The sequence below is a fragment of the Acinetobacter sp. 1124_18A genome, assembly GCF_052824995.1.
On record NZ_VTDF01000010.1, the window covers coordinates 1 to 57671 of the forward strand.

A 57671-nucleotide genomic window follows, 5' to 3' on the forward strand; every position below is an offset into this window, starting at 1 on the left:
GTATTGTCTGCAAGACTCCAGGTGCCGTCACCATTGTTGGTCGCTGGATAGTTCACACCATCCACAGTCACCACCACAGTCGCAGTCGGATCATTCACTGTACCCGTGAGTGCTGGAGTGCTGTCATTGGTGAGCACATCATCGAGTGCAACTACAGGTGCAGTAATGTCCGCAGACACTGTGCCTGTTCCTGGCAATGAGGTATTGCCTGCAGGGTCAGTCGCTGTTGCTGTAACCGTTTGACCGTCAGTCAAGTCACCTGGGTTTGGTACTGACCATGTGCCGTCTGGTCCTGCAACCACAGTTGCTGTCGTACCGTCAGGGAAGCTTACAGTCACGGTTGAACCCGCTTCTGCTGTACCTGTCACTGGGTCAGTGGCATTGATTGGATCAAGCACCGGTGCATTTGGTGCATCTGTATCAACTGTATAAGTTTGCGTATCTTTAACAGTACTGCTATTACCTGCTGCATCTGTAAAAGTTACAGTAGCATCAATAGTTTGATCTGGATCTGCTTTTAAACCACTACCCGGTACACTTACACTCCAAGTACCTGCATCCTTATCTACTATCGCATTATAAGTCACACCATTGATTACAACAGTTACGACTGTATTTACTGCATCTGCTGGAATGTTTTTCAAAATACCAGTAATTGTGACATTGCCTGCTGCTTCAGATGCATTAAGTACATTATCAGATGTAACTGAATTAACAGAGAAAGTTACCCCATCTGTATTTGGTGGAGTAGTATCGGCAGGTGTTGAAGAATCATTATTACTATCATGGTTTGATGCTGCTGCAATGATACCACCCGCAACTAACGGGATAGCCCATAACCATGGATTTATGCCACCATCGTGATAAAGCAATGGTTCAATTGAAGAAATAGGCTGATAAATAACATCAGACACCAACTCTTGTGGTGCCTCTGCTGGTAAAGCGGCTGGTAAGTCTTCACCTAAAAGTGCTTGTGGCTCAACATCACTGTCGGCATCAGCATCGGCATCAGCGTCCGCATCTGCATCATTTTCAGCATCTTTGAATTTTGCCCAGATTAACTGTCCATTTTCGTCTTGAAAAACAAGGCTGTTATCTTTAGGCTCAGCTGTTCCACTAAAAAAGCCTTCAATAACAATTGTCTCGCCGTTTTTAAGGCGAATGACTGCATTGGTTCCCTCCCTATTCACCACCAATACATCACTGGCAGCCACTTTTACCAATACAACCGATGCTTCTGTAAGCGATGCGGAAGTTCCCTTGATGGTTGACAAGGTGTCGTGACTATCCTTGGCAATAATTTGTATTTCAGGCATATCTGTATTCCTTTTATATTATTGATTTAAATGATTTTTTGTATAATTCTTTTTACTTAATGTTTTCAAGTTTTTGACCTACAACTTAAAAACATTAAGTAATGTGATCATTTTTACATTAACCACTTTAAAATAAAAAAAACAAATACTAAAGTACCTAAAGAAAAAATTTTGATTAATAGAAATTATATATAAGTCTTCTTTGAGTTTATCTTGTGTTAATTTAATGGAAAATTTCTTTAAATGTTTTATATATAAAACAAATTTCTTCTTTTATATTTACCATTTGTTGAAATGTCATTTAATTAAAATACTCATATAACAATTATTAATATCTTAATAAAATAAAATATATTATTAATGATATATATAGAAAAAAAAGGCTTTAGGTAATATTTCACTATTACACTAAAACCTAATTTGTAAATCTTTTATAAAGTTTAAAACCGCAAATATTTAGAAATTATCCGGACTCTCAAATCGTTTTACTTCTTGTAACTTATTTGGGTCATGCATTGTTGCAATTCCATCTTCAGTTTTTTGGTCAACCAGAATATCTGGATTAAAAATGGTAATCGTTTCTCTACCCAGTGCATCTTCTCCAACAATATATTGAAAGCCTCGTCGATTCATCTTATGACATAATCGTTGATAGAGACCTTTTAGACCTTCGGTTTCTTCATTCGGATTGTAATAGAACGCATTCATCACAGCCGGTAGGCCTAGACCACATACAATGCCTGATAACAACACACTAATAAAAGTATAGCCAATCAGAATACTGCTATAAGGACTTAATGCAGGAATATTGGCAACGGCCAAAATCAATGCAAGTGAAATCCCCCCTCGCACCCCACCCCAAGATAAAATGGTTAAACTACCGTTATAACTTTTCATTTTCCGCATGTTCGGGAAAAAGGCAAAAGCCATAAAGTTGGCTGCAAAACGAGAGATATGTAGAATAAAGAACGCAACAATACCGCCTAAAATTAGGCTAAAGTTTAAATCAAGAATAAATAACTCTAGACCAATTAAAGTAAACAGGAATGAGTTGATGATTCCTTCTACGGTATGCCAAAAATGATTAACTTCTTGAATCTCGCGCTCTTCTCGTATTTCTTTCCATTTGTTGCCAACAATTAAACCGCCAATTACACAAGCAATCGGTGCTGATGCATGGGCAAACAAAGCCACTAAATATGCTCCACTCGCAAGCAAAGCTGTTGTCAAAATCAGGGACTCCATTTCGTGTTTACCACGTAATAGACGTAACACCCCTACCCCAAATGCCCAACCAATCCCGACTGCAACAACAATTTCATATAGTAAAGCTTCTAGTGTCGCCATCAACGAGAAATGTTCACCCTGTAAAACATTGAGCAAGGTCATAAATAATGCAATACACATTGCATCATTAAATAGTGACTCGCCTTCGAGCTTAACGATCAAATGATGCGGTGCACGAATCGAACTAAGTACCCCTTTAATACCAATAGGGTCTGTTGCTCCTAAAGCTGCACCTAAAAGTAGTAGCACCAGAATTGGCACATGATATCCAACGAGTAGTTGGAAGCCGTAGAGCAATCCACCAAATAAAACAGCGCAAATGACTAAGGCAATAGTGGCCAAAATACTAATTTGCTTCCAATAACTTCTTAAATCAGAAATTTTAAATTTAAGTGCAGAAGAAGTTAAAATAAAACAGATGACACCATTAATTAAAAAATCATAAAAATCGATATGGCGCACGGCTTCTTCAATATTATGAATATTAATGGTAATAAACTGATTACCGTTTAGTAGGCTTGCGCCCCATTGCAAAATAAAGACAAAAATTGCTGAGACCAGCGGCACACCAATAGCCTGTGGAAAGCCTAAAATGCGCTTATTAAAGATCGTGGTTGCGATTGATAGCGCAAAAACCACAGTGAATGCTTGTAGTAGAAAAAAATTACCCATGAATACCCTTCTTCTGGGTCAACGACCAAATAAGTGAAACTTTGTTAGATCGACCAAACTTAATAAAAAACTGGCATGAAGAATGCCATAATCATAAAAAACAGAAATTAGGACACAAGTTTAACGAATTGAATGAACAATCTATCACTCTGTTAAATTTCTTAACATTATTTATAGTTATAATCTAAAGAAAAAAGGATGAGCTTATTAATTTATGTTTAACAAGACTCATCCTATAAAATCTTAAACTGGATTGTTAAAAGTATCACATTGGTTAATATCGCCAGTTTTTAAACCAACCTGAAACCAGTGCATTCGCTGTTCACTACTACCATGCGTAAAGCTATCTGGAACAACCTGACCAGTAGATCGCTTCTGTAAATAATCATCTCCAATTTTTTGAGCAGCATCCATCGCTTCTTCAATATCGCCTTGCTCTAAAAATTGAGTACGTTGCTGATTATGACTTGCCCAAATACCCGCTAAACAATCGGCTTGTAATTCTTGGCGAACAGATAATTGATTACCTTCTCTTTGGCTTGCTTGTGCACGAGCCTGTTGCACTTGTGACGAAATACCAAGTAAGGTTTGAACATGATGCCCTACCTCATGCGCCACAACATAAGCTTGAGCAAAATCGCCTGCCTGATCTTGCCTAGAAAGTTCAGTTTGGTTTTGTTCACCAGAAATTCCCATTTGCTGACGCATATCTTTAAAGAATTCTGTATCGATATAAACCTTCTGGTCTGCCGGACAATAAAATGGTCCCATTGCAGATTGAGCAGTACCACACCCTGACTGAATCATTCCACTAAACAACACCAATCTTGGCGGTGTATATGTTTTACCTAACTGTTTAAATATAGGTGTCCACGTATCCTCTGTATCAGCCAAAACTGTTCCAACAAAATCAGAGGCTTCTTTTTGCTCGGCTGTTAAACTTTCTGGTGCAGTTGCATTTGACTGCTGTGATGCAGTGACTTGCTGAGTTGCCTGATAAGCTTGTTGTGGATCAACCCCAAAAAACTTCCACGCAACAAATGCAACAACTAAACCAATAATGCTGATACCACCTGCTCTAACACCGCCACCACCTCGACGGTCTTCCACATTGGTACTAATTCGACGACCTTTCCAGCGCATAATTTCCCTCTTATTTTAGAATGGCATCATGAACCCGATGCTTTTTTTGGCCGCATTTTTTGTATTAAACTTACGATTAATAGAACAATTGCACCTGCAACCAGTCCTATTCCAAAGTTAATCAGTGTCGGTGTTAAAGCACCAATGATATTTCCTACCGCTGGTATCGTCTCAACATGATCCACTGTATTTTCAGTTAAATGATGTAGTAAAGGAATCGTATGATTGATAATCCCTCCCCCTACTAGAAACATTGCAATAGTGCCAACGATTGAAAGTAATTTCATCAAAATAGGAGCAAAAGCTAACAAGCCTCGACCTATAGTTTGCTTAAATGAGGCTGTTTGTTTTGTTAGATATAAACCTAAATCATCAATCTTAACAATCATGCCAACTAAGCCATAAACGCCAATTGTCATTACAACAGCAATAATGCTGAGTACACTGACCTTCGTCATTAAAGTCGCTGTAGCCACTGTACCTAAAGAAATAACAACAATTTCAGCCGATAAAATAAAATCTGTTCGAACAGCTCCTTTTACTTTTTCTTTTTCAAAATTTGCTAAATCTAATTCTTCACTATCAAACTCTGCTTTTGCTTCTTCTGATGTAGAAGGTTTTTTATGCATAATGGTATGAAGAACTTTTTCTACTCCCTCATAACATAAAAATAAGCCTCCTAACATTAATAGTGGATTAATCAGCCAAGGCGCAATCACACTAATTAACAATGCTAAAGGAACTAAAATAAGTTTATTAACAAATGAGCCTTTAGCCACTTTCCAAACAATAGGTATTTCGCGATCTGCACGCACACCTGTAACTTGTTGTGCATTCAAAGCTAAATCATCGCCTAAAACACCAGCAGTTTTCTTTGCTGCCATTTTGCTCATTAAAGCAACATCATCTAAAATTGTTGCAATATCATCTAGTAATAAAAGTAAGCCACTTGCCATTTCTTATCCAAGTTTGTATTTATTCGACTATTGTAAGATGATTTTTTTCAATTTCTGTAATTTTACTGAATAAATTCACAATATTATTTTAAGAAAAGTTTAACCAATCGCTGACGAATTTTTTTTATTTCCCGTACAATAATGCCAATCTTTTATATTGCAGGGCTTACTACCCCTGATTAAGCCAATAAGACAGTGGAATAAATAATGAGTAATGTTGATCAGCGTCCAATTATTTTGACAGGCGACCGCCCAACCGGACAACTTCATCTTGGGCATTTTGTCGGTTCTTTGCGTTCTCGTGTAGGTTTACAGGATAGCCATCATCAACATCTCTTGTTAGCAGATGCTCAAGCATTAACAGACAATGCCGATAATCCAGATAAAGTCCGCCGTAATATTTTGGAAGTTGCTCTAGATTATTTAGCTGTAGGCATTGATCCAACAAAAACCACGATTTGCGTACAATCATGCTTACCAGCACTAAATGAGCTCACCATGCTCTATCTTAACTTCGTGACGGTTGCACGCTTAGAACGTAACCCGACCATTAAGTCCGAGATTCAAATGCGCGGTTTCGAGCGTGACATTCCGGCTGGTTTCCTCTGCTACCCTGTTGCACAAGCGGCTGACATTACGGCTTTCAAAGCGACTGTGGTTCCAGTGGGTGAAGATCAAATTCCAATGATTGAACAAACCAATGAAATCGTACGTCGAATAAACCGTCAAATTGGCCAAGACCTTTTACCAGAATGTAAAGCTTTGCTTTCAAATATGGCACGCTTACCTGGCTTTGATGGCAAGGCAAAAATGTCTAAATCATTAGGTAATACCATTGTTTTAAATGCTTCTGATAAAGACATTAAAAAAGCTGTAAACGCAATGTATACCGACCCAAATCATCTTCGCATTGAAGATCCAGGTCAGGTTGAAGGAAACATTGTATTTACTTACTTAGATGCATTTGATCCAAATAAAGAAGAAGTTGAAGAATTAAAAGCGCATTATCGTCGCGGCGGTCTAGGTGATGGAACTGTTAAAAAACGCCTTGAAGGTGTTTTGAAAGAATTGATCAGTCCTATCCGTGAACGTCGTGAAGAACTTGCTAAAGATCCTGACTACATTATGGATGTTTTACGCCAAGGTACAGATAAGTGTCGTCTCATTACTCAACAAACTTTAGATGAAGTTAAAGACGGTTTAGGATTATTTAAATTCTAATTCCTTTTAAAAAACTAAAAGCCCTTCGGGGCTTTTTTTATGCTTCTTTAATTCATCGTATTCATTTTTTTAGAATTACTAATGTATCCCCTCTCATTCACATGCTTTTACCCTATTAACGTGAAGTAACACTTATTAACGCTAATAGCGATGAAGAATTTCTTAACTATCTCTAATATTCATCATGTAGGTTACATTATATGAGCCTCACGACATTTCTCCTTAAACCGAAACTGTTTTTACAGATTCGTTGTTCTACGCAATGATCACCCCAATCATTGCGTATTTTTTTGCTTAAATATTTTATTTTTGAAACAGTTTTACTTTAGATTCATTATTTTTAATTTAATAGATAAAAAAAACACCGCATCATTTTCAGATGCGGTGTTTTTTAAGATTCAAGATAAAGCGATTAAGCTAAACCTTTCTCTTTTAAAACTTGCAACATTGTTGAACCAAGCTCAGCTGGGCTACGAGTGTAAGCCATTCCCGCGCGTTCAAATGCAGCGAATTTCTCTTCAGCAGTACCTTGACCACCAGAAATGATCGCACCAGCGTGACCCATACGCTTACCTTTAGGTGCAGTTACACCAGCAATGTAACCTACTACAGGCTTAGTCACGTTAGATTTGATGAATTCAGCAGCTTCTTCTTCAGCTGTACCACCGATCTCACCGATCATGATGATTGCATCAGTATCTGGATCGTCTTGGAACAATTGAAGAGCTTCGATTTGGTTCATACCTGGGATTGGGTCACCACCGATACCGATACAAGTAGACTGACCTAAACCAAGCTTAGTTGTTTGAGCAACAGCTTCATAAGTCAATGTACCTGAACGTGAGATGATACCAATACGACCTGGTTGGTGAATGTGACCAGGCATAATACCAATCTTACATTCACCCGGAGTGATCACGCCTGGGCAGTTAGGACCAACTAAACGAGTACCGTTACCGTTAGTTTCTAAATAGCGTTTTGCTTTAAGCATGTCAATTGTTGGAACACCTTCAGTGATCACAACAATTAGGCCAACACCTGAATCAACCGCTTCAACGATAGAGTCTAAAACGAATGGAGCTGGTACATAAATTACAGATGCATCTGCATTTGTTTCACGTACAGCTTCTTTCATTGTGTTGAATACTGGTAGGTCAAGGTGAGTTGTACCACCTTTACCTGGAGTAACACCACCAACAACTTTTGTACCGTAGTCTAAAGCTTGTGCAGAGTGGAAAGTACCGTTTTTACCAGTAAAACCTTGTACCAATACTTTAGTGTCTTTATTAATTAATACGCTCATGATTGATACTCCCCTTACGCTTTAACTGCAGCTACAACTTTTTCTGCGGCATCAGACAAGCCGTTCGCAGAAATTAATTTCAAACCAGATTCGTCAAGTAATTTAGCACCTAACTCAGCGTTGTTACCTTCTAAACGAACAACAACTGGAACAGTTACATTTACTTCTTGAACCGCTGCAATAATCGCTTCAGCAATCATGTCACAACGTACGATACCACCAAAGATGTTAATTAAAACACCTTGTACAGATGTATCAGCAAGGATGATTTTGAACGCTTCGATTACGCGATCTTTAGTTGCACCGCCACCAACGTCAAGGAAGTTTGCAGGCTGACCACCATAAAGTTTAATGATGTCCATAGTTGCCATTGCAAGACCAGCACCGTTAACCATACAACCGATGTTACCTTCTAAAGCAACATAGTTAAGATCAAATTCAGATGCTTTTAATTCACGCTCATTCTCTTGAGATTTGTCACGTAAAGCAGCAACTTTAGGTAAACGGTAAAGCGCGTTAGAGTCGATACCAACTTTTGCATCTACACATAAAATATCGCCATTTTCACGAACTGAAAGTGGGTTAATTTCGAATAATGCAAAGTCATTTTCTACAAATGCTTGGTAAGCAGCAGCCATAATTTTAACAAATTGGCTGATTTGCTTGTCTTTCAAACCTAAAGCAAACGCAACTTCGCGCGCTTGGAATGGTTGTAAGCCAACTAATGGATCAACTTCAACTTTGATAATTTTTTCTGGAGTTTCTTCTGCAACTTTCTCGATTTCTACACCACCTTCTGTAGAAGCCATGAAAGTAATACGACGGCTAGAACGGTCTACAACCGCGCCCAAGTAAAGCTCACGCTCAACTGGGTATACGTCTTCAGCAACAATGATGCTGTTTACTGGTTGACCATTTGCATCAGTTTGATACGTTACAAGACGAGTACCAATAATGTTATTTGCAAACTCGATAACATCTTCTTTAGATTTTGCAACTTTAACGCCACCAGCCTTACCACGACCACCAGCATGAACTTGCGCTTTCATTACCGCGAATTTACCACCAAGCTGTTCGAATGCAGCAACTGCTTCGTCTGCATTGGTTGCCAAGATACCTTCTTGTACCGGCATACCATATTCTTTCAATAACGCTTTAGCTTGATACTCATGTAAGTTCATTTAGTTACCTACTTAACTTTGTTTGTTGTCTTCAATTTGCGCAACATTCTCATGTTGTATATGCAAATTGCTGTCTACCTCTATCACCTTGATGTTTTTTTAATCACACCATCAAATGTGAAAAAGAGCGGAGAACCGCTCTTTATTTTATTTACGCTTACGTTGAATCGCGTGAATTGCACGACCATCTACAGCAAGTGCAGCTTCATGAACAACTTCAGAGAATGTTGGATGACCAAATGTCATTAGCTGAAGATCTTCAACAGAAGATACAAATTCAAGTGCGATCATACCTTGGTGTACGATATCAGATGCAGCAGGTCCAATGACATGCATACCTAATAAACGGTCAGTTTTTGCATCAGCAACAAACTTAACGAAACCAGCACCTTCACCCGCGGCTAAAGCACGACCATTTACAGCAAAACCGAATTGACCAGTTTTAACTTCATGACCTTTTTCTTTAGCTTGTTCTTCAGTTAAACCAACCCATGCCGCTTCCGGATGTGTATAGATAACAGAAATGATTGTGTCATAGTTCACTTGAGCTGCATGACCGTGGATACGCTCAACAGCCATTACACCTTCTTCCATTGCTTTATGAGCAAGCATTGGACCACGAACCAAGTCACCAATTGCATATACACCTTCTACAGAAGTTGCACAGAAATCGTTAACTTCAACTAGACCACGTTCAGTCAATTTAATGCCTGAATCATCTGCCAACAAACCTTCTGCATAAGCTTTACGGCCTACACAAACGATTAATTTGTCAAAAGTCTGAGTTTTCTCTTCACCACCTTGAGTGTATTTAACAGTCACTTCACGACCATTAACTTCGCTACCAGCAACTTTAGCGCCAATACGAATATCAAGACCTTGCTTAGTTAAAAGTTTTTGGTAGTCTTTTGCCAAAGCTTTATCAGCCATTGGTAAAAATGCATCCATTGCTTCAAATACAACAACTTCAGAACCAAGACGACGCCAAACAGAACCAAGCTCTAAACCGATTACACCAGCACCAATAACACCTAAACGTTTAGGTACTTCTGGGAAGTTTAATGCGCCAGTTGAATCAACAATAATATCTTGATCTACAGGAGCTACTGGAATATTTACAGGTACAGAACCAGATGCAAGAATCACGTATTTAGGTTCTAAAACTTGAGTCTCACCTTCGTGTGAAACAAACTCAACTTTTTTACCAGCAAGTAATTTACCAGTACCTTTTAACCACTCAATACCATTGCCTTTAAGCAATTGATCGATACCACCAGTTAATTGGTCAACAATTTTGTCTTTACGAGCAAGAAGCTTAGCAAGATCAAAATTCACTTCACCTGTAGTAATACCGTGATCAGCTAAATGATGCACTGTATCTTCATAACGATGTGAAGAGTCAAGTAATGCTTTAGAAGGGATACAACCTACGTTTAAGCATGTACCACCTAAAGATGGCTTACCGTTGTGAATACGTTTTTCGATACAAGCGACTTTAAAACCTAGTTGAGCAGCACGAATTGCAGCTTCATAACCACCAGGACCACCGCCAATAACAACAAGATCAAATTGTTGAGACATTGTTTATCTCCATGGTCCGAGATAGAGGATCACTCTATCTCGGTAATATTATTCGAAGAAATTAAAGATCAAGGATGAGTTTAGCTGGTTCTTCTAACAATTCTTTGATTGCTACCAAGAAACCTACTGCTTCTTTACCATCGATCATACGGTGGTCATAAGAAAGCGCTAAATACATCATTGGCAAGATTTCAACTTGACCATTTACAGCCATAGGACGCTCTTGGATTTTGTGCATACCCAAGATACCAGTTTGCGGCTGATTCAAAATTGGAGTTGAAAGTAATGAACCGAAAGTACCACCGTTAGTAATAGTGAAAGTACCACCAGTCATTTCTTCGATAGATAATTTACCATCACGCGCTTTAGCAGCATAAGCACCAATACCTGCTTCAACTTCTGCATAGCTCATACGATCAGTATCACGTAATACTGGAACAACAAGACCACGATCAGAAGATACTGCAACACCGATATCATAGTAACCATGATAAACAATATCATCGCCATCAATTGAAGCATTTACCGCAGGATAGCGCTTAAGTGCTTCAGTTACAGCTTTAACAAAGAATGACATGAAGCCTAAACGAGCACCATGGCGTTTTTCAAACGCATCTTTATATTGCTTACGCAATTCCATGATTGGCTTCATGTTAACTTCGTTAAATGTAGTTAACATTGCAGTTTCTTGAGTTGCAGAAAGAAGACGCTCAGCTACACGCTTACGTAAACGAGTCATTGGAACGCGTTTTTCGATACGCTCACCAACAGCTACGCTTAACGGAGTAACGTTAGCAGCTGGTTTAGCTTGATGATTTGTTACATCTTCTTTAGTGATACGACCACCACGACCAGTACCTTGTACGTCAGCAGCAGCAATACCAGTTTCAGACAAAGCTTTACGAACTGCAGGAGCTTGACCAGATACAGCTTCAGTGCGCTCAACAACAGGAGCTGCACCAGCTTGAGTTTGAGCAACTGCTTGCTCTACTGCAGGAGCTGCTGCGGCAACAGCACCAGCTTCAAACTGAGCAATCACTTCGTCAGAAAGAACTGTATCGCCTTCACCTTTAATGATTGCAACTAAGCTACCATCTGCAGGAGCAACCACTTCTAAAACAACTTTGTCGGTTTCAATATCACAGATTACTTCATCACGTGATACAGGTTCACCCACCTTTTTATGCCAAGTTGCGATGGTTCCATCTGCAACAGACTCTGGGAATACCGGTGCTTTAATTTCGGTTGCCATTATTGAGAATCTCCTGATTGTTCAGCTTCGATTGCCAATGCATCATTAATTAGCTGAGCTTGTTGTTTTGCATGCAAGTACGGTGAGCCACAAGCTGGTGCAGCAGAAGCTTCACGACCTGCAAAACTGATACGGATTTGTTTGCCAGATTTTAAGATATCGTCGTATAAACGCGGTGCGATAAATAACCAAGCGCCTTGGTTCTTCGGCTCTTCTTGTGTCCAAACAAGTTCTTTCACGTTTGGATATGCAGCCAAAATTTCCGCAAGACGTTGTTCCGGGTATGGATATAACTGTTCAATACGTACGATTGCGACATTAGTTAAGTTTTGTTCACGACGTTTTTCGAGTAAGTCGTAATAAACTTTACCACCACAAAGTACAAGACGAGTTACATCAGACTTGTTAATTTGATCAACTTCATCAATTACAGTTTGGAATGAACCATTTGCAAGCTCTTCTAAAGTAGAAGTTGCAAGTTTATGACGAAGTAAAGATTTCGGTGACATTACAATCAATGGCTTACGAATTGGGCGTACAGCTTGACGACGTAATGCATGGAAAATCTGTGCAGGTGTCGTTGGAGTGATCACTTGCATGTTATCTTCAGCACATAACTGTAAGAAACGTTCTAAACGAGCTGATGAGTGCTCTGGACCTTGACCTTCGAAACCGTGTGGTAACAACATTGTTAAACCACAAACTCGTTCCCATTTAGTCTCGCCAGAAGCAATAAACTGGTCAATTACAACCTGAGCACAGTTTACGAAGTCACCAAATTGCGCTTCCCAAATGATTAAGCTCTTAGGAATTGTAGTTGCATAACCATATTCAAATGCAAGAACAGCTTCTTCAGATAATAAAGAATCGTAAATCGCAAAACGAGGCTGGTTTTCTTTGACATTGCAAAGTGGAATATACGTTGAACCATCTACTTGATTATGCAATTTTGCATGACGGTGCGAGAATGTACCACGCCCAACGTCTTCACCAGTAATACGAACAAGGTAATCTTCATCAATCAAGGTTGCATAAGCTAAAGTTTCAGCAGCACCCCAGTTCAATGCAGTTTCACCAGTTTGCATTTTCACACGATCTTCAATAACTTTTTGCACTTGACGCTGCATAACAAATCCTTCCGGAAGTTTGCTCATGCCCTCGCCTAATTCTTTTAAGCGATTTAAGTCAAATGAAGTATCCCAATCGTCTGTATAGTCATGGCCCAAATAAGGTGTCCAATCAACAAACATTTTTGTATTTGGTTCAAGTACTAAAGCGTTTGCCACATGGTTGCCGGCTTCTAAGTCTGCACGGTAATCTTCAACCATTTGGTCTGCTTCAGCACGATCAATAACTTTGTTTTGAACAAGCTGATCTGCATAGAGTGTACGAGTTGTTGCTTTTTTAGCAATCACTTGATACATCAATGGTTGTGTACCAGACGGCTCATCTGCTTCGTTATGACCACGACGACGGTAACAGAACAAGTCAAGTACAACGTCTTTACGGAATTCGTGACGGAAATCATGTGCTAATTGAGTAGCAAAGATTACTGCTTCAGGATCATCGCCATTCACATGGAAAATTGGCGTCTGAATCATTTTTGCAACGTCAGTACAATATTCAGTAGAGCGCGCATCACGTGGATCAGAAGTTGTAAAACCAACTTGGTTGTTCACGATAATGTGTACAGTACCACCAACCGTATAGCCACGAGTTTGTGACATCTGGAAGGTTTCCATGTTCACACCTTGACCTGCAAATGCAGCGTCACCATGAACAATGACTGGCAATACATCATCACCGCCGATGTCTCTACGACGCACTTGACGTGCACGCACAGAACCTTCAACTACAGGACCAACGATTTCCAAGTGAGATGGGTTAAATGCTAATGCCAAGTGAACTTCGCCACCTTGAGTCATTACATTACTTGAAAAACCTTGATGATATTTAACGTCGCCAGAACCTTTCTTATGAATAGCTTTACCTTCAAACTCGCCAAACAAGTCTGCAGGGTTTTTACCCATAATATTAACAAGAAGGTTTAAACGGCCACGGTGTGGCATACCAATAACAACTTCTTTACAACCAACAGCACCAGCACGTTGAATGATTTCATTCACCATAGGAATAAAAGATTCACCACCTTCTACACCAAAGCGTTTAGCACCAACGTATTTATTACCTAGGAATTTTTCAAGCCCTTCTGCAGCGGTTAAACGCTCCAAGAACCCTTTCTTTTGATCATTTGTAAAATTAAGCTGACCACGAACACTTTCAAGACGTTGTTGAATCCAACGCTTTTCTTTTGTGTCCACGATATGCATATATTCAACACCGATTGAACCACAATAGATTGCTTCCATTGCTTCAATCATTTCAGCAAGCGTTGCTTCGCTTTTGCCAATCTCAAGATTGCCTGTGTTGAATACTGTGTCTAAATCTGATTTGGTTAAACCATGTTCTGAAAGATCTAAATCAGGAATATCTTCACGCTTAGCAAGACCTAATGGATCTAACTTAGCTTTTTGATGTCCGCGATTACGATAAGCAGCAATAAGTTGTAAAACGCCAATTTGACGACGTTCATGCTCAGTACTTACCGTACTTTGTACAACAGGTTGAACACGATTAGCATTACGTCCTAGTAATAGGAATTGCTCACGCACAGCGCCGTGTGGTTGGTCACCCTTTGGATATTTATCGAAATATTGGCGCCAGTCCTCAGCTACAGAGGTTGGGGAAGACAGGTACTGCTCGTAAAGTTCTTCAATATACGCTGCACTATCAGCGGAAAGTTCAGTGTCAAGACGCAATGCGTCAGCAACTTCTTGCATTTGTGGACCCATTTCCTATTGCAAAAAATATTACAGGCTGCCTTTTAAGCACACCCATGATGCATAATGCCAAATTGGTAAAAAAGGCATTACTTACCCAACAGGTCTTTAAGACCATGGGGCGTCATACTACCTAGAGAGGAAACTCTATAGGTAATTAATGAATCACAACACCCTCAATGGCATCATCACTCACCTTATACTCGATTAAAACCGAGCAATTTTTTGCAAATCTTTTTAGAAAAATTAACTTTAAAATTAACTTTTCTAAAATGACTTTAACCATAAAAATTAAGCACAGATCTAAGATCGTGCTACTTAAATTAATTTTACTAGTATACGCTTTTTTCAGCTATAACTTTGTGGCAAATCGTATCATGTTCTTAACAAACGATTGATTTTTTTGACACATACCATCTATAAATTGGCGAAATACATATGCGATTTTATCTTTTAATATATGGTGCAACATATAAAAACCTCATCTTTTTCGACCAAAGTCTAAAGTTTACATTATAAAGTTAAAAAAAAACGCACATCAAGGATGTGCGTTCTCTGTTTGTGCAGAATTAACCCGCTTGATCTAATAGCATGTTACGGATGTGACCGATTGCTTTTGTAGGATTTAGACCTTTAGGACATACTGACACACAGTTCATGATACCTTTACAACGGAACAAACTGAATGGATCGTCAAGACGAGACAAACGGTCTGCTGTAGCAGTATCACGAGAATCAATAATAAAACGGTATGCATTCAACAATGCTGAAGGACCCAAGAACTTGTCAGGGTTCCACCAGAATGATGGACATGAAGTTGAACAACATGCACAAAGAATACATTCATACAAACCGTTTAAGTGTTCACGCTCATCTGGAGTTTGTAAACGCTCTTTAGGTGGAGCTGGCTGGTTATTGATCAAGAATGGCTGAATCTTGTCATATTGATCATAGAATTGGTTCATATCAACAACCAAATCTTTAACTACCGGCAAACCTGGTAATGGACGAATTACGATTTTCTCTGGTAAATCATTGAGGTTTTCTAAACAAGCTAAACCATTTTTACCATTGATATTCACACCATCCGAACCACAAATACCTTCACGGCAAGAACGACGGAATGTTAACGTTTCGTCTTGAACTTTCAATGCAAGCAATGCATCAAGCAACATACGGTGCTTATCAGTCAATTCAAGTTTGAAAGTTTGCATGTACGGCGCTTTATCCTTATCAGGATCATAGCGGTAGATTTCGAATGTACGAGTACCTCTACTCATCTTTATACTCCCGATTAGAATGTACGTGGTGCTGGCGGAATTGCATCAACAGTCAACGGTTTGAAGCGCACTGGCTTATATTCCAAACGGTTATCTGATGAATACCATAACGTGTGTTTCATCCACTCATCATCACGGCGACCGTATGAGTAAGTTGGGTGATCAGCTGGCAATTCATAATCAACTACAGTATGCGCACCACGACACTCTTTACGCGCAGCAGCTGAAATTAGAGTTGCTTTTGCAACTTCATACAAGTTTTCAACTTCAAGCGCTTCAACACGTGCAGTGTTAAATACTCTAGATTTATCTTTTAAGTGGATATTACGCACACGTGGTTCAAGAGCAAGAATCTCTTTAACACCTTTATCAAGCAACGCTTGAGTACGGAATACACCTGCATGGTCTTGAACGATATCACGAATTGCATCAGCAACTTCTTGAGCATTTTCACCAGCAGTTGACTCATCCAACTTACGTACACGAGCTAATGTTTGCCCTAATACATCTGTTGGAAGTGGCGCATATTCATCACCATGATGCTTAGTTACGTAATCGATAATGTGCTCACCAGCAGCTTTACCAAATACAACCAAGTCAAGAAGTGAGTTAGTACCTAAACGGTTTGCACCATGTACTGATACACAAGAACATTCACCAATTGCATAGAAACCTTTTACAGGTTTAGTGTAGTTGTCTGTACCCACTTCAGGTAAACATACCTGACCATGCATATTCGTAGGAATACCACCCATTTGATAATGGATTGTTGGTACTACAGGAATCGCTTCTTTTGTGATATCAACGTTCGCGAATTTTTTACCAATCTCAAATACAGATGGTAAACGTTTCATGATTGTTTCAGCACCCAAGTGAGTCATATCAAGTAAGATATAATCACCTTTTGGACCACAACCACGACCTTCTTTAATTTCTTGGTCCATAGAACGTGAAACGAAGTCACGTGGAGCCAAGTCTTTTAAAGTCGGTGCATAACGTTCCATGAACGGTTCGCCGTCTTTATTACGAAGGATTGCACCTTCACCACGACAACCTTCAGTCAACAATACACCAGCGCCCGCAACACCCGTTGGGTGGAATTGCCAGAACTCCATATCTTGCAATGGAATACCAGCACGAGCAGCCATACCAAGACCGTCACCAGTGTTGATATAAGCATTTGTTGATGCACGGTAAACACGACCAGCACCACCAGTAGCAAATAATGTCGCTTTTGCTTGGAATACTGAAATGTTGCCAGTTTCCTGGTCAATCGCTGTTACACCAAGAACTTCACCAGCTTCGTTACGGATCAAATCAAGAGCGATCCACTCAACGAAGAATTGAGTACCCATTTTCACGTTGCTTTGATAAAGCGTGTGTAATAGTGCATGACCTGTACGGTCCGCAGCTGCACAAGCACGTGGAACTGGCTTATCACCATAGTTAGCAGAGTGACCACCGAACGGACGTTGGTAAATTGTACCATCAGCGTTACGGTCAAAAGGCATACCCATGTGTTCAAGTTCATACACAACTTTTGGTGCTTCACGACACATAAATTCAATTGCGTCTTGGTCACCTAACCAGTCAGAACCTTTTACTGTATCGTAAAAATGGAAATGCCAGTTATCTTCTTGCATATTACCTAACGACGCACCGATACCACCTTGAGCAGCTACAGTGTGCGAACGTGTCGGGAAAACTTTAGTGAGTACTGCAACTTTCAAACCTGCTTGAGCAAGTTGGTAAGATGCACGCATACCAGAACCACCACCACCAACGATAACTGCATCGAAAGTGAGGTTTTGAATATTTGAATAATCTTCTTTAGGGGTTATCGCGCCCATGATGTCTTCCTATCAATTCGCCCAGAAAATCTGGATACCCCAGATTGCGTACACAAACACTGCAATAATGACAGCCGTCGTCAGTACAAGGCGTAAACCTTTCGCTGAAGGACCCATTTGACGAGTAGTGACATAGTCAGTAAAAACTTGCCACATCCCAATCCATGCGTGTGCGATAAGTGACAAAATTGCCAATAAAGAGAAAATCTTCATTGGTAATGTCATCATAAAACCAGCCCATTGTTGATAGTCAAATCCGCCTTTGCAAAGAATCCAACCCAAAAGAACAACAGTATAGGCTGCTAGTACAACCGCACTTACACGCTGGATATACCAATCACGAGAACCTGAACCAGTTAAACCTGTAGCACTTTTCATTAGAACATAATCCATACAAAGGCTGCGATAATGGCTACCACAGATAAGATCAATGAAATTGTCGCTGCAATACGACCACTTTGCAGTTCTTCAGCAAAACCTAAATCTGCAAGTAAGTGCTTTACTCCAGCAATAAAGTGGAATAATAAGCCGGCTACAAATACCCAAACGATGAAGCGTACGAGGATATTTCCAAACACGACATTTTTAACGTAGTCAAATCCTTCTGGTGAAGATAATGATTTATCTAAAATCCATAATAGAACTGGTACTAATAAGAAAACGATGACACCTGATAAACGGTGTAAAATTGATGCAATAGCCACGGGTGAGCGTAAATTTACCGCTAACACCTGACCCATGGACAAATTGACAGGTCTGTTGCTTTTCACAGCGGGCATCCTGTAGGTAGAAACTCCGACCGGAGTTTGTTGAATTAATTCCAAGGAAAGCTGGCATTGTTAGGCAAGCACAGCTCATGCCTAACCTATAAACGACACTGAATTATAAAACGCGAAGTATCAAAATACAAACAATCCACTTTCCCATTTAAGCAAAAAACAATTAAATAAGAATCATTCACAATGATATCACCCTATTAACCCTATTAAAAAGGTATACATAGTTCCATCATGTTGTTGTTTAAAATAACTTTTTATTTAATTTCATTTTTTCTGAAATTTCTTTTAAATAAGTAAGTTTTAGACTAAAGATAAAGTTATAAATTCATCATATAAATAGAAAAATGTTAGTAACTCCTCATATTTTCAATAAAAGCCACAATTTAATTAAGTAAACGTACTTACATTCACCCCAAATCGGTCAATCTAAAATACGTTTGAGAAAGCAATTTTTATTGGAAATAGAAGTTTTTATTATTTTAACGCAGTTCAATTAGCTATTTTTTATACAATTAAACTTAAAAAAACACCAATATCCTTTGTTACAACTAAATAAAAATAGAGTTTTTTTTGAGTAGAAATTTGAAATTACACCATGAGTTTTATGATTTTTTTAATTGGATTGGCATTTTCTACCTACTTATCATTTTTAATCTTAATTTTAAAATTTGCTTACAATTGGACTGATACTTCATTTTTTTTCTGCACGTTCTTGTTGAATTGACTTATTATACCATCCCGATGCAGTGATTTTACTGACTTTTTTGCTCGGGTCTTGATGACTAACTCTCTGTGAGATCGTCATTTTTTATCCATAAGTATAATTGACAAAATTTCAGTACTCACTAATCTTATAGCAAATTTTGACACCGTCTGATTCGCACATGAGAACATTAGGATTTCGGGTCAGATCAACATTCACCAGGACAGGAGATCTATTGAATGTCTGAAGCAAATGGCAAAAAAGCCGTATTACATCTTGATGGCAAAGAAATTGGATTACCAATCTACAGTGGCACTTTAGGTCCAGATGTAATTGATGTCAGCAGCATATTGAAAGAAGGTCATTTCACTTTCGATCCTGGTTTTATGGCGACAGCTGCATGCGAGTCTAAAATTACGTTCATTGATGGTGACAAAGGTATTTTATTACACCGCGGTTACCCAATTGATCAGTTAGCAACTCAAGCAGACTATCTTGAAACTTGCTACTTGCTACTAAATGGCGAGCTTCCAACTGCTGAACAAAAAACAGAATTTGATGCCAAAGTTCGTGCTCATACGATGGTTCACGACCAAGTTAGCCGTTTCTTCAATGGTTTCCGTCGTGATGCTCATCCTATGGCGATCATGGTTGGTGTTGTTGGTGCATTATCTGCGTTCTATCACAACAACCTTGACATTGAAGACATCAATCACCGTGAAATCACTGCGATTCGTCTCATTGCAAAAATTCCAACACTTGCTGCTTGGAGTTACAAATACACAGTAGGTCAACCATTCATCTATCCACGTAATGACTTAAATTACGCGGAAAACTTCTTACACATGATGTTTGCTACCCCTGCTGACCGTGATTACAAAGTAAATCCTGTTCTTGCTCGCGCGATGGATCGTATTTTCACGCTTCATGCTGATCACGAACAAAATGCTTCGACATCTACAGTACGTCTTGCCGGCTCTACTGGTGCAAACCCTTATGCATGTATCTCTTCAGGTATTTCTGCGCTTTGGGGACCTGCTCACGGTGGTGCAAACGAAGCTGTACTTAAAATGCTTGATGAAATCGGTAGTGTAGAAAACGTTGCCGAGTTCATGGAAAAAGTTAAACGTAAAGAAGTTAAACTCATGGGCTTCGGTCACCGCGTTTACAAAAACTTCGACCCACGTGCTAAAGTCATGAAACAAACTTGTGACGAAGTTCTTGAAGCATTAAATATCAATGATCCTCAATTAGCGCTTGCTATGGAACTTGAGCGTATTGCATTGAATGACCCGTACTTCGTTGAACGTAAACTTTACCCTAACGTAGATTTCTACTCAGGTATCATCCTTAAAGCGATTGGTATCCCAACAGAAATGTTTACGGTAATCTTTGCACTTGCACGTACAGTAGGTTGGATCAGCCACTGGTTAGAAATGCACAGCGCACCATACAAAATCGGTCGTCCTCGCCAGCTTTATACTGGTCCAGTTCAACGCGATATCAAACGTTAATATTCGAAAGAAAATTAATGACAAAAAAGCTGCCTTCTGGCAGCTTTTTTATTGAGGTATCTTCAATTCAATCTACAAACTTATTCTTCATCAAACACACTTAATAAGTGATGACTAATTCCATCAGCTCTCAACCAAGCTAACTCATAACTCGCTTTAGCTAAAGCTAAAACGCGCCTTTCGAATTCAACCCATATTGTTTTGACTTGAGGCTCTGAAATACCCAAACCACTTTCTGTTGCCAGATGCTTATTTTTTTCACATATTTTTAAAGCGTGATAGAGCTTACGACCTTTGCTCGCCCCTTCCATCAGCCGAACACGTTTACTTAAAATAAATCCTTCTACATGCTGCAAGTTTGCATGAGGTAACATGGGTACTAGAATTTGATTCAATTGATCATCTAAACGCTTCCATACAGCCAAACGTTGCTCTGCTGTATAAGTATTCCATTGAATCACTTCATGGTTAAAACGACGACAACCACGGCAAACCTGATCACCAAAAACTGTTGAACAACGCCCTGCACATGGGGTGAGAGAGAGCGTTCGATGATCACTACTCAAAACAGACTCCTTAAATAAACCATATACTTTTTATGGTTTTCTCGCTTATTACAAATTTTCGCGCTAAAATGTGCGCCTTAAATTTCTATCTTAATACATTTGGAGTTTTCCATGAACGCTACTGTAGAACAGCTTGCACCTGTAGAACAGCAAGCGACCGCAGATTGGGTTGTTGCCGCACTATATCAATTTAAAGAAGTTCAAGATCCTACAGATCTTCAGCAACGTCTATTAAACTTAGTGAAAACAATTAATCTGTGTGGAACACTAATTGTAGCAGGTGAAGGAATTAATGGTACTGTGGCGGGCGACCGTGTAGCAATTGATAGTCTTTATCAATTTTTGCTCAATGAAGGTTTTGCCTCTATGGAATATAAGGAGTCTTTTAGCTCTGACAAACCTTTCCGTAAAATGAAAATTAAACTTAAAGAAGAAATTGTGACTTTAGGTGTTGAAGTTAAACCCCGCGACTTAGTGGGCCACTATCTTGATCCAAAAGAATGGAATGATTTAATTGCACGTGATGATGTAATTTTAATCGATACGCGTAATGATTACGAATATAAGGCGGGTACTTTCAAAGGTGCAATCGACCCTAAAACTGAGACATTCCGCGAGTTTCCAGAATATGTTAAAAAAGAGCTAGAGCAACATAAAGATAAAAAAATTGCGATGTTCTGTACAGGCGGTATACGCTGTGAAAAATCAACTTCTTTACTTCTCCAAGAAGGATTTACAGAGGTTTACCATCTTAAAGGCGGTATTCTTAAATATTTAGAAGAAACCCCTGCTGATGAAAGCTTATGGGAAGGCGAATGTTTCGTATTTGACGGACGTACTGCCGTAACTCATGGCGTTGAAGAAGGCGTAAATATTAAATGTCATGCTTGTGGCTGGCCACTAACTCCAGAAGAGTCTGCTTTACCAAGCTATGAACATGGTGTTTCTTGCGTGTATTGCATCGACAAGACAACAGAAAAACAAAAAGCTGGTTTCCGTATGCGCCAGTCACAAATTGCAGCTGCAAAACGTAAACGTTTATAAATCACTAGAACTATTGTTCAGAAGGCATTTAGATTTCTAAGTGCCTTTTTTTATTTCTATACAATTAAATTTTTCCAAATAAAAAACGCCCTAGAAAGGACGTTATTTACATAATTTTTTAAAGTTTAATTTGGCGTATGATACATCAAGTATAATTCATTCAAATTATCTGGAATTTCTTCTGCCAGTTCATCCATTAGCTGTCCATTACGACGGAAAGATTCCATCTGCGGATCTTCTTCATCAATTCCACTAAATACCATCATTGGTAAAGTTAAATCAATTAATTGTTCTTCATATTCAGGGGCAAACCATGCCTCTTCATTTAAGAACATTGCATCAACAAATCCCACACTCCAGTCGCCTAAGCTAGATTCAACATCAGCTTCTTCAATTTCAAATGGAAATGCAATTCCATTTTCATTTGCTAAATCTTGTCGAATTGACTCTAACCACGCATTGATTTGCTGAATAATTTCAGCAGGAACCTTCTTATGGTTATTATCAAACAGCTCATCTAACCAACGGTCAAACTGAGGGCCTACTGCAATTGCACACAGAAAACCATGAGTTGCAGCGAAATCTAGACCATACTCATTGTGGTCTCCATCTAGATATTCACTTAATTGGTCTAAATCTAACGCACTCATTGTGTTACCTGACTATAAAAAAGAAATCTACGATAGCATAGCATTTAAGCTGACGATGCCCTATTCAGATTTGATTAGTCTTCATCATCAAGATCATCATCGTCTAAATCATAATCAAAATCCTTCAACTCACGCTCTAAACGGCGTTGAGCTAAAAGATCATCGATTAATCTACGTTTTTCTAATGATTCTTTTGCAGTGATTTTGCCTGATGACTCATCAAAACCGACATCATCATCATCACCGTAGCTATCATCTAGTTCAAAATCTGTAGAAGACACTAAAACTACCTCTAATGAAAAAATGTGAATGGGTCTAGCCGCTATTTATCTCTCTTACAGAATCATGTCAAGTTTTATTTATATTTTTTTCATTAAACTGCATATTTGTACTTTTTTTCACCCAAAAAATTGTGTATTTATAAAACTGAACTATTTTTTTAATCAAGAAAAAATTCTATGATCTTTTCCATAATTTAAGCTTGAAAAAAATGAATTTAACCCAATATCCAAAAAACAGACGTGAATTCAAAGATATTTTTTATTTAACGGTTACCGATCAAATCCAAAATATTTCAAGCAAATTGTGCTATCATGCACGGTTTTTCACTGCCACAGATTCAACGAAGAGTAAGCAAAGATGAGCGATATGCATTCCCCTACTTCTCAAGTAGCGGCTCTGATTAGCCGAGGCAAAGAACAAGGTTACTTAACTTACGCTGAGGTTAACGATCATCTGCCGGACTCGATTACTGAAAGCGAACAGATTGAAGACATTATTCAAATGCTTCAAGACGTTGGTATTCCTGTACACGAGCGTGCACCTGAATCTGACGATACCATGTTCGGTGAGTCAACTGACACAGCCGATGAAGTTGCTGAAGAAGAAGCTGCTGCCGTACTTGCATCGGTTGAAAATGAGCCTGGGCGTACGACAGACCCTGTACGTATGTACATGCGTGAAATGGGTACAGTTGAACTGTTAACCCGTGAAGGTGAAATCAGCATTGCAAAACGTATTGAGGAAGGGATTCGTGATGTCCTTAATTCAATTGCGTATTGGCCAAATGCTGTTGAAGTTGTATTAAAAGAATATAATGATTTCTTGACTGGCGAACGTCGCCTTGCCGATATTTTATCTGGCTATCTTGATCCGGAAACTGACGCAGAAATTCCTGAAGTTCTAGAAGAAGAAACAGAGCTTGAGGAAGAAGCAGCGCCAGCTACACCAGTAAAAGAAGTTAAGCTTGACGACGATGAAGAAGATGAAGAGTCAGAAAGCGATGATGACTCTGAAGGTGAATCTGGTCCAGACCCTGAAGTTGCAAAAGTTCGTTTTAATGAACTTGAAGCTGCATGGACTAAAACAAAAGCTATTATTGAGAAACATGGTCGTAACAGCCCAGAAGCAGACGAAGCTTTAGAAGCTTTAGCTACTGTATTTATGATGTTTAAGTTTACACCGCGTTTATTTGACATCATTTCTGAAATGATTCGTGGTACACATGAGCAAATTCGTGCCAACGAACGTGAAGTTATGCGTTACGCAGTACGTCGTGGCCGTATGGATCGCACTCAATTCCGTACATCTTTCCCTAAGCAAGAATCTAATCCAGCTTGGTTAGATGAACAGATTGCTAAAGCTCCTGCTGAGATCAAGGCGCATTTAGAAAAGGTTCGTCCGGATATTTTAGCATTCCAGCAAAAGATTGCAGATATTGAGAAAGAACTTAATTTAAGTGTTGCTGAAATTAAAGATATTTCTAAGCGTATGGCGATTGGCGAAGCAAAAGCACGCCGTGCTAAGAAAGAAATGGTAGAAGCCAACCTTCGTTTGGTAATTTCGATTGCGAAGAAATATACTAACCGTGGTTTACAGTTCCTTGACTTGATTCAAGAAGGGAACATTGGTTTGATGAAAGCAGTAGACAAGTTTGAATATCGTCGTGGATATAAATTCTCGACTTATGCAACTTGGTGGATTCGTCAGGCGATTACCCGTTCGATTGCCGATCAGGCTCGTACAATTCGTATTCCTGTACATATGATTGAAACGATTAACAAGATCAACCGTGTATCTCGTCAATTGTTACAAGAAATGGGCCGTGAACCAACACCTGAAGAACTAGGTGAACGTTTAGAAATGGACGAAGTTAAGGTTCGTAAAGTACTTAAAATTGCCAAAGAACCGATTTCAATGGAAACGCCTATTGGTGATGATGAAGATTCGCATCTTGGTGATTTCATTGAAGATCAAAACATCACTTCTCCAATTGATGCTGCGACCTCAGAAGGCTTAAAAGAAGCAACACGCGAAGTTCTTGAAAACTTAACTGAGCGTGAAGCAAAAGTATTGAAAATGCGTTTTGGTATTGATATGCCAACCGATCATACACTAGAAGAAGTGGGCAAACAGTTTGACGTAACACGTGAACGTATTCGTCAGATTGAAGCGAAAGCGTTGCGTAAATTGCGCCACCCTTCTCGTTCTGAACACTTACGTTCTTTCTTGGAAAATGACTAAGTTTTGATAGCTTGAAATTTCAAAACTAAGCCCCATTTAATAGAAAGAGCTATAAACGCCTGCGATGATGCAGGCGTTTCAAATCATGAGGTAACTTATGTTAGACCGCACTCCATCTCGCGAACTACAAGAACATCTTTGGGTATTTCCGATGGATTATCCAATTAAACTTATTGGCGATGCGGGTGAAGAATTACGTGTTGCTGTAGTTGATATTTTGGTAAAACATTTTCCAGAATTTGACCACTCAACGCTAAAAGTTCAAGAATCTCGCACCGGCAAGTATCATTCTTTAACAGCACAATTACGCTTTGAAGAATTAGAACAAGTTCATGCACTTTATGCTGACTTGGCTGCTTGTCCGCAGATCAGAACTGCGCTTTAATTTTAAGTTCTTCAATCAATACCACAGTCAGACATTCTTGCTGTGGTATTTTTTTGGAAATTTTTAAGCCCTTCAATACTGAAAAAACAATACAAATATTTAGAACTACTATTATAAAATCCTTTAAAATTACAGGGTTTTCGGCTTCTATCTTGCAGATATTAACGGGCCGCATAAACTAACTTATAGGAATATATTGTGATGAGCCTTGATAAACCCAACTTGATCATTCGCCAATGGAACGATTTACAAGATTATCAAAGCAAGTTTGAAACCATGAAACTCTTAACAAATGAGCGTGATCAAGATACGCCTGATGAGTTATGGTTACTTCAACATCATAATGTCTTAACACAAGGTCAAGCAGGCAAACCAGAACACATTCTAATTTCATCAGACATTCCAATAGTACAAACCGACCGCGGCGGGCAAGTGACTTGGCATGGACCAGGTCAACTGGTTGCTTACTTTATGTTTGATCTTAATCGGCTAAAATGGAACGTACGTACATTGGTCAGTTTTGCTGAACAATTTATGATAGATGTTTTGAAAAAGTATGGAATTGAAGCTTATGCCAAGCCAGATGCACCTGGGGTATATGTAGATGGCCGCAAGATTGGTTCCTTAGGTTTTAAAATTCGCCGTGGCCGTAGTTACCATGGATTAGCATTAAACTTGGACTGTGCTTTAGATGGATTCCAGACCATCAATCCTTGCGGCTATGCAGGGTTAGAAATGGTACGTATACAAGATTTAGTGACTCCTTATCCATCATTTCGTCAACTTTGTCAGGACTTTATTGAGTATATTAATAGCACTGGGTACTTTAATGACCCTAAAGTCAAATATGAATAAATCGCTTTGCGATGAAATAAAAATGGATTAGAGTAATTACTCTAAATTTGCTTTCGCATAATTTTAACAAGGGATACGCGAGTGATTTCGACAAAAGCGGTAAAGCCGACGCTGCAACTTGCCTACGTTAAGCTCATGATGGATGTTATTGGTCGTGGCTTAGTCATGGCAAGTCAAGTGGACTCTGAAATACAAGAGGAAGTATCTAAATTTCCTGTTCACTTTGTACTTTCAATGAATGTTTTCCCGAATGGACCAGCATTTTTTGCTCGAGTGACAGAGGACAAACAGCTAGAACTACTTCAAAGAGCTGAAAAAAAACCAGACTTAACGATTACCTTCAAACATGTCACTCATGCCTTTTTAGTGTTTTCTTTTCAAGAAAGTACCGCTCAGGCATTTGCTAATGACCGAATGATTGCCGATGGCGATGTATCTGCTGCTATCCGCTTGGTACGCTGCCTAAATAAAATGGAATCTCTTATTTTACCTAAATTGGTTGCTTCACTAGCAGTCAAAGAATACCCAAGCGAACTTACCCTAAAAGAAAAATTCAACGAGGCTGCAAATATTTACTTAAAAGTAGCCAAGTCCTATTTCAAGCGGAGCGCATAACATGGCCAAACCATATTACGAATTCTTTTGTCCTGTAAAAGTCATTGCTGGTAATGCTGCGCTAGAACACATTCCATTTGAGCTTGCAACTTTAGGTGCAAAACGTCCTCTTATCATTACAGATAAAGGTGTTCGCGCAAATGGCTTATTAAATCCGATTGAAGCTGCATTTAGTACAACCGATGCTGTCATTGGTCATGTTTTTGATGATGTACCACCAGACTCAAGTTTAGAAGTCGTTCGCCTTGCAGCAGAAGCTTATCGCACAAACAAATGTGATGCGATTATTGCTGTAGGTGGCGGTTCAGTCATAGATACTTCTAAAGCAACTAATATTTTAGTTTCTGAAGGTGGAAATGACTTATTGCAATATGCAGGTGCTCACAACTTACCGAAGCCATTAAAACCATTTTTTGTGATCCCAACAACCTCTGGCACTGGTTCTGAAGTAACCATGGTTGCTGTAGTTTCAGATACTCAAAAGAATGTTAAGTTAGCATTTGCTTCTTATTATTTAATGCCACATGCAGCGATTTTAGATCCACGCATGACGCTTACATTGCCTCCTCATTTAACAGCAATGACTGGTATGGATGCATTAACGCATTGTGTTGAAGCCTATACATGTCTGGCTGCCAATCCATTGAGCGATGCTTATGCAAGTGCCGGAATTAAAAAGATTAGTGAAAATCTCTTTAATGTCTTAGAAAACCCAAATGACTCGCAAGGCCGTTTAGAGTTAGCTCAAGCTTCCACAATGGCGGGTATTGCATTTTCCAATTCAATGGTCGGCCTAGTTCACTCTTTAGGACATGCTTTAGGCGCTGTTGCTCACCTGCCTCATGGTTTATGCATGAATTTATTCTTACCTTACGTACTTGAATATAATAAACAAGTAAATGGTCAGAAAATTGGTGAGTTACTGTTACCACTCGCTGGTGCAGATATTTACGCACAAACGCCTGCAACCCAGCGCGCAGATAGAGCAATTACGACAATCTTAGCAATGCGTGATCGCCTATTTACTTTAACAAAGCTACCACGCACTCTACGTGAAACAGGTAAAGTAACTGAAGCACAGCTTGATGAAGTTGCAGAAAAAGCACTAAATGATGGCTCAATTATTTACAACCCGAAAGAAGCAAGCTTAAAAGATATCCGAGATATCTTAGAAAAAGCTTGGTAATTTGATAAGTTAAACTCAAAAAAATCTTATAAAGGTCTGATTTATATATTAAATCAGACCTTTTTTATGACTAAGAATTTTTATTCATTATTTTATTTGAAATATGTGGCAAAAAATTTGCTAAAAAATAGATGAAAGTACTGACAATTTATATCAATTTAGGATAGATTGGCGCACTTTATCTTTTTCTGTAGGGGGGATCGTTCGTCTCAAACGATCCTTAACACCAAGCTGATCCTTGATCAACGATTATGAGGATAACGCCGTTGACAAATTTATCTGGGACTAAACCAACAGGCAAGCTTCAAAAGAATCTTGTACTTTGGCATATTGTTATTATTGGTTTAGCTTACATTCAGCCATTAACGTTATTTGATACTTTTGGTTTAGTGTCAGAACGAAGTGGTGGTCATGTACCAACTTCCTACATTTTTGCATTAGTCGCAATCTTATTAACATCGATCAGTTATGGACATATGATTAAGCGCTACCCTTCTTCTGGGTCGGCCTATACCTATGCTCAAAAATCAATTCACCCTAATGTTGGCTTTATGGTGGGTTGGTCTTCTTGGTTAGACTATCTACTGTCACCGCTTGTTAATATTATCTTGGCAGATATTTACCTAAGAGCTCTTTTTCCAGAAGTAAATAACTGGTTATGGGTGATTGGTTTAACAACACTTATGACTGTTATTAATTTATTTGGTGCACGGTTCGTTGCACGTTTTAACAGTACGATTGTTGTTATTCAGCTTGGCGTAATTTTTTACTTTGTTTATCAGGTATATACTTTACTTACTCAAGGTGTATATGCAGATGGAACTTTAAATCCAGATAAATCAGCATTGTGGTCATTAACTCCTTTTTGGAACGATATGACGTCTGTCAGTTCTTTAATTGCTGGCGCGACTGTACTCTGCTTCTCTTTTACCGGATTTGATGCTTTATCTTCTCTTGCTGAAGAAACAAAAGATGCAGAAAAAACGCTACCAAAAGCTATTTTTTCTACAGCATTACTTGCAGGTATTATTTTCATTGTAAGTACTTACTTCATCCAATTATATTTCCCAAGTAACCCAAACACTTACTTTAATCCTTTAGATGAATCACAACCTGTGATGGTCGCTGCGATTGGTAGTTTGATGTTTAAAACTTTGGTTTTATATTTTGCTGTAGTTGCTGTGATGGCATCAGGTATTTCTGCCCATGCAGGTGTATCACGTTTAATGTATGTGATGGGACGCGATGGCGTCATCAATAAGAAATTATTTGGTCATATCAGTCCGAAACTGCATACTCCAACTTACAACATTCTTATTGTTGGTGTGGTTGCTTTATCTGCTGGCTTTTTAGATCTTGAACATATTGTTAACTTGATTAGCTTTGGTGCCTTAACTGCTTTTAGTTTTGTTAACTTCTCTGTAATTTCTCGCTATGCATTAAGAGATGGCAAGAATAAAACGCTTAAAGACATCATTAACTATATTGTTATACCAACGCTTGGTTTTGCCAGTGTGTTTATGATGTGGTTAGAGATTGATAAGCTTGCCTTACAAATTGGCTTAGCTTGGGCCGTTATTGGTGTAGGTTATCTTGCCTATAAAACCAAAGGCTTCAAATATAATGCTCCGCAACATAACGAGCATGAGTAATAAAAAAGGCGCTTAAAGCGCCTTTTTTATGGTCAAATTAACCGTAAATTTTATTCACAATGCTTTGTACACGTTGAGCATAAAGTTTTGCTGTTTCGAGATCACCTGTCGGAACCTCTTCCACACTTGCATCAGAAGGTGATTGAACTAAAAGCCCAACTGAACCGCCTAAGTTGTTTACATCTTCACGTGTTGCATCTTTCGTATTTGCTGGTGATAAACCAAGGCTCACCCAAATCCCACCATGCTGTGATGCTAAAGTTTGTAATTGGATAAGAGTTACTTGCTTATCCCCATTTAAGCTCGCGCTGTTTGTGAAGCCAGCAAATACTTTATCTTGCCAACCACGTGTAAACCACACTTTTGAAGTTGCATCAGCGAACTTCTTAAACTGCCATGGCGCTGTACCCATATAAGTAGGCGCACCAAAAACAATCCCCTTTGCATCATTTAATGTCTGCCAATCTTGATCAGTAATATTACCTTCCTGATCAATTTGAACGAGCTGAGCATTAATCTCGTTTGCAAATGTTTCAGCAACAACTTTTGTATGGCCATAACCAGAGAAATATACAACCGCGATATTAGAGTTAGACATGGGAGAAAACCTTTGTTTTATTAAATTCCACTTTATGATATATTTTAGAAACTAGGTGTCAATTAGTTACTAGTTGGTAACTAGGGTAATTTTTCAAAAAATTATAGGTAAATGGTATGAATGAATGTCTAAAATATAATATTTTTCAACAACATTGCCCTGCTCGTTTATTTTTTGAAAAAATTGCAGATAAATGGGTTTTATTGATTTTAAATGTTCTTGAGGAAGAAACTCAACACTTCAATTTGCTCAAAAAGAATATCCAAGGTATTTCCCCTAAAGTCTTATCACAGAAGTTAAAAATGCTAGAGAGAGACGGTTTCATCGAACGTAAAATCCAGAATACCTCCCCAATTCGTGTTGATTACTCACTTACTTCTTTAGGGCAAAATGTAGCTTCAATGGCATTCCAATTAAAGGAATGGGCCGAAACCAATATTGAGCAAGTTTTAGCAGCCCAAATAACTTATGATGAAAAAATACTAGAACAGGCTTAAAGAGATTTAGACAAAAATAAGGCCACAACTGTGGCTTTATTTTTACTTAAAATTAGATAACTTATCCTAAGGTTTTAAAGCCCTGCTGACGCCATGCCTCATAAACAATCACGGCGGTTGCATTAGATAAATTTAAACTTCTTGAATTTTCAGCCATCGGTAAACGGATCCACTGTTCTTGTGGAAACATTAAGCGGACATGCTCAGGCAAACCACGTGTTTCTGGCCCCATCAATAAAGCCACAGGCCGATTCAAATCGACTGTATGTGGAGTCGCTGAGCCTTTAGTGGTAAGTGGAAAAACATGCTCAACACCTTTAGCTTTTAGATCTGCAAGACATAGTTCAATGTTGTCCCAAATCTGCATACGCGCCCATTCATGATAATCAAGGCCAGCTCGCTTGAGCTTTTTATCATCTAACTCAAAACCCAGTGGTTTGATTAAATGTAGCTGTGCGCCCGTATTAGCACATAAACGAATGATATTGCCTGTATTGGCAGGAATTTCAGGCTCGTATAGGACAACATGAATCACAAATTTTCTCGACTTTAATAACCAGCAATAAATTCAGATAAATTTATTGCCATTTTAACTGTTCACGTAAACTTACCACTTCACCAATAATGGTTAAAGTCGGTGCTACGATATGATGTTCAGACACTTTAGTCGCAATATCGGCTAATGTTCCAACAATAACTTTTTGCTCTGGTGTTGTTCCTTTAGAGATTAAGGCTACTGGCATATCAGCACGTTGACCATGAGCAATAAGTTGCTCACAAATACGCTCTAAGCCAACCAATCCCATATATAAAACTAAAGTTTGATTTTGATAAACCAGTTCATTCCAAGGGAGTTCAGGTGAACCTTCCTTTAAATGCCCTGTCAAGAAACGAACGCTTTGTGCATAGTCACGATGAGTCAGCGGAATGCCCGCATAAGCTGAACAGCCTGATGCTGCGGTTATACCCGGTACAACCTGAAAAGTAACATTCGCCTCAACTAGCTCTTGAATCTCTTCACCACCTCGCCCAAAGATAAACGGGTCACCACCTTTTAGACGACAAACACGCTTGCCCTTTTGAGCATATTCAACCAATAAAGCATTGATACCATCTTGTGGAACAGAGTGATTTGAACGGGCTTTACCGACATAAATTTTAGTCGCATCGCGACGGCAAAGCTCTAAAATGGGTGCAGACACCAAACGATCATAAATTACGACATCTGCTTGCTGCATAAGACGCAATGCTTTTAATGTCAGTAGCTCAGGATCACCGGGGCCAGCCCCTACCAAATAAACTTCACCTTTAGGTGCAGTCCATTCTGTTAATGCTTGCTGAATTAAATCATTTGCTACGTCTAGATTGTCATTAAAAACTTGTTCTTTTAATGGACTAGCATATAAATTTTCCCAAAAGATTCGACGCTCATCTGGGTTGGTAATTTTTTCTTTTACTTGCTTGCGCCATTGACCTGAGAACTCAGCCAACTTACCCATGCCATGTGGAACAATCGTTTCTATTTGAGTACGAAGTTGTCTCGATAAAACGGGTGATGCACCATTTGAGGCAACAGAAATGACCAATGGAGAACGGTCAATAATCGCTGGAACCATAAAGCGGCAGTGTGGAATATCATCGACACTATTTACCAATAAATTACGCGCTTCACATTGCTCAAAAACTGCTTTGTTCACTTGCGCATCATTAGTGGCAGCAATAACTAATCTGTAAGAGGTATTTAAAAAAATTTCGGCAAAGGTCTCAGCAAAATACTGTCCCCCAGTCACCTGAACCAACTCTAAAAGCTGATCTTCAATTGCTGGAGCAATAATATCAATTACTGCTCCTGCTTTGGCTAAAAGATTTGCTTTGCGCAAAGCGATATGCCCACCACCCACAATCAGACAACGTTGCTGTTGCAACTTTAAAGAGATTGGAAAAATATCCACCTTAAGCCTCTACATTAATCATCTGATTTGGGTTAAGCAAAAACCGTGCACAATTTAGATGCAAAACTTAGTCAATAAAGGTTAAACCACCCATGTATGGGCGTAATACTTCTGGAATCTCGATAGAACCATCTTCACGTTGGTAATTTTCCATTACAGCAAGCAAAGTACGTCCAACTGCAAGACCTGAACCATTTAGTGTGTGCACTAATTCAGTCTTCTTTTGATCCATTCTGTAGCGTGCTTTCATACGGCGTGCCTGAAAATCACCCATATTAGAGCAGCTTGAGATTTCACGGTAAGTATTTTGGCTTGGAACCCAAACTTCTAAGTCGTAAGTTTTAATCGCACCGAAGCCCATATCCCCGCCACAGAGCAAAATTTTGCGGTATGGCAAACCAAGTGCCTGCAAAATGCCTTCAGCATGTGCAGTAAGCTCTTCAAGTGCTTGCATAGAGGTTTCAGGTTTAACGATTTGCACCATTTCAACTTTATCAAACTGATGCTGACGAATTAAACCACGGGTATCACGGCCATAAGAACCTGCTTCACTACGGAAACATGGTGTATGAGCTGCATATTTTAATGGCAAGCGTTCGGTATCAATAATCTCATCGCGAACGAAGTTAGTAACAGGAACTTCTGCTGTAGGGATGAGGTAATATTCTTTTTCACCTTGAAGTTTGAACAAATCTTCTTCAAATTTTGGTAACTGACCAGTACCACGAAGTGAATCAGCATTTACCAAATAAGGCACATAAGCTTCTGTATATCCATTCTTTAAAGTATGGGTATCAAGCATAAACTGAGTTAAAGCACGTTGTAGGCGCGCTAAAGAACCTTTTAAAACGCTAAAACGTGAACCAGTCAATTTAGTCGCAGTTTCAAACTCTAAACCGCCCATCCACTCGCCTAAATCGGTATGATCTTTAATTTCAAAATCAAACTGACGAGGTGTGCCCCATTTTGAGATTTCAACGTTATCATCTTCATTTTTACCAGCAGGAACAGATTCATCTGGCAAGTTAGGGATGCTAAGCGCTTTTTGTTCAATCTCGTTTTGTAGCTCTGACAAAGCAACTTCAGCAGCTTTGATTTCATCACCAATGGCTTGCATACGCGCCATGATTTCAGAAGCATCGCCACCGGATTTTTTAATCTGACCCACTTGTTTTGCACCGGCATTACGTTCTGCCTGCAATTTTTCAGTTTTTGATTGCAAGTCTTTACGGCGAGTTTCTAAAGAAGCCCATTCTTGAACATCTAATTGAACACCACGTTTTGCCAAAGCCGCATTAACGGCTTCAATATTATTTCTGAGTAACTTAGGGTCGATCATAATCAATCATAATATGGGTAAAAAACTGGCTATAGTGTAAGGCCTTCACACTAAAAAATATAGTGATCATCTTCATAACGAATAGCTTTCACACAATTGTTAGAATAGATCACCTATTTTAGAACTTATAGTTTGGCACACTTGGTAAATACTCAGGTTTAATGAATTTACTTGCCTCAAAATACGGCAGGGTTAATTCAGACATTCCTTCAGCATAAGAAGCCAACTCATAAATCGGATAGACAAAAACAATCCCATTTGCGCCATAGTAGAAATTATCACTTAATTGCAGTTTTTCACGGCTGATATTGTGCTCTTGAAGCCAATTTGTATTCGCATCAAAAAGTGCATCAACTAATTGTTTTTCAACATCTGGCTGAATGAGCTCAGCAACAGTAATATGTTTTTTATTTAATAAATCAAAAGTCACGAACTCTTGATGTGACATGCCATGTGCTGCACCAACAGAATATGAGTAGGTCTGTAATGCAAAAGTTGCAAGATTATAATTTTGCCCTAAATAGCGAGCATAAATTGCACTTTGACTCGAACGAGGCTCGCCTTCAGGTACATCGACAGGCTGATCAGCTAAATTTGCAAAAGCATTCGGATCTGCTTTCTTTATTCGATTAGTGAAGTAATCATTAATCCACTTTTGATTGGTTTGTACTGTTTGAAAGTCATACTCAGTACAACCATCTTCTAAACAAACTTTTGATTTCGGCAATTTTACTGGGATTACTTTTGCCTGAATGACAGGAACACCAGCCTCTTTAGTTTCTTTAACTTTTGCAGTCGAAGCAGCCTGCTCGTCTTTGGCTGCCGACTTTGGTTGGCAACCACTCACAATTGCGATTGCAGCCATTAATGGAAGAATACAAGTAATTTTTTTATCGTAAAGTCGCATAATAATCCCCATGAATTTACCTCTATCACTATACAAAGCGTCCGATCAAGGTGGGGTTAAAAAATGTATCTATCTCTCTTATATAAAAAAAGCTACCGTGAAAGGTAGCTTTTTTGAGAAGGATTAATTATTGGTCAATGACATCTGTGCCTTTTGGTGGCGTAAAGTTAAAGACAGATGCTGGAATTGAAGCATTTACTTTCACGTTCTTAAAGCGTACATAGGTGGTTTGACCTAATGAGTCTTGTAACACCATAAGTGTTGGTGCTTTATTTGCTCCAAAACTAATCGTTAAACTTTGGAAAGCACCATCTTCTTTTTTAGGGAATAATGTGAAATAGAGTTTTGCTTTATCTGGTTGCGTTACACGATAAGACTTCATGATTTGGTTGGTATTACCAGAGAGTAATAACGCCGGCGTATCTGCAACCTGATCATCTAAGCTTTGGCGTACAGCTTGTTGTAAATCTGGATCATAAATCCAAACTGTTTTCCCGCTCGTTACAATCGTTTGTTTAGACGGACTTACTGTTTCCCAATAAAATTTCCCCGGACGTTCAACTTTCATTGAGCCTTTAAATGTCTGGTTCATATGCTGAGCACTTAAACTCTTTTTCTGTGCCACAGTTTTTGTATTGGCTTTAGTTGTTTGTTCAAAATCGGCAGTCAAACGCTGTAATCCTGATAACTGATTAACCAGGTTCCCAATTGCCTGTTGCTCCGGTGCTGCTACAGGCGCAGCAAACACTGTAGTACTCATTACAGGAGCAAGCACTGACGCGCTGAGTGTAATAGCACACATAGTTTTACGAAGCATATTCATGTCATCACCTTTTTAGTTGCTGTAAGACAACTTACCATTTTCCAAAGTTATGAAACTTAGCAAGCTCTTAATTCAAGACTCATATTAACCGACAAACTCTGTGCTAATCATTGAGAAAATAAGATATTTTGTTATGTTATTCATGTTGTTTGTAGAATTTCATTCATCATGATGAAGATAAGCCAGATTAAATTCCATAAAAAAAGCCCACAAAATGTGGGCTTTTTTTTAAAGCTAAAACTTATACAGCTTCAACTTTTACGTAGCGACGACCAAATTGACCTTTCACTTCGAATTTTACTACGCCGTCAGCAGTAGCAAATAAAGTATGGTCACGGCCCATACCAACATTTGCACCAGCGTGGAACTCAGTACCACGTTGACGAACGATGATGTTACCAGCAGTTACAGCTTGACCGCCGTAAACTTTAACACCTAACATTTTTGGGTTTGAATCACGACCGTTCTTCGTCGATCCACCGGCTTTTTTAGTTGCCATGTCTCTTACTCCTCGTGATTAGCCTGAAATACCAGTAATTTTCAACTCAGTGAACCATTGACGGTGACCTTGTTGTTTACGGTAATGTTTACGACGACGCATTTTGATAATGCGGATTTTGTCGTGACGACCATGGCCAACCACTTCTGCAGTTACTTTAGCGCCAGCTACAACTGGAGCACCGATTTGAATGCTGTCACCGTTTACAACCATTAATACATCATCAAATGTAATAGTCGCGCCAGATTCAGCTTTCAATAATTCAACTTTAAGGGTTTCACCCTCAACTACACGGTGCTGTTTACCACCGCTTTGGATTACTGCGTACATAATGTACTCCAATTAGCCCGTGTCGACGTGCCGATAAGGGATATATCGATCTTAAAACGCTCGCCACTGGGGTTATATAAGGCGACAGATTTTAAGTGAAATTTGATCAAACGACAAGTATTTTCTAGTTATCAGTGATGCCTATTCCCCTATTTTTACAAAATCAACAGACAGCTTAGATTGGAATTTAGCAGTTTTCATTGATTCTGAATGAAAATTAAAATACAGTTCCAGACACAAATTGCGACAAGAACAAGTTGTATTAATGCTGATGTCATTAAATTTATTGTTTTGCCGGAAATATCATGTTTTGCTCAAATAAAGAACAAAGAACGCATAAAGACAATAGAAATGATTAATATCAGCCACTTGTTCACCTGTGCAACACACCTTTAATTGTTACACTAACGCCACTTATCTACCAATACGGGGTTTTTCTTCATATGGTCATCGATTTCAAGCAAGACATTCTTGCGCCTGTTGCCTCAGACTTTGCTGCGATGGATCACTTGATTAATGAAGGAATTAGCTCAAAAGTTGGTTTAGTCATGTCTGTCAGCAAACATGTTGTTGAAGCTGGCGGAAAACGTATGCGCCCAATTATGTGTCTACTCGCGGCACGCGCTTGTGGCCTAGATAACATGGCAAACGCACAGCGTCTGGCTGCAATCATTGAAATGTTGCATACCGCGACATTGGTTCATGATGATGTAGTAGATGAATCTGGGCTTCGTCGTGGTCGACCTACAGCAAATGCGACATGGAACAATCAAACCGCGGTATTAGTCGGCGACTTCCTCATTGCACGTGCTTTCGATTTACTGGTCGATTTAAACAACATGACTTTATTGAAAGACTTTTCAACGGGTACATGTGAAATTGCTGAAGGTGAAGTATTACAACTTCAATCGCAACACCAACCAGATACGACAGAAGAAACTTATTTAAAAATTATTCACGGTAAAACGTCTCGTCTATTTGAACTGGCTACAGAAGGCGCTGCTATTCTGGCTGGACAAGAAGCGTATCGTGAACCATTGAGATCATTTGCCGGTCATTTTGGTAATGCATTCCAAATTATTGATGATATTTTAGACTACACTTCAGATGCTGAAACATTAGGTAAAAATATTGGTGATGATTTAATGGAAGGTAAACCGACTTTACCGTTAATTTCTGCATTAGCACACTCAACAGGTGAAGAGCATGCGATTATTCGTCGCAGCATTGCAACTGGTGGAGTGGACCAATTATCTCAGGTCATAGAAATTGTACAGAAGTCTGGTGCTTTAGATTATTGTCACCAACGTGCCCAAGAAGAAACAGAAGCAGCACTGCAAGCTTTATCAAACCTACCCGATACACCGTATCGTCAGGCTTTGATTAACTTAACTCAGCTTGCGTTACATCGAATACAATAGATATTATTCTGCCTATGCATATAAATTTTTCAGATCATTTTTTAAAAATACAGAAACAGCTTGAGGATACTCAAGCTGTCATTGACGAAAATCTACTCATTGAGTTAGTCAATGCCATTCGTCCATCCGACCCTCAGGATACGGATGAGATAAAGCAAAAAATACAGGCTTTTATTGAAAGCCTATTACGCACACCTACTGCTCCCTTCCTGCTACAAACTTTTTTATTACGTTTAATTAATCGCTATAAACAAGTTAGCTTATATGCCGATAGCGGAATTTTGTCTCTTGATGGTTTCTGGAACCAACTAGGACAAAGACTCGGAGCACATTTTTTACCTTTAATTGAAGATGCAAGCCAACTCAAAATATTAATTGGTAGAATTTTCTATTTAGAAAGTGACAAAATCTGGCTCAATAATATTGATGATGAAGATTGGGCAAACCTATTTGGTCTTATTGGTCAAAGCCAAAGTAATGTAGATGAAAAGCTTGTCATTCAAAGTGAAATGATTAAAGCAATTACTGTCTTATCTTATCGAATTAGTGGAATTGGCCTTTACCCCGAATTTATTAATGCTCAACCAGAATTAACTGAATATGAATCTCCATTCTTGGTTCAGAACCGTGAAATTATTGAATTTATTGAGAAATACAAAAAACAAGAACTTGCTGAACATGAAATTGCGGTGATTTCCCCTCCGGATGCATCACAAGCATTTGTTATGCTGGAACAATGTCGGGATGTGGTTTTAAAAATTCGCCGTGCCACCAAAAGAATTGGTGTCAGCTTAAGTTTGACTTACTTATTATCATTACTTGAGCAGTGCCTCGACCGAATTGAATTACTTCTTTATTTGGTTGTAGATAACACTAAAGGAAAATATGTCTCTTTAGGGCATCTTATTTCCGATTTAACCAAAGCACACTACAGTGAAAAAAGTGTTCGCTCTTTATTAAGTACGACAAGTGAACTTATTGCCTTTCAAGTGACTGAAAATGCTAGCCGAACAGGTGAACATTATGTAAGTACGGATACCAAAGGTTTCTGGGGCATGTATAAAGCTGCCGCTGGAGCGGGCGTTATTATCGCCTGTATGGCATCTTTAAAAATTCTTGCAGCAAGAATGACGATGGCTCCGCTCATGCAAGCCTTTACTTTTAGTATGAATTATTCTCTTGGATTCCTTCTAATTCATGTTCTGCATTTCACAGTTGCGACTAAACAACCAGCGATGACTGCTGCGGCCCTCGCTGCAACAGTACAACAGCGTAAAGGCTCTAAAACAGCTCAAATTGCAGAGTTAGCAGCCCTTATTATTAATATTATTCGCACACAATTCATTGCTATTTTAGGCAATATTTCAATTGCGATTCCTACTGCCGCACTCATTACTTTTGCTTGGCAATTCTATCTTGATGAGCCTTTATTAACTCATACGAAAGCAACTTATTTGTTGCACAGCTTAAATCCCTTTACCTCGTTGGCAGTTCCACATGCAGCCGTAGCCGGAGTTTGCTTATTTTTGTCAGGCCTCATTGCTGGATACTTCGACAACATGGCTGTTTACCGAAAAGTCGGTCCACGGCTAAGAGCACATCGCCGCTTAGCAAACTGGTTTGGGCAAGATCGCTTAAATCGTTTTGCTGAGTATATTGAGCGCAACTTAGGAGCTTTAGCGGGTAACTTCTTATTCGGGATTATGTTAGGAAGTATGGGTACCATAGGCTTTATTTTAGGTTTACCTTTAGATATCCGTCATATTGCCTTTGCCTCGGCTAACTTTATTCAAGGTTTAATGACCATTAACGGCAGCCCAGACATCGGACTCATTATTGTGTCCTTTCTAGGCGTGTTATGTATTGGTCTCACCAACTTATTTGTGAGTTTCACTTTAACTATTATTGTGGCATTACGAGCACGTCGAGTTCGCTTCGAACAATGGAAACCTTTAGCCAAGCTGGTAATGACCCATTTTCTGACTCGTCCAAGTGATTTTTTCTGGCCACCAAAACAACCATTAGAACTTGAAGAAAATACGACTACAAATAATGGAAAAAAGGCAGAACACTAACAGTTTTGCTTTGTACACAGAATGTGAATTTCGTCAATTTTGTTGTGATTGTTTTTCCAAATGTTAAAAAATTTTCAAAATGAATTTACGATGATCTATCAGGCTTGAAAAAAAGTGTACTGGCAAGTACACTTTTAACGGCTTTCAGTAGTGGACACTGCTTGAATAAGCAAAGGTACATACATGCCCTATTTATTGCTTCTTATTGGTTGTATTTTTTTAGGATTAGGTGTTCTTGGTCTTTTTGTACCAAGACTTCAGTCTTTGGATCTTCTCAGCGTTCAAATATTGAGTGAATATCGTTCAGATTATCTTAACGCTATTACGATCTTTCTAGCACGAATAGGTGGTATGCCTTTTGTATGTTTTTTATCCATCCTGGTGTGTATATATCAGGCATGGTATAAAAAATATATTACTGTTATTTTCATTAGCGTGGGAGTTATTGGCAGTATCACCATGGGTTGGCTGCTCAAGTGGTGTGTTGATCGCCCAAGACCCCCACAGGTATATCATATTGTCGAAAGTTACGGTGCATCGTTCCCAAGTGCACACAGTGTTTATGCATCAACACTGGCTTGTCTGGCAATGATAATGTTATGCCATAAGCCCAACACTAACTCTCCTTATATCATTTTGATTTCTTGCCTTTGGTTTATCTGCATGGGGCTTTCAAGAATATATGCTGGAGTTCATTTTCCAACAGATGTACTCGCCGGTTGGGGCATAGGTTTTATTTGGATTGCACTGCTTTGGCTCTGGTTATTACAAACACAAAGTAGGTTAAGTAAAAAACAAATATATTTTTAGATTTTATCTAACGAGGTGGAACAATGATGTCGGCTAAGCTTTGGGCTCCTGCCCTTACTGCTTGCGCATTAGCAACAAGTATCGCACTTGTTGGTTGTGGCAAAGGCTCCGATGAGAAACAGCAAGCTGCTGCTGCTCAGAAAATGCCGCCTGCTGAAGTAGGTGTTATTGTTGCTCAACCACAAAGTGTTGAACAAAGCGTTGAGCTTTCTGGCCGTACTTCAGCATATCAAATTTCTGAAGTTCGTCCCCAAACAAGTGGCGTAATTTTAAAACGCTTGTTTGCTGAGGGAAGTTATGTTCGTGAAGGTCAGGCTCTTTATGAACTAGACTCTCGAACTAACCGTGCAACGCTTGAAAATGCAAAAGCATCTCTTTTACAACAACAGGCAAATCTAGCTTCACTACGCACTAAGCTAAACCGTTATAAGCAACTTGTTTCGAGCAATGCTGTATCTAGACAAGAATATGACGACTTACTTGGTCAGGTTAATGTTGCCGAAGCACAAGTTTCTGCCGCGAAAGCTCAAGTAACGAATGCAAATGTAGATCTTGGTTATTCTACTATTCGCTCACCAATTTCTGGTCAGTCTGGACGTTCTTCTGTAACAGCGGGTGCTTTAGTCACTGCAAACCAAACTGATCCTTTAGTGACAATTCAACAGTTAGATCCAATCTATGTTGATATTAACCAGTCTAGTGCCGAGTTATTACGCTTACGTCAACAACTCAGCAAAGGTAGTTTAAACAACAGTAACAACACGAAAGTGAAATTGAAACTCGAAGATGGTTCAACCTATCCAGTCGAAGGACAACTTGCTTTCTCTGATGCTTCTGTAAATCAGGATACAGGAACGATTACTTTACGTGCCGTATTCTCGAACCCGAATCATCTGTTACTTCCTGGTATGTATACAACTGCGCAGATTGTTCAAGGTGTAGTTCCAAATGCTTATCTGATCCCTCAAGCTGCAATTACTCGCTTACCGACAGGTCAAGCTGTAGCAATGCTTGTGAATGCTAAAGGCGCTGTTGAGAGCCGTCCTGTTGAAACTTCTGGTGTTCAAGGACAAAACTGGATTGTGACTAGCGGTCTCAAAACTGGTGAGAAAGTAATTGTTGATGGTATTGCCAAAGTTAAAGAAGGGCAAGAAGTGTCAGCAAAACCTTATCAAGCTCAACCAGCGACCCCTCAAGGTGCAGCTCCAAATGCGACAAAACCGGCTCAATCAGGTAAACCTCAAGCAGAACAGAAAGCATCTTCAAATGCATAAGGGGTAGATTGAATGGCACAATTTTTTATTCATCGCCCCATTTTTGCGTGGGTGATTGCATTAGTCATTATGTTGGCGGGTATTCTCACGCTCACAAAAATGCCTATTGCACAGTATCCGACGATTGCACCACCGACAGTTACAATTGCTGCAACTTATCCTGGTGCATCGGCTGAGACGGTTGAAAATACTGTAACCCAGATCATTGAACAACAAATGAATGGTCTAGATGGTTTACGTTATATTTCATCTAACAGTGCGGGTAACGGTCAGGCCTCTATTCAATTAAACTTTGAACAAGGTATTGACCCAGATATTGCACAGGTTCAGGTTCAAAACAAACTGCAATCTGCAACTGCGCTTTTACCTGAAGACGTTCAACGCCAAGGTGTGACGGTTACTAAATCTGGCGCAAGCTTCTTGCAAGTTATTGCATTCTATTCACCAGATAACAACCTGTCAGACTCAGACATTAAAGACTATGTAAACTCGTCAATTAAAGAACCGCTTAGCCGTGTTGCTGGCGTTGGTGAGGTAACAGTCTTTGGTGGTTCATACGCAATGCGTATCTGGCTTGATCCGGCTAAATTAACAAGTTATCAACTCACTCCTAGTGATATTGCGACTGCTTTACAAGCGCAGAACTCGCAAGTTGCTGTAGGTCAGTTAGGTGGTGCACCAGCCGTACAAGGTCAAGTACTTAATGCAACAGTGAATGCACAAAGTTTGTTGCAAACACCTGAGCAGTTTAAAAACATCTTCTTAAAGAACACAGCATCAGGTGCTGAGGTTCGTTTAAAAGATGTTGCACGCGTAGAGTTGGGTTCTGACAACTATCAATTCGATTCGAAATTTAACGGTAAACCAGCAGCTGGTCTCGCAATTAAAATTGCAACGGGTGCTAACGCACTTGATACCGCTGACGCTGTTGAACACCGTTTAGCTGAATTACGTAAGAATTATCCAGCAGGCCTTGCAGACAAGCTGGCTTATGACACTACTCCATTTATTCGTCTTTCAATTGAAAGTGTTGTACACACATTAATTGAAGCGGTAATTTTAGTGTTCATTGTTATGTTCTTGTTCTTGCAGAACTGGCGTGCAACGATTATTCCAACACTTGCTGTACCTGTTGTTGTATTAGGTACATTTGCTGTTATTAATATCTTTGGATTCTCAATTAACACCTTAACCATGTTCGCTATGGTATTGGCAATTGGTCTTCTGGTCGATGACGCCATTGTTGTAGTGGAAAACGTTGAACGTGTGATGAGCGAAGAGCATACCGATCCGGTCACGGCGACTTCACGATCAATGCAACAGATTTCTGGTGCGTTAATTGGTATCACAAGCGTATTGACAGCGGTATTCGTACCAATGGCTTTCTTTGGTGGTACGACTGGTGTAATTTACCGTCAATTCTCGATTACCCTTGTAACAGCAATGGTTCTATCGTTAATTGTAGCGTTAACCTTCACCCCTGCACTTTGTGCAACTATTTTAAAACAGCACGATCCTAACAAAGAGCCAAGCAATAATATTTTTGCTCGTTTCTTCAGAGGATTTAACAACGGTTTTGACCGCATGTCGCATAGCTACCAAAATGGTGTTAGCCGCATGCTTAAAGGCAAAATCTTCTCAGGATTACTCTATGCTGTAGTAATTGGCCTATTAGTGTTCTTGTTCCAAAAACTCCCATCTTCATTCTTACCAGAAGAAGATCAGGGCGTGGTTATGACACTTGTTCAATTACCACCAAATGCAACGCTTGACCGTACAGGTAAAGTGATTGACACCATGACAAACTTCTTCATGAATGAAAAAGATACAGTGGAATCTATTTTCACCGTTTCAGGTTTCTCATTCACGGGTGTTGGTCAAAATGCTGGTATTGGCTTCGTTAAATTGAAAGACTGGAGTGAACGTACTTCACCTGAGTCTCAAATTGGTGCGTTAATTCAGCGCGGTATGGCATTAAACATGATCGTCAAAGACGCATCTTACATCATGCCATTACAGCTTCCTGCAATGCCTGAACTCGGTGTAACAGCTGGTTTTAACTTGCAACTTAAAGATTCAAGTGGTCAAGGCCATGAGAAACTTATTGCCGCACGTAACACAATTTTAGGTTTGGCTTCACAAGACAAGCGTCTTGTAGGGGTACGTCCTAATGGTCAAGAAGATACGCCTCAGTATCAAATTAATGTAGATCAGGCTCAAGCTGGTGCTATGGGCGTTAGCATTGCTGACATTAACAACACTATGCGTATTGCATGGGGTGGCTCATACATTAACGACTTCGTTGACCGTGGTCGTGTGAAAAAAGTTTATGTTCAAGGTGATTCGGGTAGCCGTATGATGCCTGAAGACTTAAACAAGTGGTATGTACGTAATAGCAAAGGTGAAATGGTACCGTTCTCTGCATTTGCTACAGGCAAATGGACTTATGGTTCTCCTCGTCTTGAACGTTATAACGGCGTGTCATCGGTTAACATTCAAGGTACACCTGCACCTGGCGTAAGCTCTGGTGACTCGATGAAAGCTATGGAAGAAATTATTGCTAAGTTACCATCTATGGGCTTACAAGGTTTCGACTATGAATGGACAGGTTTATCACTTGAAGAACGTGAGTCTGGTGCTCAAGCTCCATTCCTTTACGCGCTTTCATTGTTAATCGTTTTCCTTTGCTTAGCTGCATTATATGAAAGCTGGTCTATTCCGTTCTCGGTTTTACTTGTAGTACCACTTGGTATTATTGGTGCAATCGTATTGACTTACTTGGGTATGATTATTAAAGGAGATCCAAATCTCTCAAATAACATTTACTTCCAGGTAGCAATGATCGCGGTTATCGGTCTTTCTGCAAAAAATGCGATCTTAATTGTTGAGTTCGCAAAAGAGTTGCAGGAAAAAGGCGAAGACCTACTTGATGCAACTTTACATGCTTCAAAAATGCGTTTACGTCCAATTATTATGACTACCCTTGCCTTCGGTTTTGGTGTACTTCCACTTGCCCTTTCAACAGGTGCCGGTGCAGGAAGTCAGCACTCAGTTGGTTTCGGTGTACTCGGTGGCGTACTCAGTGCAACGTTCTTAGGTATCTTCTTTATCCCTGTATTCTATGTGTGGATTCGTAGTATCTTTAAGTACAAACCAAAAACCATAAACACTCAGGAGCATAAATCGTGATGCAAAAAGTATGGTCTATTTCAGGTCGTAGCATTGCGGTATCTGCACTTGCGCTTGCTTTGTCAGCTTGTCAAAGCATGCGCGGCCCAGAACCAGTCGTGAAAACCGATATTCCAGAAAGCTATGCATATAACAGCGCTTCTGGTACGTCTATTGCTGAACAGGGTTACAAACAGTTCTTTGCTGACTCTCGTTTGCTCGGCGTGATTGATTTGGCGCTTGCCAACAACCGCGACTTACGTACAGCAACGCTCAATATTGAACGTGCCCAACAGCAATATCGAATTACGCAAAACAACCAGCTTCCAACAATCGGAGCAAGTGGTAGTGCAATTCGTCAGGTTTCTCAAAGCCGTGATCCGAATAACCCCTACTCTACTTATCAAGTAGGTTTGGGTGTAACTGCCTATGAACTCGATTTTTGGGGCCGTGTACGTAGCTTAAAAGATGCTGCGTTAGATAGTTATCTTTCAACGCAAAGTGCACGTGATTCGACTCAAATCAGTCTGATCAGCCAAGTTGCTCAAGCATGGTTGAACTATTCTTTCGCAACAGCGAATTTAAAACTTGCTGATCAAACACTCAAAGCTCAACTAGACTCTTACAATCTCAACAAAAAACGTTTTGATGTGGGCATCGACAGTGAAGTTCCACTACGTCAGGCACAGATTTCTGTAGAAACTGCGCGTAATGATGTAGCGAACTACAAAACACAAATTGCTCAAGCACAAAACTTGTTGAACTTGTTAGTGGGCCAAGCTGTTCCACAAAACTTGTTGCCAAACCAACCGGTAAAACGCATTACTCAACAAAATGTATATACAGCTGGTTTACCGAGTGACTTGCTTAACAACCGTCCAGATGTAAAAGCTGCTGAATATAACTTAAGTGCTGCTGGTGCGAATATTGGTGCTGCAAAAGCACGTTTATTCCCAACAATTAGCTTAACGGGTTCAGCAGGTTACGCATCAACTGACTTAAGTGATCTATTTAAGTCTGGTGGTTTTGTTTGGTCAATTGGTCCAAGCTTAGACTTACCAATCTTTGACTGGGGCACACGTCGTGCCAATGTAAAAATTTCTGAAACCGATCAGAAAATTGCATTGTCTGATTATGAAAAATCAGTTCAGTCTGCGTTCCGCGAAGTTAACGATGCGCTTGCAACTCGTGCCAATATTGGTGAGCGTTTAACAGCTCAACAACGTCTAGTAGAAGCGACTAACCGCAACTACACACTGTCAAATGCCCGCTTCCGTGCTGGTATTGACAGTTACTTGACGGTTCTTGATGCACAACGTTCATCTTATTCAGCAGAACAAGGTTTATTGTTGCTTCAACAAGCTAACTTAAACAACCAAATCGAGTTATACAAAACTCTAGGTGGCGGTTTAAAAGCAAATTCTTCAGATACAGTGGTTAATCAACCATCAAGTGCTGAACTTAAAAAACAATAAGTTTTAAATAACTTCTATATAAAAGCTCACTTCGGTGGGCTTTTTTATTGCATCTCATATGATTATTTTTTATCTTGAAACCTTAAGAATTTAGATTGATAAAAAACAATGTTACTAAGTAATTTAGAAAGTGTTCCGGGCCACCAGATTTTAAAACAGCTTGATGTTGTTTATGGAAGTACAGTCCGTAGTAAACATGTTGGCCGTGACTTGATGGCGAGTTTAAAAAATATTGTCGGTGGTGAACTTACGGGTTATACCGAATTATTAGAAGAATCTCGCAAAGAAGCCATGGATCGGATGATTGCCAAAGCTCAGCAACTTGGTGCGAATGCAATTGTTGGTATTCGTTTTTCAACTTCAAATATTGCCCAAGGTGCTTCTGAATTATTTGTATATGGCACGGCTGTGGTTGTTCAACCTCAAGCAACCCATCTACCAGATCCATTTAGTGAATAGGTAGAAAATGGAAAATCTTATTTTTCAGCTTGTTATTTTTCTAATTCTTTTCAGTATTGGTTGGGGTTTTGGCCGCCATATTGAACGAAAACATTTGAAAGAACTTCTAGAAAAAGAACAGCAATTTGCCCATATCAGAATTGATACCAATCGTTTTTCGACGAGTAATGAGCTAGGCCATTTTATTAGTAGTAATGTGGTAATTTCTCATGACTACTTTAAATATGTATTGGCATCTATTAAGAATGTTTTGGGTGGTCAACTCACCAGTTATGAGAGTGTGGTTGAGCGTGCTCGCCGTGAGGCGATTGTTCGTTTAAAACAACAAGCACACACCGCAGGAGCTAACCATATTATGGGAGTTCGGCTAAGTACAACCGAACTTGGGATGCAGGGCGGAATGGTCGAAGTATTTGCATACGGTACAGCTGTAAAAGATTAGCACTGCCCCATAGCAGAAAAATGAATGCGCGGATTGCCAATATTTTTAGTTAAGTGTTGGCAAATTCCAGTAATTTTCCAACTCTCTTGTTGTTTTGCCAAAGTAAAATAATAACGACCAAATGAATGAAAATAATCATTTTCCGAAAAACGGTAAATTTGATAATTACATTCTAACCATGCTTGATCTTGTTCAATCCGAATCAAAGGATTACTCAAATTGTGCTGTAGCCGTAAATGCGACAGCGCTTGCTGCCGAGAACCTTTATATTCATGGCAAGACACAACACATAAAGGTTCTCCCCTAAACTGGAAATAGTCCACCTCAAGTTGATCTGCCAATAACTCATCAAAAGCGTCCCAATTTTTCTGGTCAAAGACCAATTGAAAACGCGTAATGACGTCTAAAATACGGTGATAATCTTGATCCATGGTGAACCTTCTATGCGGGTTTTCCATCAATTTAGCACGGCGAAATCACTTTTTTATTTTACTTTTGTTTTCCGAATCATTTTATAGAGAAGTTTTGGTGACATCCGAGAAACCATAACGCCTAGTTTTTCTTTGGTTCCCCCAATAACAATATATTCTTGACCATGCATTAAGGCTTTAACTGATTGCTGAGCAAATACATCTGCTTCTAAACCATTCTCGATAGCCTCATCCTGATGACCTTGAGGTTGTCCAGCACCATTTAACGCATTAAAAGACACATTTGTTTTTACAAAGCCTGGGAAAATAACGGAAACTTCAACACCTTGATCGGAGACCTCGGCACGTAAACTGTTGGCCCACATGTGAATTGCAGCTTTAGCCGCTGAGTAGCTTGCACGGTACTGAGTGCCTAATAAACCCGCCACACTCGACACAAATACAACTCGGCCAGACTTTTGTTTTAGCATGGTCGGCAGCACAGTTTTGGTTAATGCCACTTGAGAGAAATAGTCGACTTCCATAATGGCCCGTTCGGTTGCCATTGTTGTATCTTCAATTAAAGCGCGTTGGCTTAAGCCTGCATTATTGATGAGCCAGTCAATTCGCCCTTTAGCTTTTAAAATTTGCTGGTAAGCTGCTTTAACTTGTTTTTCATCAGTAATATCTGCAACCACCGACAAATGATGCTCTGGGTTTAACAAACCAACCCGAACCTCTTCTAATTCTTCAAAACGACGCGAGGTCAAAATCACTTCGGCCCCCTGCAAAGCCAACTCACCTGCTAAGGCCTTACCCAGACCAGAAGATGCTCCCGTAATCCATACCACTTTATTTTGCAAAGTATCAAGTTTGGCCATGCTTTATGTTCCTATTATCATTTTAAATTATGCTGCTTGTTGCATGAAGGCCAAAAAGTGGTTGATATAATGAGTTGCTGTGGTCTGATCGACCTGTGTACCTAACTTTTCCAAACGTTTATAGCCCAAATGCGTCGTCATGTTGATCACTCCGTTAAGAGTTTTATCGACAACTAAATTAAATTTTAAACGCTTTTTAGGCTCACGTACTAGGCTTGTTACGCCTAAATCTACAATTTGTATTAAGGTTTCAAAAGCAGCTGCAACACTCTGCATATTCCCATCACGAATTTGCTGAGTCAGAGTTTCGGCTTGTTGTACGAGTTGCAGGGTAACGGGATAGGTAATATAAACTTGTTGCCCCTGTTCTTTCATCAGAGATGTCATGTAGTCAACTAAAGGTAAAAGACGCTCATTTCCAAAGAATGAAACTGACCAAGGCATGTATTTTCGAAAAGTTTCTAGAACTTGCTGAACTACTTTTTCAGACTCAGCTTGCTGTTTTGGGGACATGGTTGTATTCCCTGACTGTAAAAGTACAGAAAAAACCTGTTCAATAATTTCACAAGAAAGATCAGAGAGTACATCGCCTAAGGGTTTTGCCTGACTTTGGCTTACCCCATCATGCAGTTTCTGCCGAATGGTCTCGAATTGGGTATAAGTTGAATCGGAAATTTTCAAAAAAACTTCATAACTCATGAGCAACATCCTTTTTCAATTCGTTTGTAATTTTTGTGCCGTGTGTCTACACGATTAAATTGTGATCCATCTTTCATAAATCTACCGTTTTTTGAAAAAAATACAAAACCGTTTATCTGTTTTCAGCACATTAATTTCGAGGCATTTTTTTGCTACAATAGGTGCAATTTTTTATGCATATTCGATCTAAGCTACTATGACTGACGCTCAAACCGCTCAAAATATTGCGACCACATACGATCCAACCGAGATCGAAAAGAAGTGGTACCAAACGTGGGAAGAACAAGGTTACTTCAAACCTTCTGGTCACGGTGAATCATTCTGTATCATGATTCCGCCACCAAACGTCACAGGTAGCTTGCACATGGGCCATGGCTTTAACAATGCCATTATGGATGCCCTCACCCGTTATAACCGTATGATGGGTAAAAACACTTTGTGGCAACCGGGTACTGACCACGCTGGTATTGCAACTCAAATGGTTGTTGAGCGTCAACTTGGCTTACAAGGTGTGACTCGTCATGACTTGGGCCGTGATAAGTTCATCGAAAAAGTTTGGGAATGGAAAGAACAATCAGGCGGCACGATTACAAAACAAATTCGTCGCTTAGGTTCTTCGGTAGACTGGTCACGTGAACGCTTCACGATGGATGAAGGTTTATCAAACGCAGTTAAAGAAGTATTCGTTCGTTTGCACGAAGACGGTCTAATTTACCGTGGTAAGCGCCTTGTAAACTGGGATCCTAAACTTCAAACAGCTCTTTCTGACCTTGAAGTAGAAAGCAAAGAAGAAAAAGGCTCACTTTGGCACTTTAAATATTTCTTTGAAGACAAATCAGTTAAAACTCAAGATGGCAAAGACTATTTAGTAGTTGCAACGACTCGTCCTGAAACGTTACTGGGCGATACTGCGGTTGCTGTTCATCCTGAAGATGAGCGTTATGCACACCTTGTTGGTAAAAACATTGTATTGCCAATTACTGGTCGTTTAATTCCGATCGTTGCAGACGACTACGTTGAAAAAGACTTCGGTACTGGCTGTGTAAAAATTACGCCTGCTCACGACTTCAATGACTATGACCTAGGTAAACGTAATAGCTTGCCAATCATTAATATCTTCAACAAAAACGCCGAGGTTTTAGGTGAGTTTGAATATATTGCCAAAGCTGGCGAACAAATTTCTAAAACCATTACTGCACCTGCGGAATATGCTGGTTTAGAACGCTTCGCAGCACGTAAAAAATTAGTTGCTCAAGCTGAAGCTGAAGGCTGGTTAGATCAAATCCAACCGTATGACTTAAAAGCGCCACGTGGCGACCGTTCAGGCGTGATCATCGAGCCATTATTGACTGACCAATGGTATGTAAAAATTGCTCCGCTTGCTGAACCTGCAATTGAAGCAGTTCAAGATGGCCGTATTAAGTTTGTTCCAGAACAGTACAGCAACATGTACATGGCGTGGATGCGTGACATTCAAGACTGGTGTATTTCACGTCAGCTTTGGTGGGGTCATCGTATTCCAGCTTGGTATGATGCGAATGGCAACATCTATGTTGGTCGTAACGAAGAAGAAGTACGCGCGAAAAATAACATCGCTGCTGACGTTGAACTTAAACAAGACGAAGACGTTCTTGATACATGGTTCTCTTCTGCGCTTTGGACATTCTCAACCTTAGGTTGGACTGGCGATGCGAAGCAAGATGAAGTAAATGATTTCCTTAAAACCTTCCACCCAACAGATGTGTTGGTGACTGGTTTTGACATCATTTTCTTCTGGGTTGCCCGTATGATCATGATGACCCTGCACTTCATGAAAAATGAAGATGGTTCATCGCAAGTACCATTCAAGACTGTTTACGTTCACGGCTTGGTACGTGATGGTGAAGGTCAAAAAATGTCTAAGTCTAAAGGTAACGTACTTGACCCATTAGACTTGATTGACGGTATTGATTTAGAAAGCTTAGTTGCAAAACGTACGACTGGTCTGATGAACCCGAAAGATGCAGCGAAGATTGAAAAATCAACGCGCAAAGAGTTCCCAGAAGGTATTAATGCTTACGGTACTGACGCAGTTCGTTTCACGTTCTGTGCGCTTGCAAACACTGGTCGTGACATCAAGTTCGACTTAAAACGTGTTGAAGGCTACCGTAACTTCTGTAACAAAATCTGGAACGCGACTCGTTTCGTTCTAATGAATGTTGAAGGTCAAACTGTTGGTCAAGAAGTACGCCCTGATCTTTGGGAACTTCCAGAACAGTGGATTATGAGCCGTCTGCAAAAAGCAGAAGCTGCCGTACACCAAGCGTTTGCAACGTATCGTTTAGACCTTGCTGCTCAAGCGATTTATGACTTTATTTGGAATGAATACTGTGACTGGTATGTTGAGTTAACAAAACCAGTTCTGAACGATGCAGAAGTTGCAGAAGAGCGTAAAGCTGAAGTACGCCGTGTATTACTTGCAGTGATGGAAGCTTCATTGCGTTTGGCTCATCCGTTAATGCCTTATTTGACAGAAGAAATCTGGCAGACTCTTGCACCGATGCTTGGCCAAGGTGGCCCAACGATTATGACTGCTCAATACCCTATTCCTGAGCAAGCAAAAATCAATGAACAAGCTGAAGCAGATATGCAATGGCTTCAAGGTTTGATCGGTGCGGTACGTAACATTCGTGGTGAGTTAGGCTTAGGTAATGCACGCTTGTTGCCAGTATTACTTCAAAACACATCTGACGCTGAACGTGAACAAATTATTCGTATTGAAGCGTTGTTCAAAGCATTAGCTAAAGTTGAAAGTATTGAATTCTTGAATAAAGACCAAGAGCCACCTTTGTCTTGCTCTAGCGTTGTAAGTCATGCATCGGTATTTGTACCAATGAAAGGCTTAATTGACCCTAAAGCTGAGCTTGCTCGTTTGCAAAAAGATTTGGATAAAATTCAAAAGCAACACGACCAAATTGCGGGCAAACTTGCAAATGAAGGCTTTGTGTCTAAAGCACCAGCAGCAGTTGTTGAGGGTGAAAAAGCAAAGCTTGCTGAGTTTGCTGCTCAGTTAGAGAAAGTTAAAGCAAACATGGAGCAAATTGCTGCGCTTTAATCGTTAAAGTTCAAAATTTAATCTGTAATATAAAGGGCTGATTATTCAGCCCTTTTGTTTTTAATATATAATTCGTTAATTTAAATGAAATAATAAAGTAAATTTAATGAGTGGATATAATTTAGACCAAAAATTAGTAATTGGCCTAGCTTCAAGTGCTTTGTTTAATTTAGAGAAATCAGATAAAGTTTTCCGAAAGAAAGGTGAATTAGCTTATCGTAAATATCAAAGTAAAAATGAAACTACTCCTTTAGAGATGGGTGTTGCGTTTCCTTTTATTCAACGTCTATTAAGTATTAATGATATTTTCCCAGCAGATAAACCATTTGTGGAAGTAATTTTATTATCACGTAATGATCCTAACACGGGTTTACGGGTCATGAATTCTATTGAGTATTATGGTTTAGATATAAAAAGGGCTATCTTTTTACAAGGAAGAACACCTTACAAATATATTGATGCACTTAATATCAGTTTGTTTTTGTCTGCAAATGAAATAGATGTCAACCAAGCAATTACCGCAGGTTATCCAGCAGGCTTGATATTAAAAGGGCAGATATTCGATATAGATCATGATGAAGAATTGCGTATTGCTTTCGACTTTGATGGAGTAATTGCCGATGATTCATCAGAACAAGTCTATAAAAAAGGTGGCCTAAATGCATTTATAGAAAATGAAAATAAACTTGCTAGTCAACCTGCTAATATAGGTCCATTATATAAACTACTCAAAGAGCTTTCTACTCTACAAAATGCAGAGCTTAAATATCAATTAGAAAATCCAACATATAATAGCCGTTTACGAATTTCTATCGTTACAGCAAGAAATGCTCCTGCCCATAAAAGGGTCATAAACTCATTGCGCTCATGGGGTATTGATACAGTAAATGAAGCATTTTTCTTAGGCGGAATTGAGAAAAGAAAAGTTTTAGAAATTTTAAAACCACATATTTTCTTTGACGATCAAGTTACTCATGTCGAAAAAACTGCGAATAGTATTGCTTCGGTACATATTCCATTCGGGATTGCTAATAAAAAATTAGATTCTGATGAACAATCTAATGAGGTGGAAAATAATCAAACTACAGAACTAAATTAATTCTCAATTACTCTCTTCTTTCAGGAGAGAGTAAACGCGAAATTTACAAAACCCCATGCCCCAACAACATTTCCACCCCACTCACCTTTTTCATATGCTTTAACCGCTCCTTTTCCCACTTCACCTGCTGCTTTAACTCAGCACAGTCGGCATCTATGGCTTTATAAACATCGCTAATATGTACATGCTCTGCTTTCACATTCTTGGCTAACTGAAAAGAATCTAAAATCTCAGCTATTTGACTTTCAAGCTGCTGACTTTGTGCATCTAAAGCCAGTTTATAAAACCTCAATTGCTCGGCAGATAATTCTTTAGCACCTGCCCCTTTATTCTGTTCAAGCTGTAACTGAAGTTTGAGTAAATAAAACAAATCCTGCTTTTCATAGGCCTGACTTGCGTGTTGGAACAACTCAGTTTTTTCCTGTTTCTTTGTTTCATCTTGCTCACGGTCTGGGTGAATCATCGCGGCAATTTTTAAATAAACCGTTTTAAGTGACTGAGCTGCCATCTGCTCGGCTTGTTCTCGTTTCTGTTGCTGTCTTTGCTGTTTGGCTTGTTCTCGCGCTTGTTGTTGCTCAGCAACATATTGTTCAAAGTCTTCATCAAATTCTGCACTTTGATCAGTACTTTCTTCATATTCAAATTTTATTGACTGAGCTTTTTTAGTCTTTTTTGCCGATTCCCCCGCATGTTGCTGATAAAAGGTATCGATCTGCTTCACTAACTCCAACTGTTCTTCAGATAGCTGTTTGGAGCGCTTCAAAATTTGAGCGAGCTGGGCAATTTTTTCATCTAGTTGTTGCATATCCGCTTTGGAAAACTCGTGGCTATGCAACATATTCCAAAGTTGATCTAACTGCTGAAATAAGACGCCATGTAAATCGCTATACACAGGCATCAGTTTTTGCCGAATGTGTTGTTGAATCTCAGCTTGCGCATTTTGCCATATGCTAAGGCTAACTTTTTGCTGCTCTATTTTATCAATCAGGCGATTAAGTTTTTTCTGCTGTGCAGATGGTTCAGACCTTTGCTGCAAGCTGACTTTAAGATCAAAGGACATACTCATCCACCTGAAAAAGAAAAAAGTGTAGCAATAATCAGATGAGGAAGGTAGCAAAGCATTCTTTAAATAAGAATCAGCCTATTAATTTTTAGAAAATAGAACGTGTATTACCTAAATGTTTACATCTTAGGAGATCCACCAAATCACCACTGGTAAAGTCACGGCAGCACATAAAGTCTGAAAGCTAATCACGGCTGCCATGAGTTGACTATCCCCACCCAAAACCTTAGTTAAAATGTATGATGCGGAAGCAGTCGGTAGCGCAAAGAAAATAACTAAAATTTGTGTTTGTAAGCTTGGTAAACCAAACCACATGCAGACCACATAGGCTAAAGCAGGCACTGCCAAAAGTCGTGCAAAAGTGTCTGCCGCCAACACGACAATATCTTTTTTAATTTGCATAAACTGTAAAGCTGCACCCACACATAACAGACCCAGTGGCAAGCTCGATGCTGAAAAAAGCTTAATAAAGCTAGAAAAGCCTTCCCAAATCGGGATGTGAAGTGCATTGACTGCCGCTCCCACCACACACGATGCAATTAACGGGTTTTTAAGGAGTGCAATCAAAACAGGTTTAATTGCCATGTGTTCTTTAGAGGTTAAAGCAAGCACCGAAATAACGTTCACAAGCGGAATGCAAAGCGCCAATAAAATTGCCAGTATTGCCATTCCTTCACTTTTAAAAAGCGAAGTCACTAACGCCAGACCAATATAGGTATTAAAGCGAACCATACTTTGTACGTGCACACCAAAACGTGCAGGTGGTATGTGCCAAAACACGCGAAGTATGTACAAGAACATGGTGACTGCTAAAACCACAATCAACATAGCAATAATGGCTGTACTCAAACTTTGTAAGTCAATTTTCGCGGTCGACAACGTACTAAAAAGCAAAGCGGGAAATAAAATATAGTAATTGAGCTTCTCTGCCCCAGCCCAAAACTCATCGCTAAAAAAACGATATTTTTTAAACAGGTATCCCGAAGCAATTAATGCAACTAAGGGAAAAAGAGATAAAACAATGCTATTCATTTCTTTACTCAAGTTTGGTTGAAGGGCTTGCTATTTTTTGGCAATTCCTTTGGCTTACTCATATATTAAAGATAATGAAAACTCATGATAAAATGAGCTTTTACTCATAATAAGTACAATATGACATTTACCCAGCTTGAAATTTTCGCACTTATTGCTGAACTAAAAAGCTTTACTGCTACAGCAGAAAAGCTGGGAATTTCACAGTCGGCAGTTTCTCATGCGCTTAAATCATTAGAACAACAATGGGGCATTAACCTCATTTCAAGAACTCAAAGTGATATTGAACTGACTACAACAGGCCAGCAGTTACTCACTCATGTAAAAGAGCTATTGAGTATTTCCAACACATTAGAAAAAGAAGTGGCTGCGATCCATGGATTAAATGAAGGCACATTACATATCGGATCTTTTGGGGCTTCATCATCCATTTATCTATTGCCTGAAATTTTAGAAAGCTTTCGGCAGCGCTATCCTAAAATCGAAATTTATATTGATGAAGGTGAGGATAAAGAAGTGGCTCAGTGGTTATTGGAACGGCGTATAGAAGTCGGTTTTTTAATTATGCCAGATGAGCGTTTTGATACATTCCCTTTAATCGAAGACCGTTTTGTTGCCCTAATTCCAAATGGTTACCCGCTCGCACAACAACTCTATATTGATCCAGCACAACTAGAAAACTGCCCTTTCATCATGACAATGGCAGGCAGTAGACATCAGGTCGAATTAATTTTAAAAAACTTTAATGTGAAACCAGACATTAAATTTTATGTTTCACAAATTCTAAGCATCGTTAGCATGGTGCATAATCAGTTGGGGGTTTCGATTGTGTCGGATATGGTAATTACTAAAGAGTTACTCTCGCTCTATCCCAATGTAGTCAAACGCCCTTTTAAACCGAACCTTAAGCGTTCTATTGGACTCGCGGTGAAAAATAAAAAGCACATGAGTCCGGCTGTGAAAGCATTCA

The 57671-nt window shown here is 39.4% G+C and carries 51 protein-coding genes and 1 pseudogene (1 of these 52 running past the window's edge); 22 read left to right on the top strand and 30 right to left on the bottom strand.

All coding sequences use genetic code 11. The features are described 5' to 3' along the window. The 4 genes from FY048_RS16345 to FY048_RS16360 all read right to left on the bottom strand — a co-directional run. Positions 1–1316 (bottom strand): BapA/Bap/LapF family prefix-like domain-containing protein (locus FY048_RS16345; protein ID WP_446091832.1); only part of this gene is annotated, 1316 nt, incomplete at its 3' end. 456 nt (positions 1317–1772) lie between these two features. Then, the gene (locus FY048_RS16350; RefSeq protein ID WP_446091833.1) at positions 1773–3275 is read right to left on the bottom strand and encodes a cation:proton antiporter; all 1503 of its coding nucleotides are present in this window, start codon (positions 3273–3275) and stop codon (positions 1773–1775) included. Positions 3276–3518: 243 nt separating this feature from the next. Next, positions 3519–4418 (bottom strand): KPN_02809 family neutral zinc metallopeptidase, encoded by a 900-nt coding sequence (gene ypfJ, locus FY048_RS16355; protein ID WP_353158330.1) that lies wholly within the window; start codon positions 4416–4418, stop codon positions 3519–3521. A 26-nt stretch (positions 4419–4444) separates the two neighbouring features. Beyond that, the gene (locus FY048_RS16360) at positions 4445–5374 is read right to left on the bottom strand and encodes a DUF808 domain-containing protein (protein ID WP_446091834.1); all 930 of its coding nucleotides are present in this window, start codon (positions 5372–5374) and stop codon (positions 4445–4447) included. A gap of 207 nt (positions 5375–5581) precedes the next feature. Between FY048_RS16360 and trpS the strand changes: the two genes are divergently transcribed. Beyond that, complete coding sequence (trpS, locus tag FY048_RS16365) at positions 5582–6595, top strand: tryptophan--tRNA ligase (RefSeq protein ID WP_016137032.1); 1014 nt, start codon at positions 5582–5584, stop codon at positions 6593–6595. A gap of 412 nt (positions 6596–7007) precedes the next feature. Here trpS and sucD read toward each other — a convergent pair whose 3' ends face one another. The 10 genes from sucD to sdhC all read right to left on the bottom strand — a co-directional run bounded on the left by sucD (position 7008) and on the right by sdhC (position 18661). After that, a complete protein-coding gene (gene sucD / locus FY048_RS16370) occupies positions 7008–7898 on the bottom strand; it encodes a succinate--CoA ligase subunit alpha (RefSeq protein ID WP_003655479.1) in 891 nt (296 codons plus the stop codon). A 14-nt stretch (positions 7899–7912) separates the two neighbouring features. Beyond that, positions 7913–9079 carry an ADP-forming succinate--CoA ligase subunit beta gene (gene sucC, locus FY048_RS16375; RefSeq protein WP_016137033.1) on the bottom strand — a complete coding sequence of 389 codons (1167 nt, stop codon included), beginning with the start codon at positions 9077–9079 and terminating at the stop codon, positions 7913–7915. 147 nt (positions 9080–9226) lie between these two features. Continuing rightward, complete coding sequence (gene lpdA, locus FY048_RS16380) at positions 9227–10660, bottom strand: dihydrolipoyl dehydrogenase (RefSeq protein ID WP_446091835.1); 1434 nt, start codon at positions 10658–10660, stop codon at positions 9227–9229. 61 nt (positions 10661–10721) lie between these two features. Then, entirely contained in the window at positions 10722–11912 is a 1191-nt protein-coding gene (gene odhB, locus FY048_RS16385) for a 2-oxoglutarate dehydrogenase complex dihydrolipoyllysine-residue succinyltransferase (RefSeq protein ID WP_446091836.1), read from the bottom strand. Further along, positions 11912–14752: a 2-oxoglutarate dehydrogenase E1 component gene (locus FY048_RS16390; RefSeq protein ID WP_446091898.1), complete on the bottom strand. Its 2841-nt coding sequence runs from the start codon at positions 14750–14752 to the stop codon at positions 11912–11914. Before FY048_RS16390 ends, odhB begins: the two co-directional genes overlap by 1 nt. A 157-nt stretch (positions 14753–14909) precedes the next feature. After that, positions 14910–15038, bottom strand: a complete 129-nt coding sequence (locus FY048_RS16395; protein ID WP_002116082.1) for a hypothetical protein — start codon at positions 15036–15038, stop codon at positions 14910–14912. A gap of 283 nt (positions 15039–15321) precedes the next feature. Further along, complete coding sequence (locus FY048_RS16400; protein WP_446091837.1) at positions 15322–16032, bottom strand: succinate dehydrogenase iron-sulfur subunit; 711 nt, start codon at positions 16030–16032, stop codon at positions 15322–15324. Positions 16033–16046: 14 nt separating this feature from the next. Next, positions 16047–17882 (bottom strand): succinate dehydrogenase flavoprotein subunit, encoded by a 1836-nt coding sequence (sdhA, locus tag FY048_RS16405; protein ID WP_446091838.1) that lies wholly within the window; start codon positions 17880–17882, stop codon positions 16047–16049. Positions 17883–17894: 12 nt separating this feature from the next. Continuing rightward, the gene (gene sdhD / locus FY048_RS16410) at positions 17895–18260 is read right to left on the bottom strand and encodes a succinate dehydrogenase, hydrophobic membrane anchor protein (protein WP_016137039.1); all 366 of its coding nucleotides are present in this window, start codon (positions 18258–18260) and stop codon (positions 17895–17897) included. Beyond that, on the bottom strand, positions 18260–18661 hold the full coding sequence (gene sdhC / locus FY048_RS16415) for a succinate dehydrogenase, cytochrome b556 subunit (protein WP_003655453.1): 402 nt from the start codon (positions 18659–18661) through the stop codon (positions 18260–18262). Before sdhC ends, sdhD begins: the two co-directional genes overlap by 1 nt. A gap of 497 nt (positions 18662–19158) precedes the next feature. Between sdhC and FY048_RS16420 the strand changes: the two are divergent. Together FY048_RS16420 and gltA are read left to right on the top strand one after the other, a co-directional pair. Further along, positions 19159–19239 (top strand): annotated as a pseudogene (locus FY048_RS16420) (hypothetical protein); the annotation flags it as partial. Between the two features lie 364 nt (positions 19240–19603). After that, a complete protein-coding gene (gene gltA / locus FY048_RS16425) occupies positions 19604–20878 on the top strand; it encodes a citrate synthase (RefSeq protein WP_335975418.1) in 1275 nt (424 codons plus the stop codon). Positions 20879–20958: 80 nt separating this feature from the next. Here the strand turns inward: gltA and FY048_RS16430 are convergent, their stop codons facing one another. Then, complete coding sequence (locus FY048_RS16430) at positions 20959–21444, bottom strand: DUF1289 domain-containing protein (protein ID WP_446091839.1); 486 nt, start codon at positions 21442–21444, stop codon at positions 20959–20961. 111 nt (positions 21445–21555) lie between these two features. Here FY048_RS16430 and trhO point away from each other — a divergent pair, with 111 nt between their 5' ends. Continuing rightward, positions 21556–22488, top strand: coding sequence for an oxygen-dependent tRNA uridine(34) hydroxylase TrhO (gene trhO / locus FY048_RS16435; RefSeq protein ID WP_042897598.1), 933 nt, complete (start codon positions 21556–21558; stop codon positions 22486–22488). A 125-nt stretch (positions 22489–22613) separates the two neighbouring features. Here the strand turns inward: trhO and FY048_RS16440 are convergent, their stop codons facing one another. Beyond that, on the bottom strand, positions 22614–23138 hold the full coding sequence (locus FY048_RS16440; RefSeq protein ID WP_042897600.1) for a YecA/YgfB family protein: 525 nt from the start codon (positions 23136–23138) through the stop codon (positions 22614–22616). A gap of 74 nt (positions 23139–23212) precedes the next feature. Beyond that, positions 23213–23419, bottom strand: a complete 207-nt coding sequence (locus FY048_RS16445) for a PA3496 family putative envelope integrity protein (RefSeq protein WP_016137045.1) — start codon at positions 23417–23419, stop codon at positions 23213–23215. A gap of 358 nt (positions 23420–23777) precedes the next feature. Here FY048_RS16445 and rpoD point away from each other — a divergent pair, with 358 nt between their 5' ends. The 6 genes from rpoD to FY048_RS16475 all read left to right on the top strand — a co-directional run bounded on the left by rpoD (position 23778) and on the right by FY048_RS16475 (position 30354). Beyond that, positions 23778–25661, top strand: coding sequence for an RNA polymerase sigma factor RpoD (gene rpoD, locus FY048_RS16450; protein WP_042897603.1), 1884 nt, complete (start codon positions 23778–23780; stop codon positions 25659–25661). A gap of 97 nt (positions 25662–25758) precedes the next feature. Continuing rightward, positions 25759–26046 (top strand): YbeD family protein, encoded by a 288-nt coding sequence (locus FY048_RS16455; protein WP_062850024.1) that lies wholly within the window; start codon positions 25759–25761, stop codon positions 26044–26046. Between the two features lie 201 nt (positions 26047–26247). Continuing rightward, positions 26248–26901: a lipoyl(octanoyl) transferase LipB gene (gene lipB / locus FY048_RS16460; RefSeq protein ID WP_446091840.1), complete on the top strand. Its 654-nt coding sequence runs from the start codon at positions 26248–26250 to the stop codon at positions 26899–26901. Between the two features lie 81 nt (positions 26902–26982). After that, positions 26983–27516, top strand: coding sequence for a hypothetical protein (locus tag FY048_RS16465; RefSeq protein WP_446091841.1), 534 nt, complete (start codon positions 26983–26985; stop codon positions 27514–27516). Position 27517: 1 nt separating this feature from the next. Continuing rightward, entirely contained in the window at positions 27518–28702 is a 1185-nt protein-coding gene (locus FY048_RS16470) for an iron-containing alcohol dehydrogenase (protein ID WP_016137050.1), read from the top strand. A 266-nt stretch (positions 28703–28968) separates the two neighbouring features. Beyond that, positions 28969–30354, top strand: a complete 1386-nt coding sequence (locus FY048_RS16475; protein ID WP_446091842.1) for an APC family permease — start codon at positions 28969–28971, stop codon at positions 30352–30354. A 37-nt stretch (positions 30355–30391) separates the two neighbouring features. Here the strand turns inward: FY048_RS16475 and FY048_RS16480 are convergent, their stop codons facing one another. Beyond that, a complete protein-coding gene (locus FY048_RS16480) occupies positions 30392–30952 on the bottom strand; it encodes a flavodoxin family protein (RefSeq protein ID WP_446091843.1) in 561 nt (186 codons plus the stop codon). Between the two features lie 116 nt (positions 30953–31068). Here FY048_RS16480 and FY048_RS16485 point away from each other — a divergent pair, with 116 nt between their 5' ends. Continuing rightward, the gene (locus FY048_RS16485) at positions 31069–31449 is read left to right on the top strand and encodes a winged helix-turn-helix transcriptional regulator (RefSeq protein WP_016137053.1); all 381 of its coding nucleotides are present in this window, start codon (positions 31069–31071) and stop codon (positions 31447–31449) included. 61 nt (positions 31450–31510) lie between these two features. On the opposite strand, the gene FY048_RS16490 is transcribed toward FY048_RS16485, so the two are convergent. From FY048_RS16490 to rplU, 7 genes are all read right to left on the bottom strand, one after another. Next, positions 31511–31984: a tRNA (cytidine(34)-2'-O)-methyltransferase gene (locus tag FY048_RS16490; RefSeq protein ID WP_446091844.1), complete on the bottom strand. Its 474-nt coding sequence runs from the start codon at positions 31982–31984 to the stop codon at positions 31511–31513. Positions 31985–32027: 43 nt separating this feature from the next. After that, positions 32028–33401 (bottom strand): siroheme synthase CysG, encoded by a 1374-nt coding sequence (gene cysG, locus FY048_RS16495; protein ID WP_446091845.1) that lies wholly within the window; start codon positions 33399–33401, stop codon positions 32028–32030. Between the two features lie 67 nt (positions 33402–33468). Next, positions 33469–34740 carry a serine--tRNA ligase gene (serS, locus tag FY048_RS16500; protein ID WP_446091846.1) on the bottom strand — a complete coding sequence of 424 codons (1272 nt, stop codon included), beginning with the start codon at positions 34738–34740 and terminating at the stop codon, positions 33469–33471. A gap of 118 nt (positions 34741–34858) precedes the next feature. Beyond that, a complete protein-coding gene (locus FY048_RS16505; protein WP_446091847.1) occupies positions 34859–35659 on the bottom strand; it encodes an RsiV family protein in 801 nt (266 codons plus the stop codon). 115 nt (positions 35660–35774) lie between these two features. Next, positions 35775–36470: an outer membrane lipoprotein chaperone LolA gene (lolA, locus tag FY048_RS16510; protein ID WP_016137058.1), complete on the bottom strand. Its 696-nt coding sequence runs from the start codon at positions 36468–36470 to the stop codon at positions 35775–35777. 241 nt (positions 36471–36711) lie between these two features. After that, positions 36712–36969, bottom strand: a complete 258-nt coding sequence (rpmA, locus tag FY048_RS16515; RefSeq protein ID WP_016137059.1) for a 50S ribosomal protein L27 — start codon at positions 36967–36969, stop codon at positions 36712–36714. A gap of 18 nt (positions 36970–36987) precedes the next feature. Continuing rightward, positions 36988–37299 (bottom strand): 50S ribosomal protein L21, encoded by a 312-nt coding sequence (gene rplU, locus FY048_RS16520; protein WP_004639133.1) that lies wholly within the window; start codon positions 37297–37299, stop codon positions 36988–36990. 443 nt (positions 37300–37742) lie between these two features. Here rplU and sdsA point away from each other — a divergent pair, with 443 nt between their 5' ends. From sdsA to FY048_RS16560, 8 genes are all read left to right on the top strand, one after another. Then, entirely contained in the window at positions 37743–38720 is a 978-nt protein-coding gene (gene sdsA, locus FY048_RS16525; RefSeq protein ID WP_446091848.1) for an All-trans-nonaprenyl-diphosphate synthase, read from the top strand. Between the two features lie 14 nt (positions 38721–38734). After that, on the top strand, positions 38735–40795 hold the full coding sequence (locus tag FY048_RS16530; protein WP_446091849.1) for a site-specific recombinase: 2061 nt from the start codon (positions 38735–38737) through the stop codon (positions 40793–40795). A gap of 183 nt (positions 40796–40978) precedes the next feature. Further along, entirely contained in the window at positions 40979–41605 is a 627-nt protein-coding gene (locus FY048_RS16535; protein ID WP_446091850.1) for a phosphatase PAP2 family protein, read from the top strand. Positions 41606–41628: 23 nt separating this feature from the next. Then, on the top strand, positions 41629–42879 hold the full coding sequence (adeI, locus tag FY048_RS16540) for a multidrug efflux RND transporter periplasmic adaptor subunit AdeI (protein WP_446091851.1): 1251 nt from the start codon (positions 41629–41631) through the stop codon (positions 42877–42879). 12 nt (positions 42880–42891) lie between these two features. Further along, positions 42892–46068 carry a multidrug efflux RND transporter permease subunit AdeJ gene (gene adeJ, locus FY048_RS16545; protein ID WP_016137064.1) on the top strand — a complete coding sequence of 1059 codons (3177 nt, stop codon included), beginning with the start codon at positions 42892–42894 and terminating at the stop codon, positions 46066–46068. Then, positions 46068–47522 carry a multidrug efflux RND transporter outer membrane channel subunit AdeK gene (gene adeK, locus FY048_RS16550; RefSeq protein WP_446091899.1) on the top strand — a complete coding sequence of 485 codons (1455 nt, stop codon included), beginning with the start codon at positions 46068–46070 and terminating at the stop codon, positions 47520–47522. Before adeJ ends, adeK begins: the two co-directional genes overlap by 1 nt. A 108-nt stretch (positions 47523–47630) precedes the next feature. Then, a complete protein-coding gene (locus FY048_RS16555; protein ID WP_446091852.1) occupies positions 47631–47981 on the top strand; it encodes a YbjQ family protein in 351 nt (116 codons plus the stop codon). Positions 47982–47988: 7 nt separating this feature from the next. After that, positions 47989–48423 (top strand): YbjQ family protein, encoded by a 435-nt coding sequence (locus tag FY048_RS16560; RefSeq protein ID WP_446091853.1) that lies wholly within the window; start codon positions 47989–47991, stop codon positions 48421–48423. On the opposite strand, the gene FY048_RS16565 is transcribed toward FY048_RS16560, so the two are convergent. Genes FY048_RS16565 through FY048_RS16575 form a run of 3 tightly spaced genes read right to left on the bottom strand, consistent with a single transcriptional unit; the run spans position 48420 to position 50413 of the window. Further along, positions 48420–48854, bottom strand: a complete 435-nt coding sequence (locus FY048_RS16565) for a nuclear transport factor 2 family protein (protein ID WP_004789364.1) — start codon at positions 48852–48854, stop codon at positions 48420–48422. The genes FY048_RS16560 and FY048_RS16565 overlap by 4 nt on opposite strands. A 53-nt stretch (positions 48855–48907) precedes the next feature. Next, complete coding sequence (locus tag FY048_RS16570) at positions 48908–49714, bottom strand: SDR family NAD(P)-dependent oxidoreductase (RefSeq protein WP_446091854.1); 807 nt, start codon at positions 49712–49714, stop codon at positions 48908–48910. Between the two features lie 27 nt (positions 49715–49741). Then, positions 49742–50413 carry a hypothetical protein gene (locus FY048_RS16575; protein ID WP_446091855.1) on the bottom strand — a complete coding sequence of 224 codons (672 nt, stop codon included), beginning with the start codon at positions 50411–50413 and terminating at the stop codon, positions 49742–49744. A gap of 196 nt (positions 50414–50609) precedes the next feature. On the opposite strand from FY048_RS16575, the gene FY048_RS16580 reads away from it, so the two are divergent. Both FY048_RS16580 and FY048_RS16585 read left to right on the top strand, forming a co-directional pair. After that, on the top strand, positions 50610–53507 hold the full coding sequence (locus tag FY048_RS16580) for a valine--tRNA ligase (protein WP_446091856.1): 2898 nt from the start codon (positions 50610–50612) through the stop codon (positions 53505–53507). 106 nt (positions 53508–53613) lie between these two features. Continuing rightward, a complete protein-coding gene (locus tag FY048_RS16585; RefSeq protein ID WP_446091857.1) occupies positions 53614–54606 on the top strand; it encodes a 5'-nucleotidase in 993 nt (330 codons plus the stop codon). Between the two features lie 43 nt (positions 54607–54649). Here the strand turns inward: FY048_RS16585 and FY048_RS16590 are convergent, their stop codons facing one another. Together FY048_RS16590 and FY048_RS16595 are read right to left on the bottom strand one after the other, a co-directional pair. After that, positions 54650–55666 carry a molecular chaperone DnaJ gene (locus FY048_RS16590; protein ID WP_446091858.1) on the bottom strand — a complete coding sequence of 339 codons (1017 nt, stop codon included), beginning with the start codon at positions 55664–55666 and terminating at the stop codon, positions 54650–54652. Between the two features lie 129 nt (positions 55667–55795). After that, positions 55796–56701 carry an AEC family transporter gene (locus FY048_RS16595; protein WP_446091859.1) on the bottom strand — a complete coding sequence of 302 codons (906 nt, stop codon included), beginning with the start codon at positions 56699–56701 and terminating at the stop codon, positions 55796–55798. Positions 56702–56821: 120 nt separating this feature from the next. On the opposite strand from FY048_RS16595, the gene FY048_RS16600 reads away from it, so the two are divergent. Continuing rightward, positions 56822–57671, top strand: partial view of a LysR family transcriptional regulator gene (locus tag FY048_RS16600; RefSeq protein ID WP_250375220.1) — the 5' portion only. Its footprint extends 35 nt past the window's final position; 850 of the gene's 885 nt are visible here — the first part of the coding sequence; the start codon lies at positions 56822–56824; its stop codon lies beyond the right edge, outside the window.

What these genes read in the sequence shown, in the direction of transcription:
- ypfJ (WP_353158330.1), bottom strand. Translation starts at nt 4,418, where the DNA reads ATGCGCTGGAAAGGTCGTCGAATTAGTACCAATGTGGAAGACCGTCGA.
- FY048_RS16595 (WP_446091859.1), bottom strand. Translation starts at nt 56,701, where the DNA reads ATGAATAGCATTGTTTTATCTCTTTTTCCCTTAGTTGCATTAATTGCT.
- gltA (WP_335975418.1), top strand. Translation starts at nt 19,604, where the DNA reads ATGTCTGAAGCAAATGGCAAAAAAGCCGTATTACATCTTGATGGCAAA.
- lolA (WP_016137058.1), bottom strand. Translation starts at nt 36,470, where the DNA reads ATGAATATGCTTCGTAAAACTATGTGTGCTATTACACTCAGCGCGTCA.
- trpS (WP_016137032.1), top strand. Translation starts at nt 5,582, where the DNA reads ATGAGTAATGTTGATCAGCGTCCAATTATTTTGACAGGCGACCGCCCA.
- FY048_RS16390 (WP_446091898.1), bottom strand. Translation starts at nt 14,752, where the DNA reads ATGCAAGAAGTTGCTGACGCATTGCGTCTTGACACTGAACTTTCCGCT.
- rpmA (WP_016137059.1), bottom strand. Translation starts at nt 36,969, where the DNA reads ATGGCAACTAAAAAAGCCGGTGGATCGACGAAGAACGGTCGTGATTCA.
- rplU (WP_004639133.1), bottom strand. Translation starts at nt 37,299, where the DNA reads ATGTACGCAGTAATCCAAAGCGGTGGTAAACAGCACCGTGTAGTTGAG.
- FY048_RS16570 (WP_446091854.1), bottom strand. Translation starts at nt 49,714, where the DNA reads ATGGCCAAACTTGATACTTTGCAAAATAAAGTGGTATGGATTACGGGA.
- FY048_RS16530 (WP_446091849.1), top strand. Translation starts at nt 38,735, where the DNA reads ATGCATATAAATTTTTCAGATCATTTTTTAAAAATACAGAAACAGCTT.
- FY048_RS16360 (WP_446091834.1), bottom strand. Translation starts at nt 5,374, where the DNA reads ATGGCAAGTGGCTTACTTTTATTACTAGATGATATTGCAACAATTTTA.
- sdhA (WP_446091838.1), bottom strand. Translation starts at nt 17,882, where the DNA reads ATGGGCGCGATAACCCCTAAAGAAGATTATTCAAATATTCAAAACCTC.
- serS (WP_446091846.1), bottom strand. Translation starts at nt 34,740, where the DNA reads ATGATCGACCCTAAGTTACTCAGAAATAATATTGAAGCCGTTAATGCG.
- sucC (WP_016137033.1), bottom strand. Translation starts at nt 9,079, where the DNA reads ATGAACTTACATGAGTATCAAGCTAAAGCGTTATTGAAAGAATATGGT.
- adeJ (WP_016137064.1), top strand. Translation starts at nt 42,892, where the DNA reads ATGGCACAATTTTTTATTCATCGCCCCATTTTTGCGTGGGTGATTGCA.
- FY048_RS16470 (WP_016137050.1), top strand. Translation starts at nt 27,518, where the DNA reads ATGGCCAAACCATATTACGAATTCTTTTGTCCTGTAAAAGTCATTGCT.
- FY048_RS16565 (WP_004789364.1), bottom strand. Translation starts at nt 48,854, where the DNA reads ATGGATCAAGATTATCACCGTATTTTAGACGTCATTACGCGTTTTCAA.
- lpdA (WP_446091835.1), bottom strand. Translation starts at nt 10,660, where the DNA reads ATGTCTCAACAATTTGATCTTGTTGTTATTGGCGGTGGTCCTGGTGGT.
- FY048_RS16440 (WP_042897600.1), bottom strand. Translation starts at nt 23,138, where the DNA reads ATGAGTGCGTTAGATTTAGACCAATTAAGTGAATATCTAGATGGAGAC.
- FY048_RS16555 (WP_446091852.1), top strand. Translation starts at nt 47,631, where the DNA reads ATGTTACTAAGTAATTTAGAAAGTGTTCCGGGCCACCAGATTTTAAAA.
- adeI (WP_446091851.1), top strand. Translation starts at nt 41,629, where the DNA reads ATGATGTCGGCTAAGCTTTGGGCTCCTGCCCTTACTGCTTGCGCATTA.
- FY048_RS16480 (WP_446091843.1), bottom strand. Translation starts at nt 30,952, where the DNA reads ATGTCTAACTCTAATATCGCGGTTGTATATTTCTCTGGTTATGGCCAT.
- odhB (WP_446091836.1), bottom strand. Translation starts at nt 11,912, where the DNA reads ATGGCAACCGAAATTAAAGCACCGGTATTCCCAGAGTCTGTTGCAGAT.
- rpoD (WP_042897603.1), top strand. Translation starts at nt 23,778, where the DNA reads ATGAGCGATATGCATTCCCCTACTTCTCAAGTAGCGGCTCTGATTAGC.
- sucD (WP_003655479.1), bottom strand. Translation starts at nt 7,898, where the DNA reads ATGAGCGTATTAATTAATAAAGACACTAAAGTATTGGTACAAGGTTTT.
- lipB (WP_446091840.1), top strand. Translation starts at nt 26,248, where the DNA reads ATGAGCCTTGATAAACCCAACTTGATCATTCGCCAATGGAACGATTTA.
- FY048_RS16580 (WP_446091856.1), top strand. Translation starts at nt 50,610, where the DNA reads ATGACTGACGCTCAAACCGCTCAAAATATTGCGACCACATACGATCCA.
- trhO (WP_042897598.1), top strand. Translation starts at nt 21,556, where the DNA reads ATGAACGCTACTGTAGAACAGCTTGCACCTGTAGAACAGCAAGCGACC.
- sdhC (WP_003655453.1), bottom strand. Translation starts at nt 18,661, where the DNA reads ATGCCCGCTGTGAAAAGCAACAGACCTGTCAATTTGTCCATGGGTCAG.
- FY048_RS16350 (WP_446091833.1), bottom strand. Translation starts at nt 3,275, where the DNA reads ATGGGTAATTTTTTTCTACTACAAGCATTCACTGTGGTTTTTGCGCTA.
- FY048_RS16485 (WP_016137053.1), top strand. Translation starts at nt 31,069, where the DNA reads ATGAATGAATGTCTAAAATATAATATTTTTCAACAACATTGCCCTGCT.
- FY048_RS16395 (WP_002116082.1), bottom strand. Translation starts at nt 15,038, where the DNA reads ATGGTTAAAGTCATTTTAGAAAAGTTAATTTTAAAGTTAATTTTTCTA.
- FY048_RS16590 (WP_446091858.1), bottom strand. Translation starts at nt 55,666, where the DNA reads ATGTCCTTTGATCTTAAAGTCAGCTTGCAGCAAAGGTCTGAACCATCT.
- FY048_RS16535 (WP_446091850.1), top strand. Translation starts at nt 40,979, where the DNA reads ATGCCCTATTTATTGCTTCTTATTGGTTGTATTTTTTTAGGATTAGGT.
- FY048_RS16575 (WP_446091855.1), bottom strand. Translation starts at nt 50,413, where the DNA reads ATGAGTTATGAAGTTTTTTTGAAAATTTCCGATTCAACTTATACCCAA.
- FY048_RS16560 (WP_446091853.1), top strand. Translation starts at nt 47,989, where the DNA reads ATGGAAAATCTTATTTTTCAGCTTGTTATTTTTCTAATTCTTTTCAGT.
- FY048_RS16505 (WP_446091847.1), bottom strand. Translation starts at nt 35,659, where the DNA reads ATGGGGATTATTATGCGACTTTACGATAAAAAAATTACTTGTATTCTT.
- adeK (WP_446091899.1), top strand. Translation starts at nt 46,068, where the DNA reads ATGCAAAAAGTATGGTCTATTTCAGGTCGTAGCATTGCGGTATCTGCA.
- sdsA (WP_446091848.1), top strand. Translation starts at nt 37,743, where the DNA reads ATGGTCATCGATTTCAAGCAAGACATTCTTGCGCCTGTTGCCTCAGAC.
- FY048_RS16455 (WP_062850024.1), top strand. Translation starts at nt 25,759, where the DNA reads ATGTTAGACCGCACTCCATCTCGCGAACTACAAGAACATCTTTGGGTA.
- FY048_RS16400 (WP_446091837.1), bottom strand. Translation starts at nt 16,032, where the DNA reads ATGAGTAGAGGTACTCGTACATTCGAAATCTACCGCTATGATCCTGAT.
- FY048_RS16585 (WP_446091857.1), top strand. Translation starts at nt 53,614, where the DNA reads ATGAGTGGATATAATTTAGACCAAAAATTAGTAATTGGCCTAGCTTCA.
- sdhD (WP_016137039.1), bottom strand. Translation starts at nt 18,260, where the DNA reads ATGAAAAGTGCTACAGGTTTAACTGGTTCAGGTTCTCGTGATTGGTAT.